Origin of the sequence: Mesorhizobium sp. M7A.F.Ca.US.011.01.1.1 (genome assembly GCF_003998295.1) — a bacterium.
GTDB lineage: Bacteria > Pseudomonadota > Alphaproteobacteria > Rhizobiales > Rhizobiaceae > Mesorhizobium.
On the sequence record NZ_RZRT01000038.1, the window covers coordinates 1 to 57,193 of the forward strand.

Annotated in this window: 50 protein-coding genes and 1 pseudogene (1 of these 51 cut by a window edge); 14 read left to right on the forward strand and 37 right to left on the reverse strand. The window is 63.5% G+C overall.

All coding sequences use genetic code 11. The annotated features are described in order from the left end of the window. Positions 1 to 124: 124 nt before the first annotated feature. The 4 genes and pseudogenes from EOA13_RS26295 to EOA13_RS26310 form a co-directional block, all read right to left on the reverse strand. Positions 125 to 382 (reverse strand): annotated as a pseudogene (locus EOA13_RS26295) (hypothetical protein); the annotation flags it as partial. Between the two features lies 1 nt (position 383). Beyond that, positions 384 to 2,066 carry a DUF6880 family protein gene (locus EOA13_RS26300; protein ID WP_245490482.1) on the reverse strand — a complete coding sequence of 561 codons (1,683 nt, stop codon included), beginning with the start codon at positions 2,064 to 2,066 and terminating at the stop codon, positions 384 to 386. Further along, positions 2,063 to 2,467 carry a hypothetical protein gene (locus EOA13_RS26305; protein WP_245490483.1) on the reverse strand — a complete coding sequence of 135 codons (405 nt, stop codon included), beginning with the start codon at positions 2,465 to 2,467 and terminating at the stop codon, positions 2,063 to 2,065. Before EOA13_RS26305 ends, EOA13_RS26300 begins: the two co-directional genes overlap by 4 nt. 119 nt (positions 2,468 to 2,586) lie before the next feature. After that, positions 2,587 to 4,017 (reverse strand): DHA2 family efflux MFS transporter permease subunit, encoded by a 1,431-nt coding sequence (locus EOA13_RS26310; protein WP_245490484.1) that lies wholly within the window; start codon positions 4,015 to 4,017, stop codon positions 2,587 to 2,589. A gap of 391 nt (positions 4,018 to 4,408) precedes the next feature. Between EOA13_RS26310 and EOA13_RS26315 the strand changes: the two genes are divergently transcribed. Beyond that, entirely contained in the window at positions 4,409 to 5,425 is a 1,017-nt protein-coding gene (locus EOA13_RS26315) for a Zn-dependent oxidoreductase (RefSeq protein ID WP_127296513.1), read from the forward strand. Positions 5,426 to 5,432: 7 nt separating this feature from the next. On the opposite strand, the gene EOA13_RS26320 is transcribed toward EOA13_RS26315, so the two are convergent. The 6 genes from EOA13_RS26320 to EOA13_RS26345 all read right to left on the reverse strand — a co-directional run bounded on the left by EOA13_RS26320 (position 5,433) and on the right by EOA13_RS26345 (position 11,926). After that, entirely contained in the window at positions 5,433 to 6,137 is a 705-nt protein-coding gene (locus tag EOA13_RS26320) for a cyclase family protein (protein WP_164780336.1), read from the reverse strand. Continuing rightward, a complete protein-coding gene (locus tag EOA13_RS26325) occupies positions 6,134 to 7,072 on the reverse strand; it encodes an ABC transporter permease (RefSeq protein ID WP_127296515.1) in 939 nt (312 codons plus the stop codon). The genes EOA13_RS26320 and EOA13_RS26325 overlap by 4 nt, the downstream gene beginning before the upstream one ends. Continuing rightward, entirely contained in the window at positions 7,069 to 8,043 is a 975-nt protein-coding gene (locus tag EOA13_RS26330) for an ABC transporter permease (protein ID WP_127296516.1), read from the reverse strand. The genes EOA13_RS26325 and EOA13_RS26330 overlap by 4 nt, the downstream gene beginning before the upstream one ends. Continuing rightward, positions 8,036 to 9,526 carry a sugar ABC transporter ATP-binding protein gene (locus EOA13_RS26335; protein ID WP_348629765.1) on the reverse strand — a complete coding sequence of 497 codons (1,491 nt, stop codon included), beginning with the start codon at positions 9,524 to 9,526 and terminating at the stop codon, positions 8,036 to 8,038. Before EOA13_RS26335 ends, EOA13_RS26330 begins: the two co-directional genes overlap by 8 nt. A gap of 13 nt (positions 9,527 to 9,539) precedes the next feature. Next, positions 9,540 to 10,616 (reverse strand): ABC transporter substrate-binding protein, encoded by a 1,077-nt coding sequence (locus EOA13_RS26340; RefSeq protein WP_127296517.1) that lies wholly within the window; start codon positions 10,614 to 10,616, stop codon positions 9,540 to 9,542. Positions 10,617 to 10,678: 62 nt separating this feature from the next. Continuing rightward, positions 10,679 to 11,926, reverse strand: coding sequence for an enolase C-terminal domain-like protein (locus tag EOA13_RS26345; protein ID WP_127296518.1), 1,248 nt, complete (start codon positions 11,924 to 11,926; stop codon positions 10,679 to 10,681). Between the two features lie 149 nt (positions 11,927 to 12,075). On the opposite strand from EOA13_RS26345, the gene EOA13_RS26350 reads away from it, so the two are divergent. Further along, positions 12,076 to 12,837, forward strand: a complete 762-nt coding sequence (locus tag EOA13_RS26350; RefSeq protein ID WP_127296519.1) for a GntR family transcriptional regulator — start codon at positions 12,076 to 12,078, stop codon at positions 12,835 to 12,837. 166 nt (positions 12,838 to 13,003) lie between these two features. Here the strand turns inward: EOA13_RS26350 and EOA13_RS26355 are convergent, their stop codons facing one another. The 7 genes from EOA13_RS26355 to EOA13_RS26385 all read right to left on the reverse strand — a co-directional run bounded on the left by EOA13_RS26355 (position 13,004) and on the right by EOA13_RS26385 (position 21,488). Continuing rightward, entirely contained in the window at positions 13,004 to 13,882 is an 879-nt protein-coding gene (locus EOA13_RS26355) for an SMP-30/gluconolactonase/LRE family protein (RefSeq protein WP_127296520.1), read from the reverse strand. A 47-nt stretch (positions 13,883 to 13,929) separates the two neighbouring features. Further along, on the reverse strand, positions 13,930 to 14,892 hold the full coding sequence (locus tag EOA13_RS26360; protein WP_127296521.1) for a 3-keto-5-aminohexanoate cleavage protein: 963 nt from the start codon (positions 14,890 to 14,892) through the stop codon (positions 13,930 to 13,932). Continuing rightward, complete coding sequence (locus EOA13_RS26365; RefSeq protein ID WP_127296522.1) at positions 14,889 to 15,836, reverse strand: 3-hydroxyacyl-CoA dehydrogenase; 948 nt, start codon at positions 15,834 to 15,836, stop codon at positions 14,889 to 14,891. Before EOA13_RS26365 ends, EOA13_RS26360 begins: the two co-directional genes overlap by 4 nt. A gap of 10 nt (positions 15,837 to 15,846) precedes the next feature. Continuing rightward, complete coding sequence (locus EOA13_RS26370; RefSeq protein ID WP_127296523.1) at positions 15,847 to 16,653, reverse strand: SDR family oxidoreductase; 807 nt, start codon at positions 16,651 to 16,653, stop codon at positions 15,847 to 15,849. 13 nt (positions 16,654 to 16,666) lie between these two features. Continuing rightward, the gene (locus EOA13_RS26375) at positions 16,667 to 18,751 is read right to left on the reverse strand and encodes an ABC transporter permease (protein ID WP_127296524.1); all 2,085 of its coding nucleotides are present in this window, start codon (positions 18,749 to 18,751) and stop codon (positions 16,667 to 16,669) included. Further along, positions 18,748 to 20,280: a sugar ABC transporter ATP-binding protein gene (locus EOA13_RS26380; RefSeq protein ID WP_127296525.1), complete on the reverse strand. Its 1,533-nt coding sequence runs from the start codon at positions 20,278 to 20,280 to the stop codon at positions 18,748 to 18,750. Before EOA13_RS26380 ends, EOA13_RS26375 begins: the two co-directional genes overlap by 4 nt. A gap of 80 nt (positions 20,281 to 20,360) precedes the next feature. Then, the gene (locus tag EOA13_RS26385; protein WP_127296526.1) at positions 20,361 to 21,488 is read right to left on the reverse strand and encodes a sugar ABC transporter substrate-binding protein; all 1,128 of its coding nucleotides are present in this window, start codon (positions 21,486 to 21,488) and stop codon (positions 20,361 to 20,363) included. 216 nt (positions 21,489 to 21,704) lie between these two features. Here EOA13_RS26385 and EOA13_RS26390 point away from each other — a divergent pair, with 216 nt between their 5' ends. From EOA13_RS26390 to EOA13_RS26430, 8 genes are all read left to right on the forward strand, one after another. After that, complete coding sequence (locus EOA13_RS26390) at positions 21,705 to 22,379, forward strand: GntR family transcriptional regulator (protein ID WP_013533053.1); 675 nt, start codon at positions 21,705 to 21,707, stop codon at positions 22,377 to 22,379. Positions 22,380 to 22,664: 285 nt separating this feature from the next. Beyond that, positions 22,665 to 23,492, forward strand: a complete 828-nt coding sequence (locus EOA13_RS26400) for a phosphogluconate dehydrogenase C-terminal domain-containing protein (RefSeq protein ID WP_127296527.1) — start codon at positions 22,665 to 22,667, stop codon at positions 23,490 to 23,492. A 329-nt stretch (positions 23,493 to 23,821) separates the two neighbouring features. Then, positions 23,822 to 24,763 (forward strand): D-ribose ABC transporter substrate-binding protein, encoded by a 942-nt coding sequence (locus tag EOA13_RS26405; RefSeq protein ID WP_127296528.1) that lies wholly within the window; start codon positions 23,822 to 23,824, stop codon positions 24,761 to 24,763. Between the two features lie 95 nt (positions 24,764 to 24,858). Beyond that, complete coding sequence (locus tag EOA13_RS26410; protein ID WP_127296529.1) at positions 24,859 to 25,503, forward strand: DUF2291 family protein; 645 nt, start codon at positions 24,859 to 24,861, stop codon at positions 25,501 to 25,503. Continuing rightward, a complete protein-coding gene (locus tag EOA13_RS26415; RefSeq protein ID WP_127296530.1) occupies positions 25,500 to 27,056 on the forward strand; it encodes a sugar ABC transporter ATP-binding protein in 1,557 nt (518 codons plus the stop codon). The genes EOA13_RS26410 and EOA13_RS26415 overlap by 4 nt, the downstream gene beginning before the upstream one ends. After that, the gene (locus EOA13_RS26420) at positions 27,049 to 28,113 is read left to right on the forward strand and encodes an ABC transporter permease (protein ID WP_127296531.1); all 1,065 of its coding nucleotides are present in this window, start codon (positions 27,049 to 27,051) and stop codon (positions 28,111 to 28,113) included. The genes EOA13_RS26415 and EOA13_RS26420 overlap by 8 nt, the downstream gene beginning before the upstream one ends. Positions 28,114 to 28,115: 2 nt before the next feature. Continuing rightward, a complete protein-coding gene (locus tag EOA13_RS26425; protein ID WP_127296532.1) occupies positions 28,116 to 29,150 on the forward strand; it encodes a Gfo/Idh/MocA family oxidoreductase in 1,035 nt (344 codons plus the stop codon). Then, positions 29,147 to 30,985, forward strand: coding sequence for a hypothetical protein (locus tag EOA13_RS26430; RefSeq protein ID WP_127296533.1), 1,839 nt, complete (start codon positions 29,147 to 29,149; stop codon positions 30,983 to 30,985). The genes EOA13_RS26425 and EOA13_RS26430 overlap by 4 nt, the downstream gene beginning before the upstream one ends. A gap of 2 nt (positions 30,986 to 30,987) precedes the next feature. Here EOA13_RS26430 and EOA13_RS26435 read toward each other — a convergent pair whose 3' ends face one another. After that, entirely contained in the window at positions 30,988 to 31,701 is a 714-nt protein-coding gene (locus EOA13_RS26435) for a transcriptional regulator NanR (protein ID WP_127296534.1), read from the reverse strand. Between the two features lie 175 nt (positions 31,702 to 31,876). Here EOA13_RS26435 and oiaX point away from each other — a divergent pair, with 175 nt between their 5' ends. The 4 genes from oiaX (at position 31,877) to dhaL (ending at position 36,273) form a co-directional block, all read left to right on the forward strand. After that, a complete protein-coding gene (gene oiaX, locus EOA13_RS26440; protein WP_127296535.1) occupies positions 31,877 to 33,127 on the forward strand; it encodes a 3-oxo-isoapionate-4-phosphate decarboxylase OiaX in 1,251 nt (416 codons plus the stop codon). Positions 33,128 to 33,131: 4 nt separating this feature from the next. After that, positions 33,132 to 34,466 (forward strand): four-carbon acid sugar kinase family protein, encoded by a 1,335-nt coding sequence (locus EOA13_RS26445; RefSeq protein ID WP_127296560.1) that lies wholly within the window; start codon positions 33,132 to 33,134, stop codon positions 34,464 to 34,466. A gap of 131 nt (positions 34,467 to 34,597) precedes the next feature. Next, positions 34,598 to 35,605, forward strand: a complete 1,008-nt coding sequence (locus EOA13_RS26450; RefSeq protein WP_127296536.1) for a dihydroxyacetone kinase subunit DhaK — start codon at positions 34,598 to 34,600, stop codon at positions 35,603 to 35,605. 26 nt (positions 35,606 to 35,631) lie between these two features. Beyond that, complete coding sequence (gene dhaL, locus EOA13_RS26455; RefSeq protein ID WP_127296537.1) at positions 35,632 to 36,273, forward strand: dihydroxyacetone kinase subunit DhaL; 642 nt, start codon at positions 35,632 to 35,634, stop codon at positions 36,271 to 36,273. Positions 36,274 to 36,293: 20 nt separating this feature from the next. Here the strand turns inward: dhaL and EOA13_RS26460 are convergent, their stop codons facing one another. The 19 genes from EOA13_RS26460 to EOA13_RS26550 all read right to left on the reverse strand — a co-directional run. After that, a complete protein-coding gene (locus EOA13_RS26460) occupies positions 36,294 to 36,731 on the reverse strand; it encodes an RpiB/LacA/LacB family sugar-phosphate isomerase (protein WP_013533067.1) in 438 nt (145 codons plus the stop codon). A gap of 93 nt (positions 36,732 to 36,824) precedes the next feature. Then, complete coding sequence (locus EOA13_RS26465; protein ID WP_127296538.1) at positions 36,825 to 37,592, reverse strand: triose-phosphate isomerase; 768 nt, start codon at positions 37,590 to 37,592, stop codon at positions 36,825 to 36,827. Positions 37,593 to 37,653: 61 nt separating this feature from the next. Next, positions 37,654 to 38,592: a TIM barrel protein gene (locus EOA13_RS26470; protein WP_127296539.1), complete on the reverse strand. Its 939-nt coding sequence runs from the start codon at positions 38,590 to 38,592 to the stop codon at positions 37,654 to 37,656. Then, complete coding sequence (locus EOA13_RS26475) at positions 38,592 to 40,109, reverse strand: glycerol-3-phosphate dehydrogenase (RefSeq protein WP_127296540.1); 1,518 nt, start codon at positions 40,107 to 40,109, stop codon at positions 38,592 to 38,594. Before EOA13_RS26475 ends, EOA13_RS26470 begins: the two co-directional genes overlap by 1 nt. Then, positions 40,106 to 41,665 carry an FGGY-family carbohydrate kinase gene (locus EOA13_RS26480; RefSeq protein ID WP_127296541.1) on the reverse strand — a complete coding sequence of 520 codons (1,560 nt, stop codon included), beginning with the start codon at positions 41,663 to 41,665 and terminating at the stop codon, positions 40,106 to 40,108. The genes EOA13_RS26475 and EOA13_RS26480 overlap by 4 nt, the downstream gene beginning before the upstream one ends. Positions 41,666 to 41,761: 96 nt before the next feature. Continuing rightward, positions 41,762 to 42,709, reverse strand: a complete 948-nt coding sequence (locus EOA13_RS26485) for a D-ribose ABC transporter substrate-binding protein (protein WP_023756738.1) — start codon at positions 42,707 to 42,709, stop codon at positions 41,762 to 41,764. Positions 42,710 to 42,741: 32 nt separating this feature from the next. Next, positions 42,742 to 43,872: an ABC transporter permease gene (locus EOA13_RS26490; protein ID WP_127296542.1), complete on the reverse strand. Its 1,131-nt coding sequence runs from the start codon at positions 43,870 to 43,872 to the stop codon at positions 42,742 to 42,744. Between the two features lie 26 nt (positions 43,873 to 43,898). Next, a complete protein-coding gene (locus EOA13_RS26495) occupies positions 43,899 to 45,440 on the reverse strand; it encodes a sugar ABC transporter ATP-binding protein (RefSeq protein WP_127296543.1) in 1,542 nt (513 codons plus the stop codon). Next, on the reverse strand, positions 45,437 to 46,093 hold the full coding sequence (locus EOA13_RS26500; RefSeq protein ID WP_127296544.1) for a DUF2291 domain-containing protein: 657 nt from the start codon (positions 46,091 to 46,093) through the stop codon (positions 45,437 to 45,439). The genes EOA13_RS26495 and EOA13_RS26500 overlap by 4 nt, the downstream gene beginning before the upstream one ends. A 33-nt stretch (positions 46,094 to 46,126) precedes the next feature. Next, positions 46,127 to 47,137 carry a sugar-binding transcriptional regulator gene (locus tag EOA13_RS26505; protein WP_127296545.1) on the reverse strand — a complete coding sequence of 337 codons (1,011 nt, stop codon included), beginning with the start codon at positions 47,135 to 47,137 and terminating at the stop codon, positions 46,127 to 46,129. 422 nt (positions 47,138 to 47,559) lie between these two features. Then, a complete protein-coding gene (locus EOA13_RS26510) occupies positions 47,560 to 49,218 on the reverse strand; it encodes a glycerol-3-phosphate dehydrogenase/oxidase (RefSeq protein WP_245490486.1) in 1,659 nt (552 codons plus the stop codon). Positions 49,219 to 49,268: 50 nt separating this feature from the next. Then, a complete protein-coding gene (locus EOA13_RS26515) occupies positions 49,269 to 50,045 on the reverse strand; it encodes a DeoR/GlpR family DNA-binding transcription regulator (protein WP_127296547.1) in 777 nt (258 codons plus the stop codon). Continuing rightward, positions 50,042 to 51,577, reverse strand: coding sequence for an FGGY-family carbohydrate kinase (locus tag EOA13_RS26520; RefSeq protein WP_127296548.1), 1,536 nt, complete (start codon positions 51,575 to 51,577; stop codon positions 50,042 to 50,044). The genes EOA13_RS26515 and EOA13_RS26520 overlap by 4 nt, the downstream gene beginning before the upstream one ends. A gap of 319 nt (positions 51,578 to 51,896) precedes the next feature. Next, positions 51,897 to 52,445: a flavin reductase family protein gene (locus EOA13_RS26525; protein ID WP_127296549.1), complete on the reverse strand. Its 549-nt coding sequence runs from the start codon at positions 52,443 to 52,445 to the stop codon at positions 51,897 to 51,899. Between the two features lie 63 nt (positions 52,446 to 52,508). Then, a complete protein-coding gene (locus EOA13_RS26530) occupies positions 52,509 to 53,729 on the reverse strand; it encodes an acyl-CoA dehydrogenase family protein (RefSeq protein ID WP_127296550.1) in 1,221 nt (406 codons plus the stop codon). Positions 53,730 to 53,755: 26 nt separating this feature from the next. Then, on the reverse strand, positions 53,756 to 54,544 hold the full coding sequence (locus EOA13_RS26535) for an alpha/beta hydrolase (protein WP_127296551.1): 789 nt from the start codon (positions 54,542 to 54,544) through the stop codon (positions 53,756 to 53,758). A gap of 27 nt (positions 54,545 to 54,571) precedes the next feature. Next, positions 54,572 to 55,588, reverse strand: a complete 1,017-nt coding sequence (locus EOA13_RS26540; protein WP_127296552.1) for an alcohol dehydrogenase catalytic domain-containing protein — start codon at positions 55,586 to 55,588, stop codon at positions 54,572 to 54,574. 12 nt (positions 55,589 to 55,600) lie between these two features. After that, positions 55,601 to 56,626, reverse strand: coding sequence for a branched-chain amino acid ABC transporter permease (locus tag EOA13_RS26545; RefSeq protein WP_127296553.1), 1,026 nt, complete (start codon positions 56,624 to 56,626; stop codon positions 55,601 to 55,603). Further along, positions 56,623 to 57,193, reverse strand: partial view of a branched-chain amino acid ABC transporter permease gene (locus EOA13_RS26550; RefSeq protein WP_127296554.1) — the 3' portion only. It continues 293 nt past the right edge of the window; the window shows 571 of its 864 coding nt (coding positions 294-864); the start codon falls outside the window, past its right edge; the stop codon is at positions 56,623 to 56,625. Before EOA13_RS26550 ends, EOA13_RS26545 begins: the two co-directional genes overlap by 4 nt.

Below are 57,193 nucleotides of genomic sequence, written 5' to 3' on the forward strand. Positions count from 1 at the left end.
TGCCAAGCGAACAGTCGAAACCGTCTGTGACGCCATCGGCCAAATCCTCGGCACCGTCACGTCAACCGAATGCCGAAATTACTTCACAGAGGCAGGCTATGCCCAACCTAAATTCATCCCGCTCTAGACGAGCCTGCGAATCAAGCCAAAGCGCCAGGTCGAGATCGCTACATTCATGCCAGACCTCGATCCGAGCGCGCCGGAATTCGCTGAAGCGCGGCACCTCTTTCCAAAGCGGCTTCGCGACAGAGCCGATAACGGCCACCGCCCCCACCTCTCGAAAACGCGTCCAAGCATCGGTGACGACATCCGCCGCCGCGCGGAACTGCTGCTGGCGTTCCAGCATGTAGCGATTTTGCTCGTCAATCGCCGCGCGCCGCATGTCAGGCCAACAGTTTCATGAAATTGCGCTTGCGGCCGAAGCGGTCTTTCACATCCGCCAGATACGCGGCATGTTCGGACGCGCCGCGCAGGCCGGCCATACGGCCGATCAGGGTTGCCGCTTCTGCATAGGCGCCGTTACCGCCAAACTGGGCCAGTTGGTTTACGCGTTCCGCATAGATCTTCAGTGCCTCGCGCGGATGCGTGGCTTCACTGACCTGCGCGAGCTTTTTCTTCAGCCCTTCGGAAGCGCCATGTGCGCGCGTGTTCGCCCACGCCAGATCAAACTGCTTCTCCTCAATCAAGATGCTGATGAGCAGATCGGCCGGATAATGCCAGGCGGACGGCTTCTCGCGCGCCAGCCTGGACTGGAGGCGCTCGATTACTCGATCGCGCGCCGCCGTGCCCGTCTTGCACAGCCGTTGATACAGTCCGAAGCTCGGCGCCTTCTCGAATGCGCGCCACAGATGCGCTTCGGCGTCCGCATCGCGACCGGCCGTGGTCAGCAGGTCGACTGCAAAGGAAATGAGCCGCTCGTCGGGTCGATCGTCCTCGAACACCCACAGGCCGTCCTCGGCCCTGCGCAAAGCCTCTTCGGCGCGACCGTGCGAGAGGCAGAATTTGGCGACTTGCAGATAGGCTTGCTGTGAGGACAGATGCTTGGCGCGAAGGGCGATGCGCGCCTCGACGTCGCCATCGCGGTCAGCAAAGAAGTCGAGGATTTCCTGCAGCCTGAAATGGTCGCCGGACAGTCCGTGACCTATCCGATTCTTGCCGGCGGTTGCGGGCAGTTCATTCCAGGCTTCGTTGGCCAGGCGACGGTATTCGGCCAATCCTTCCTCGCCGAGGATATCGCCATAGCGCTCAGCCGCGCCACCGAAGGTGTCGTAGCCACCATTCATCTCGCGCGCGAACAGGTCACGCGCCAGGGACAAGGGTTCGCAAGGCGCCTCCGAGACAGCGTTGCAGTGAATTTCGCATGCCCGGTCGAGAAGTGGGGCGCAATGGCCATCGGAATCGTCCACGACCTCGATGGCAGCCTCGATCCGATCGATGGCTCGCATAGCGAGCCGTATAACGATGCCCGCATGCTTGCTCGAGACCGAGGCGATCACATCGAGCGCCTCGTCCACACCTTGGGCCCAGTCGGGCGCCTCGCGGTAATCTATGAAGCCATTCGTGGCGGTTGCGCCGTCGATCATCTTGCCGAGACGCGCCTCGATGGCCACCTCGTCGCCGTCTTGCGTAGTCAGCGTGGCCATTTCCAGCCTACGCAACAGGATAGGATCGCGCTCGACGACATCCATGATCATATCGACAAGCGCCGCCTTGTTCTTGCCTTCCAGATGTTCGCGTATACGCGTGAACACATCGATGCTTTGCGCTTCCGTGTCGCTGCCCATCGCGTTTGCCGCCAGCGCCGTCGCCACCAAATGCTTGCAATAGCCCCAGTCGCCGAAGGCACGGCAGGAACACGAACCGTCGACCGACTCGCCACGCCCCGTCAGTTCAACACGGTAGTCCTCCGTGCCGGCAACCTGCGCCAGCACGCGCTTGGGCCCAACGGTCAGCAGTTGCACCAGCCCGTCACGCCAGTAGGCCTCGCCGCGCGAGTACACCTTGGTGCCGACAAGATCGCGCAGGGCATCGACATCGAAACGGGGTCGGCTGTTCTTGCGGTTCATAGTGGCGGCTGGAGCCTCGAGTCAGCCGAGATGAGACGCAGGGCCTCGTCCAACGTAACGGTCGCATGCAGCCGCCCCCATGCTCCGGTGTGCCTGTGCCACATGAGGTCGAACCGGGTCTCGGCGAGATGCTCCTCCACATGATCGAGCCGGGCGAAGGGAGCGTTGAATTCTTCACCGTCATCCGAACGGTAGCGCGCTGAGAAACCGTATTTGCTTCCTCGCCACTTGCCGAAAATGTCTAGCGGATGGTCGAGCCGATTCGGCTGGCCGTGGATGAACCGAGGCTTCAGAACCTCGGCGATGAAACGCTCGCAAGTGGCAGCCATGGCCAGCTTCTCGTCAGCCGAAGGCTTCTTAACCCACACCATCGCGTTTTCCCGTTTCGCCAGCGCGATCATTTCCCACTATCCGCCGCCAAGAGCGCTGTGGGGCTGCCCTCAGCCATACGGTATCGCCGTTCATGATAATCGACCGATCCGGCGAGGCAATCCTTTTTGAACGCAGAATGCATCTGGCTTCATTTGCGAGAATTACCCGATCGAACATGGCCGCTGACCTGCACGCCGTCCTCGGCACGCAGGTACAGGAAGCCGGGGACGGACAGCAGCGGGATGACCGCGGTCAGCAGGAATACCTGGTGGAAGCGTTCCGCTGTCACGATGTGGGTTTCTCCTGCGACAAGGCCCAGCACCATGGCGGCGATCGAAACGCCCAGGGAAACGCTGAGTTGCTGCAGGACGCCGCCGAGACTGGTGGCGCGGCTGAGCTTGTCGGCCGGCAGGTCGGCATAGGACAGCGTGTTGGAGGTCATGAACTGCGCCGACCGGATGACCCCGAAGACAAAGACGTAAAGGCCGATCATCCAGTGCGGCGTATCGGCTTCGATCAAGGCGAACCCCCCGACAGCGGCGGAACCGACCACCGCGCTGCCGATCAGCACGACGTTGAAGCCGAAGCGCCGCAACAGCGGTGACAGCAGCGGCCGGATGAGCAAGGCGCCGAAGCTGCCGACGAATGTCAGCGAGCCCGAGGTGACCGGGCTCATGCCAAAGCCGACCTGCAGCATCAGCGGCAACAGGAAAGGCACGCCGTTGAGGCCAACGCGGCACAGGCCGCCTGCGAGCGTACCGACCCAGAACGAGCGAAATCGAAACAGTGTCAGATCGACTGCCGGTGCAACGACGCGGCGCGCATAGCGCCCGAAGGCGAGCAGCAGCAGGATCGCCGCGGCCAGCACCAGAACCGTCGCCGAAACGGGGATGATCGGCCGGCCGATGCTCTCCAGTCCGAACTGCAGCAGGGCCACGCCGCATCCCACCATCAGGAAACCGGCGAAGTCGAAGCGTTGCACCGCTTCCTCGCGAAAATCGTCGACGAAGCGCAGCGCCGCCAGAATGCCAAGGCAACCGAAAGGCACGTTGACATAGAATATCCAGCGCCACGATGCATACGTGGTCAACAGGCCGCCGAGCAACGGCCCGATCACGGGCCCCATGATGGCGGGCAAGGTCGTGTAGGTCATGGCGGTGATCAGCCCGCTGCGTGGGAAGCTGCGCAGCAGGATCAGCCGCCCGACCGGCGTCATCATGGCGCCGCCCAGCCCCTGCAGGGCGCGCATCGCCAGCAGCATGCCGAAACTGTTGGCCATGCCGCACAGCGCCGAGCCGAGGGTGAAGGTGAAAAGCGCCAGCGCGAACACTTTTCGCGCACCGAACCTGTCGGCGAACCAGCCGCTGACGGGAATGAATACGGCCAGCGTCAGAATGTAGGTGGTGATCGCCAGGTTCAGCCTGACGGGCGTCGTGTCGAGGCTGCGTGCGATGGCGGGGATCGCGGTGGTGATGATGGTGGAATCGAGCTGCTCCATCAGAAAGGCGATGGCGACGATGATTGGGATGATCAATCTCAGCCTCGGGTCGCGCTCGGTGGCAAATTGAGGCTGTTCCAATTCTATTGCCAATTCCGTCATGCAAGCGGCTGCTCTATTCCAGGTGGCGCGTCCGTGTTCAAAGGCAAGGTCGCCTTCCGTGCGGCAAGCCAGCCGAGGCCGATCACACGGCCTGTCTTATGGTCCGACGAGCAGGCAAGCGGTAGTCATTTCCTCTTTGATGGAAGTCAACAAATTTTGACTGCCGCCCCCTTCGAGAGGAGATCGGCAGGACAGCGCATTGAGAGTTCGAACTGCCGTCGCCAGGTACATGCGTTTCAGCGGACGCCCGTCCCGATTTCGTGAAGGAACGTGTCGGTAAGAGGCCGTCTTACCGCCGCCATGAGCGCTTGCGTCTTGACGGCACAGCGAGATTGAGCCACTTGTCGACTAGTATACAAGTGGTGAGGCCATGCTTGAAGTTCTCGTTCGCGCACCGCAGTCGCTGGAAGTCCGGCAGGGCGCCATGCCAGAGCCCGGCACTGGCGAAGTCGTCGTTCATGTCAGCCGTGCCGGTATCTGCGGCTCCGACATTCACATCCTGCATGGCTCCAATCCGTTCGCCGTCTATCCGCGCATCATCGGCCATGAATTCGCCGGCACCGTAACGGCGCTCGGACGCAATGTGACCGGCATAGCGGTGGGAGACCGCGTGGTGGTCGATCCCGTGGTGTCGTGCGGCCACTGCTATCCCTGCCGGGTCAGCCGCTCCAATGTCTGCGCCAACCTCGAAGTGATGGGCGTTCACCGCGACGGCGGTTTTCGCGCCTTCGTCGCGGTGCCTGCGGCAAATGCCATACCGGTTCCAGGAGATATGCCGTTTGGGCTGGCGGCACTGGCCGAGCCGTTTTCCATCGCCGCCAATGTGCTTGATCGTACCGGTTGCGGACCCGACGATACGGTGCTGATCTATGGCGCCGGCACGGTCGGCGTCACTGTCCTGCAGGTCGCCAAGCTCAAGGGCGCACGCTGCATCGTGGCCGATATCGACGAAGCCCGCCTCGAGCGAGCGCTTCGCTTCGGTGCCGACAGGGTGATCCACTCCGCCCGCGATCCCGTGCCGGCCGCGGTGCGCGGCGAAAATGACGGTCTTGGCCCCACTCTGGTCATCGACGGCGCCGGCATTCCCGCACTTCTTGACGAGGCTTGCCGGTTGGCCAGCCCGGCGGGCCGCATCGGCCTGCTCGGTTTTTCCGATGCCCCATCCAATCTCAGCCAGCAGGAAGTGGTGCGCAAGGAACTGACCATCGTCGGCTCGCGCCTGAACCGCCGGCTGTTGCCGCGCGTCGTCGAATGGCTGGCCGACAAGCGGCTCGATCCGCAAGGCATGATCACGCAGGTGTTCGCGGCGGCGGATGCACGCGCAGCCTTCGACTTGATCGAGAAGGAACCGGAGCGAACGCTCAAGATTCAGCTGGACTTCTCGTAAGCCGGGGTTAGCCCTCGACCAGCGCGATGGCGCGCAGCGGCGATCCGGTGCCGCCTTCGATCGCCAGCGGCAAGCTGATCAGGAAGCACCGAGGCGGCAAGTCACCAAGCCGTGCGAAATTCTCGCCGATCAGGATGCCGGCTGAAAGCAACGTATTGTGCGCCGGGAAATCCTCGCTGCCGAAACAATCGATCGACAGGCAGTCCGAGCCGACGATGCGCGCACCGCGCTCGACCAGCAATTCGCTTGCTTGCCGCGACAGGCCGGGCCAGTCGGCGAGAAACAAGGCCGGATCGTCCCAGAGCCGGTCCCAGCCGAAATGGAAGAACACTGCGTCGCCCTGCCGTACGCGGCCCTGTTCGGCCTCGAAAGCGAAGATAGCATTCGGCTCGACCGCCTGCTGGGGCGCGCAGTCCCGCGCGTCGATCGTCACCATGCGGCCGAAGAAGCGCTCGACCGGAATGTCCGAGATTGCAACGCCGCCGCGGACGAAATGGACCGGCGCGTCGAAATGCGTGCCGGTGTGCTCGCTCATGGCCAACGCATGGTTGCAGGCGACGTCGCCGCGGTCATAGGATTCCACCATCTCCTGGCAATAATGCGGGTGCGTCGGCCACACCGGCATGCCGGGCTTCATCGGATGTGTCAGGTCGACGAAGGAAACCGCCTTTGTTTCGAACAGCCCGGCGAGCGTATCGGTGGCGGATGTCATCTGACGCGAGGCCTCGGCACGAGAGCGACGATCAGGATGATCAGCACGCCGGTCAAAAGGAAGCGCACGCCTGCCTGGATGCCAAAGGTGTTGAGCATGGTGGACATCAGGTTGAAGAACAACGCAGCCCCCCATATGCCGACCGCGTTGGCCTGTCCACCGGCGACGCTGGTGCCGCCAAGTACCACCACGGCGATCGATTCCATCAGATAGGCGTCACCCATGTTGAGCGCGGCACCGCCGCTGAAGCCGGCAAGCAGGAAGCCGGCAAGTGCCGCGGCCGTGCCGCACAGCATATAGGCCGTCAGCCGCACCCGGGCGACGTTGACACCGGCGAGCCGCGCCGCCGGTTCGCTCTGGCCGGTGGCCAGCACTTGCCGGCCCCAGATCGTGCGTTTGAGAGCGATCATGGCGACCAGCGTCAGCAGCATCACCGCGATCGGCATGAACTGCACGCCGCCAAGGTTCATCGAGGTAAACCGGGAAAGGCCGGCCGGCGGCTTCAGTGTCGCTTGGCCGCCGAGATTGAAGGCAAGCGACTGGAAGACGAAGCTCCAGGCGAGCGTCGCGATGATCGGCGGCAGCCTGAGCGCGACGATGGCAAGGAAGTTAGCGGCACCCGCGACAGCGCCGACGGCAAGTGCTGCAACCAGGCCGGGCAACAGCATGCCGTCGGATCCTTGCATGACCGTCATCGACACATAGGCGGCCAGCGTCAGCACGGATGGCACGGACAGGTCGATATTGCCCGGCCCGGAGGCGACGACGAACATCTGCCCGGTTCCCACCACAACGCTGAAGGCACCGAAGGCGAGCGCGCCTGACAGCGTGGCGCCGGCACTGCCGATGCCCGAGTAGGCTGTCGTCGCCAGCCACATTGCGAGCGCCACGATGAAGCCGTAGGTCCACGGCGCGAGGCTCAATCTCCGGGTCATCGCGTCCGCTCCGACAAAAGCACGCGCCCGGCCAGCACGAGAAACAGGATGACGCCCTGGGCGCCGATCTGCCATGTCGGCGGCACCTGCAGGAAGGACAGAAGCGAGCCCGCGAGCGACAGCGTCAGAGCGCCGACCACCGTGCCGACCGGCGAGACGACGCCACCGGTGAAAGCGCCACCGCCGAGGATCACCGCGCCGACGCCGAGCAGCGTATAGGCCGGCGCGACATTGGCGTCGCCCGATGTGGTGAGGCCGGTCAGCGTCAGCCCGGCCAGACATGCGAGCAGGCCGGCGGCGGCATAGACAGCGACGCGGATGCCGATAACGGACCAGCCGGCGCGCTCGACGGCGCGCGGATTGCCGCCGGCGCCGCGCAACACCACGCCATAGGAGGAGCGCGAGATGACGAGATGGCCGGCGAGCGCCGCCAGTGCCGCCAGCCAGATCGACAGCGGCATCAAAGGCGGCTGCCAGCTCATGAAGGCGGCAAGCCATGCGGGTGCCGAGCCACCCGGTGCCGGCAGCAGGATCACGGCGATGCCGAGCCAGATGAAGGACATGCCCAGCGTCACGATGATCGAGGGCAATTGCCGTGAATGGATAAGCAGGCCGAAGCCGGCATAGGCGGCGATCAGGACCAGATAGCACAGCGCAGCGATTGCCGGCGCGTCCCTGAGATAGAGCGCGGTGATGCAGGTGATCAGCCCGACAAAAGCGCCATTGGACAGGTCGATGTCGCCCAGCATGATCACCATCATCTGCGCCAGTGCGGCGAAGACCAGCGGCACCGAGAGCTTGAACAACAGGTGGAAGCCGAAATAGCTCATCGCCGCCGGGCGGATGCTGAAGATGATGGCCAGCATGACCAGCAGCGCGATCGCCGGCAGGCCGACCTGCAAGGCATTGAGCAAGGCCGGGCGCGCCTTGGAGGACGATCGGGCAGGAGCACGGGCTACGGCGTCAGACATGCTCGCCTCCGAACGATGCCTGCAGGATGCGGCCGGTCTCGATGGCGTCGCCTTCCAGCCTGCTCACGGCGCGTCCCTCGCGGAAGACATAGATACGCTCGCAATTGGTCAGCTCTTCGAGCTCGGTCGTGTACCAGACGAAGGAGCGTCCGTTCTCGGCCTCGGCGCGGATCAGCCGGTAGACCTCCTGCTTGGTGCCGACATCGACGCCGCGCATCGGGTCGTCGAGGAAGATCACCTTGGCATCCGACGCCAGCGCGCGGGCGAACAGCACCTTCTGCTGGTTGCCGCCGGACAGCGACAGGATCGGCGTGTCGATCGAAGGCGCCTTGACGTTGAGCCTGTCCGACCAGCTCTCGGCCAGCTTGCGGGCGGCGGCGCCTGAAATCATGCCGCCCCGCGTCAGTGCATTCAGGCTGCGGATGGTCAGATTGTCGGCGATAGACCACAGCGAAAACACGCCTTCCGAGCCGCGGTCGCCGGCGACATAGGCACCCGGCAAGGCCTCGCGTTGCCGGCGCGCGGCATAAAACATCGCGCGCAGCCGCTCGCGCTGGCCGTGGCCATCGAGCCCGGCGAAGCCGATGACCTCACCCTTGCCGACGTCGATGGTCAGATCTGTGGTGTCGCGACCCGCATGCCGGATAACCGGAGCTTGCACCGAGGCCACCTTGCCGGCCGTGCGCTCACGCGGCCGTTCGATGCTTCCCATCAACTCGACCAGCGCGGCGCGTGACAGGCCGGCGGTCGGCCGCTCGGCGACGACCTTGCCGTCGACCATGACGACGGTGCGGTCGCAGACGGCGAGGATCTCGTTGAGGCGATGGGTGATCAGGATGCAGGCGATGCCACGCCCTGCGGCAAGACGAATGTGGGCGAGCAGTTGTTCCGTCGCCTCATGGCCGAGCGCCGAGGTCGGCTCGTCGAGAATGACGGCGCGCAATTTGATGCTGGTCTGCGTGAAGGCGCGGGCGATCTCGACCATCTGTCGCTCGCCGATCGGCAGGTCGGCGACCTTCCTGTCGAGATCGATGCCGTGGCCAGGGAAGATCTCGTCCAGCACCGGACCAATCACCTGGCGCGCGCGCCGGCGCCAGCCCAACCCACGCAAAGACCTGTGCACGATCCGGGCATTTTCCGCCGACGTCAAATTGGCGCAGAGCGACAGTTCCTGGAAGATGCAGCGCAGCCCGGCCTGCTGGGCGCTGGCCGCACTCCAGGCACCGATCTCACGCCCGCCGAGGCGAAAGCTGCCACCGCTGCGCTCGACCGTGCCGGCCAACACGTTCATCAGCGTCGACTTGCCGGCGCCATTGTGGCCGACGAGGCCAACGACCTCACCGGGTTTGAGATGAAAATCCACGCCGCCCAGGGCATGCACGGCATCATAGTGCTTGCGGACATCGCGCACCTCGATAAGGGCGCTGTCGGCATCACCTGTCTCTGCTGCGTCCTTTTTGGACGACGTGGGATCGTTCATCATTCGGCCATGCTGCTCATTTCGGCGCGGGAACGCCCGGCAGAGGCTCTTTCTTAGCGTTGGCGTCGATAATCCTGGCCACCAGCTCTTGCGGATATTCAGCATTGACGACGCCGCCTGCGGGAACCGTCTTCAGCCAGGCGTCAAGGTCAGGCTGATTGATCTGCAAGAGCGGCACCTCGACGAATTTCGGCACCTGCTTGCCGGCCAGAATCTGCTGCGCGACCCAGAACGCGACCTGGGAGACGCTGGGCGTGGCACCCAGCGAGAAGGTTTCGTAGCCGCTGGCGTCATGCTCCTGCTTCCACAACGCCAATTCGTCCAGGCGGTTGCCCATGATGATGATCGGCAGCGGCCGGTTGGCGGCCTTGAATGCCTGCGCCGCGCCATAGCCGTCGCCACCCTGCGTCAGCACGGCATCGACCTGAGGCAACGACGGCAGGATGCCCGACACTTCCTTTTGCGCCACGGTGGCCGTCCACTGACCATAGACCTCGCCGACAGCCTTGTAGCTGGCGTGCGCCTTCATCGCCTTCTCGACGCCCTCATGCAGGCGCTTGTCGAAACCGTCGCCGGCCATACCGCGGATCTCGAGGATGTTGGCCGGCTTGTCGCCGAGCTTGCTGGAGATGAAATCCAGTTCTGCCTTGGCATAGGAATCGAGGTTGTAGTCGACGACATAGGCGCAAGGCTCGGTGACGCCGCTGGCGAAGGCAACGACCGTGATACCGGCATTGCAAGCATCCTTGATGGCGCCGTTGAGTGCGGTGTCGGAGCCGGCAAGGACGATGATCGCATCGTAGCCCTGCAGGATCAGGTTCTCGATCTGGCTCGCCTGTTCGGTCACCGAATTGTTCGAGCTGACGACGGCTGTTGCGGCGATCTGCTTGTCGGCCACGGCCTTGGCGCCCATTTCCTCGAAGCTCTTGATCATCACCTGGCGGAAGGAATTGCCGGCGTAGGAATTGCTGAAGGCGATCTTCTTGGCCGAAGTGTCGCCCTTGGCGAGGCCTTCATCGGCGCGCGCGTCCAGCGCTGCAAAGCTGGTGCAGCCGAGCATGGCTGCAATGAATAAGGCTGTGGTCTTGCTCATTGTTGTTCTCCTCCGGTTGAAAGTCATAGCGTCCTCCCGACGATCCTTTCGAACGAAAAATGTCAGCCCAGCCCGAGATCAGGCACGGCATCGTTCAAATGGTCGGCAAAATTGGTGTTGGGCAGCAACGGATACCAGCCCGGACGGCCGGGATCGCGGTCGTAGGCATAGCCGCCCAGCGAGCGGTAGAGTTCGGCATAGGTGGCGAGTTTGTCGCGATCGAGTTCGACGCCGAGGCCCGGTGCCTCCGGCACCGCGATCGCACCATTCTCGTAGCGCATCTTGCCGCCGACGATGATGTCGTCGGCAAGGTGGTGGTAATGCGCGTCGGCGGTGAAGACGAGGTTGGGCAGCACAGCGCCAAGATGCAGCATGGTGGCGAGCTGGATGCCGAGTTCGCCAGAGGAATGCACCGCAATACCGAGACCGAACGTGTCGCAGATCTGCGCCGCGCGCACGCAGGCGCGGATGCCGCCCCAGAAGGTGGTGTCGAGCAGGATCACGTCAACCGCAGGGTCGCGCACATTGGTGGCGAGCTGTTCAAAATCGATGACGATGGTGTTGGTGGCCAGCGGGATGGAGAGCTTCTCGCGCAAGCGGCGCATGCCGGCCAGGCCCCAGGTCGGGTCCTCGAAATAGTCGTTCCTGAGATCGGAGATGGCTTGGCCGAAACGCAGCGCCTCTTCGACCGACAGGGCTGCGTTCGGATCGTAGCGCAGCGTATCGGCAGGAAATTCGGCGGCGAGCGCCCTGAAACATTCCAACTCATAGTCGGGGTGAAACACGCCGGCCTTGAGCTTGTGGGCGTGAAAACCATGTTCGTCCTTAAGCGCGCGGGCATGCTCGAGCAATTGATCGATGGTGCGGACTTCGCCCTTGCCGCTGCGGCGGTCGGCATAACGGAAGAACAGATAGGAGGCGAAGCCGATCCGGTCGCGCACGCGCCCGCCAAGCAATTGGTAGACCGGCACGCCGAGCTTCTTGCCGATGATGTCGAGACAGGCGAATTCCAGCGCTGCGTGGAGCTGCGTGCGGTTGTTGTAGAGCGACGCCGTCGGATTGCAGATGGCGTAGCGCATGCGGTTGAGGTCGAAAGGGTCATGGCCGACCAGGTAAGATTTCAGGCCGGCGAAGGCGAGTTCGGCGCCGGCGCCGCCACCGCCCATCTCGCCGAGCCCAACAATGCCTTCGTCGGTCTCGACCTCGACCACGGTGCGGACAAAGCGTCCCCAATGCGTACCGTTGCTGTGCCGCAATGCTGCTTCCAGCGGAACGGTGATGGTGGTCGCCTTGATGTCCGTGATCTTCATGCCGGCTCCTCTCCCCCAGCCTGCTGGCGTCATACACACTACCATGGTAGTATGTCAATACAGCTTCAATCCTGCTTGCCGCTTGAGTTGCGACGTGCGCGGTGTCATGACCGGAGCAGTGCAGCGCCATTCACAGCAACGGATTCGTCATGGGGACCAAGCTTTCGGGGGCGACCAGATTTTCAGGCAGTGCTGCCAGGCTGAGAACCGCCGGTCAGCGCGAACCCTCGCGGGTGCTGGAGCCGGTCAACAATCGCATGCCGATCTCACCGCAGATCTACGAGCGCCTGCGCCGCGCCATCACGACGCTGGCGATGTTGCCGTCGGAAGCGCTCAGCGAACAGGACCTTGCCCAGCAGCTCGGTGTCAGCCGTACACCCGTGCGCGAGGCGCTGATCCGGCTTGCCGATGAAGGGCTGATCGACATCCTGCCGCAGCGCGGCAGCTTCGTCGCGCCGATCCGGCTGAGTGACGTCGAGGAAGCGCAGTTCATTCGCGAGGCGCTCGAAGTCTCCGTGGTGCAGAAGCTGGCCGGCCACGGCTCGGACACCTTCATCGCCGCAGGCAGGGTGAACCTTGCCCAGCAGGCAAAGGCCGTGGCCGAGGGCGACCGCGAGCTGTTTCTCGAGCTCGACGAGGCCTTCCATCGCAGCCTGTGCGAAGAGGCCGGCCTGCCCAAGAGCTGGCGGGTGATCCAGGTGGTCAAGCTGCAGATGGACCGTGTGCGCTATCTGAGCCTGCCCGAGCCCGGCCACCTCGAAACGCTGCTCGCCCAGCATGTGGCGATCTTCGAGGCCGTGGAAACCGGCGAGGCAAAACAGGCAGGCGCGCGCATGGCGGCGCATCTGCGCGAAGTGCTGCGAACGGTGCAGAGGCTCAACGTGGCCCGCCCGGACCTCTTTGGCCAATGATCTCTTTGGCCGCTCATTATGTCATTGGGTGAAGAGCGGACGTGCTGCTCTGCGTCACTCCGCCGCTTCACGGCAATGACGCCTGCCGGCGCCACATTTTTGATGAGGAATTCCTGCGCGCCAAGGCCTGATCCGCTTATGCTACGGGCGCTTCGCTTGCCTGGCGTCAGCCGCCGAAGCGCGGTTCCGCGACGCCCTTGATGCCAAGGCCTGATATGGCGAACAGGCTGCCGCGCAAAACGCCGTCGCCGGGAAAACGCGGCAGCGGCGGCTTGGCCATCGAGGTGACGTAAAGGGTGTCGAGCTTCGGGCCACCGAACATGACGCTGGTGATCTTCTTGACCGGCATGTCGATGACGCGGTCGATGCTGCCGTCCGGCGCGTATCGCACCAGCCTTCCGTCATAGACCAGCGCATTCCACAGATAGCCCTCGGCATCGACGGTCGAGCCGTCAGCCGCACCGCCCCGGCTGGTGTCGACGCGCACGAAGGTGCGCCTGTTGGTGGCGGCACCGGTGGCGATGTCGTAATCATAGGCCCAGATCTCGCCGGTCCAGGTGTCGGCGAAATAGAAGGTGCGGTCGTCAGGGCTCCAGCATGGACCGTTGGAGCAGATGATGCCGGAATCGATCCTGGTGACGGAGAAATCCGGATCGAGCCTGTAGAGGCCGCCGGACGGCCCCTCTTCCATCGTATCCATGGAGCCGGCGAAGAAGCGGCCGCACCGGTCGACCTTGCCGTCGTTGAGCCGGTTCATCGGCCGGTCCGGCTCCGGGTCGTGGATCAGCGTCACATCGCCGGAGGCGAAATCGAGCAGATGGAAACCGCGCTGCAGCGACACCACGGCGCCGCTACCGTCCTTGCGCAGCGCCATCGAGCCGATCTTCATCGGCACGTCCCATGACCGGATCTCGCGTCCGTCGGCGGTCGCCCGAAACACGCGCCCGTCGAAGCTGTCGATCCAGTAGAGTCGTTCCTGTTCGACGTCCCACAGCGGTCCTTCGCCCAGTGTGGTCTTCACGTCCACCACGACTTCGATCTTCATGCCGTCCTCCTCCGTTTTTGCGTCTCGCGGCGATTGCTCGGGCCGCCTCAGAAAGCGACCTTGTCCCCGCCTTTCAATGACAGGATTTCGCGTGCCTCATCGGGCGTCGCCACCTCCATGCCGAGCCCTTCGATGATCTTGCGGGCCAGCAAGACCTGCTCAGCGTTCGATTTGGCAAGCTTGCCTTTGCCCGCCCACAGACTGTCCTCCAGCCCGACGCGGATGTTGCCGCCAAGCGCTGCCGATTGCGCGGCGATGCGGAGCTGGCTGGCGCCAGCGCCGAGAACCGACCAGCGGAACTGGTCGCCGAATAGCCGGTCGGCAGTGCGCTTCATGTGGGCGACGTCTTCGGGATGGGTGCCGATACCGCCGAGCAGTCCGAATACCGACTGCACGAAGAAAGGCGGCTTCACCAACCCGCGGTCGGCGAAGTGCGAGAGGTTGTAAAGATGAGCGATGTCGTAGCACTCGAACTCGAAGCGCGTGCCGTTGTCGTAGCAGGTCGCCAGGATGTACTCGATGTCCTTGAACGAGTTGCGAAAGACGAGGTCGCGGGTCGCTTCCAGATGCGGCTTTTCCCAGTCGAACTTGAAGGTCTCGTATTTGTCGGCGAGGTGATAGAGCCCGAAATTGATCGAGCCCATGTTGAGCGAGGCGACTTCCGGTTTGAACTGGGCGGCCGGGCGCACGCGCTCCTCGACCTTCATGTACGGGCTGCCACCGGTGGTGATGTTGATGGCGGCGTTGGTGCCTTGCTTGACGCGCGGCAGGAAGCGAGCGAAGGCCTCCGGCGTCTGGTCGGGCTTGCCGGTTTCCGGATCGCGCGCATGCAGATGCAGGATTGCGGCACCGGCTTCGGCAGCCGCGATCGCCTCAGAAGCGATCTGGTCAGGAGTGATCGGCAGATAGGGCGACATGGTCGGCGTGTGGATGGCGCCCGTCACCGCGCAGGTGATGATGACCTTGCCCCTGGTCTGCGCAGCACCTGGCTTGCGGCTCGTTTCGATCATTGTCCGTACTCCTGGTCCGATTTTTTCTTGTGTGCCGCCAGCGCCATCAGCCGACGATCACGCCATACCTGCCGTTCGCCGAGGTTTTCGCGTGGCAGGCGTTCGCGGCGGTCGGCTTCGACGGTTTTCATCACCTCACCCGCCCAGTCGACGCGCCGCAGCATCTGCGGGAAAATGTTCGAATAGATCGACTGATAACGCTCGACATAGTCGCGCACGCCGCCAGGTGCATTGAGATCGATGGTCTCGAAAGGCCCCATGAACGACCAACGCAGCGCCAGCCCGTCGCGGATGCCGATGTCGACATCCTCGACGCTGGCGTAGCCGTCGGCGACAAGCCGGAAAGCCTCCTCAAGCAATGCGCCTTGCAGGCGGTTCATGATGAAGCCGTCGAGTTCGCGCTTCATCACCAGGGGCGCATGACCGGCGTCGATGAGGAAGGCGCGGGTTCTCTCGACCGTCTCGGCGGACGTCCATGGCGCCGGCACGATTTCGGCCGCCGGAATGAGATAGGGCGGATTGATCGGATGCACGACCAGACAGCGATGCCGTCCTTGCAGATGGTCGGTGAATTTCGACGGCAACAGCGCCGAGGTGGAACTGGCGATGACTGTCCGCGGATCGGCTAGCGTGTCGATCAGCGAGAATACCTCCCGCTTCACCTCGAGATTCTCGGGCGTGTTCTCCTGGATATGCACGGCACCCGCCAACGCCTCTTCAAGCTCGGCGACAACGCTGATCCGGCCAAGCACAGTGTCGACGGACTGACCGCGCAGCAGGTCGTTTGCGGCAAGGTCACCGAGCACGCCGGCAATGTAGTCGCGGGCGCCGCCGGTCGCAGCGGGCGACTGATCCCACATCCGCACGTCATGGCCGGCACGGGCGAAGCTGATGGCCCAGGCCCGCCCGATGAACCCGCTTCCGACGATCGCGACATTGGCCATGGCTTGTTCCTCAAAGTGTTTCGACGTTGCCGTCGACGCCGAGCGACTGGCCGGAAATGTTGATGCCCGCATCGGAGAGCAGGAAGGCGACCATCGACGCCACATCATAGGGGCTGGTCATGCGACGCAGCGAGATGTTCTGCAGATAGCGCCCGGTCATCTCCTCGTGGCTGATACCGACCTGCTTGGCGCGTGCCGAGATAACACCTTCGATGCGGGGTCCCTCGATGATGCCGGGCAGGATGGCGTTGACCCTGATGGCGTGCGGCCCGAGCTCTTTGGCCAGGCTTTGCGTGAAACCGATGACGCCGAACTTGGCCGCCGAGTAGGGTGTGCGGAAGGCGTAGCCATGGCGGCCGGCGGCCGACGACATCGAGACGATCGAGCCGCCGCCCGCCGCCTTGATCAGCGGCACGGCGCGCCGGGCGCACAGGAACTGGCCAGTCAGGCAGATGTCGATGCAGCGCCGCCAGTCGGCCGGATCAATCTCGTCGACACCGCCGGTCGGCCCGGCAATGCCGGCATTGTTGATCAACGCATCGAGCCCGCCGAGTTTTTTCTGGACCGCCTCGAACAGGCGGTCGACGTCATCGTCGCGCGAGACATCGGCCTTGATCGCGGCGACCAGGTCGATCTTGCCGGGAGCAGCGGCCAACGCCTCGTCGGAAACGTCGCAGACGACGATGCGGGCGCCGAGGCGTGACAGCGTGTCGGCTATGGCAAACCCGATGCCGCCGGCGCCCGCCGTGACCAGCACGCGCTGGCCTTTCAGCCCGGTCAAAAATTCGTCCGCCGATGCCGGCGCCCTTGTGCTCATGGTCCTGTCCTTTTCATTGCAGCCGCCGTTCGCGCAACGCCATGACGGCGCCCAGAACGACCAGTCCGTAAAGAATTGCCCTCGTGGCATGGGGAAGCGTGGTGCCGGCGAGCAGCATCTGCAGTGCGGTCAGCAACAACACGCCGCCGAGCATGCCGAGATAGTGGCCGCGACCGCCGGTGATCAGCGCGCCGCCGACCACCACCACGGCGATCGACGGCAACAGGTAGTCGTCGCCCATGCCGAGACTCGCCTGGCCCGAAAAGCCGGTCAGCATGACGCCGACAACAGCCGCGCAGACGGCCGAAAGCATATAGACCAGGATCAGCGTGCGCTCGACGCCGATGCCCGACAAGCGCGCCGCGCGCAGCCCATTGCCGATGCCGTAGACGCGTCGTCCGAACGGGGTGCGGCCAAGCAGCAGTACCGCCGCGACGACAAAGACGACCATCAGCAGGACGATTGGGGTCAGCAGGCCGGCAAGCTTGGCCGTCATGACCCAGCGCAGCATCGGCGAGGAAAACCCGGCCGGCGTTCCCTGCGAATAGAGCAGCGCACAGCCTTGCAGAATGCCGTTGGTGGCAAGCGTCATGACGATCGGCGAGATGCCGAGATAGACGATGCCGAAACCATTGGCGAAGCCAATGGCGCAAGCCATCACCATAACGACCGGCAAGGCGTAGACAAGGGCCGCGTCGGAGCCGTTGACCATGCCGGCCAGGATGATGCCGGAGATGCCGATCGTCCACGGCACGGAGAGATCGAGGCCGCCGGTCAGGATGACGGTTCCCTGCCCGAGCGCTAGGACGGCGAGGAAGGACGATAGCACCAGCAGCGAATTCCAGTAACCCGGATTGAGGATGGCGCGGCCGAGCCAGACCTGCGTGACGACCACGATGAGCAGCAGGCAGACATAGGTGGGCAGCGCATAGCGCAACGTTTCCGCGTTGCGCAGATGGAAGGCAGGGCGCGGCGATGCCGGACTGCCCTGGGCATGGGCTGGTTCGGCGGTCTTGAGACGCCGGTCCACGCGCTCGAGTTGCGAGGGCAATATGCCGGCGCGCCAGGCGGCAAGCCGGGCGCGCGCGGCGCGCAATTGCACGGCAAGCACCGATGCATGCGAGATCGAGCCGGCAAGTGCTGCCAGCACCAGAATGGTGCCTTCGGCAATGGTCGAATAATAGGCCGATACGTTGAGCACCAGCAGGATGTTCACCACGATCATCAGGATGTAGGCGCCGAAGACAGAGCCCACCGGGCCGCCCTGCCCGCCACCGAGACGCGTGCCGCCGACGACGACCGCCGCGAACATCGACAACAGCAGCGGATTGCCAACCAGCGGATCGCCGCTGCCGGTCTGGGCGCTGATGAAGACGCCGGCAAGGCCATAGCAGCCGCCAGCGATGACATAGACGGCAAAGCGCACCAGCACGACATTGATGCCGACGGAAGCGGCCGAGTCCGGATCGCTGCCGACCGCATAAAGTGCTGTGCCGAAGCGGGTTCCCTTCAGCCACAACCAGGCGAGCAGGACGACGCCGATCACCACCAGCGGCATCGGCAGCCAGCCGGCGATCGCGTCGCCGAGATAAAACGTGCCAAGATCAGGCGACACGAAGCCACCGGGCTTGTCCATCACCAGCAGCGTCACGCCTTGCAGGATGAACATGGTCGACAGCGTCACCACGATCGGCTGCATGCGCAGCACCGCAATGAAGAAGCCGTTGAAGGCGCCCACCGCCATGCCGACGCCGATGCCGACGGCGGTCCACAGGATGATGCTGGCGCCCGGCGCCATCGGGTCCATGCTCGATGCCAGCACGGCATTGACCAGCGATATCACCGCGCCGGCGGACAGGTCGAAGCCGCCCGACAGGATGACGATGGTCTGGCCGATCGCGGCGAGCGCCGAGGTCGTGCCGCCGCTCGACAGGAACGACACATCGAAATAGGTCAGCGGCCCGGCGCTGATCCAGTCGACGATGAAAAGCAGGATGGCCAGGACGACCGCGGCGATCAGCGCGCCGCGATTGCGCACCAGCGCACGGCGCAGTCCGAAGCCGCCGGGAACAGGGGATGATGATGCTGTGCTGCTCATGCGGCGGCTTCCCCGGCTTGCCCGAGCGCCGGGCGCATGATGGCCGGTTCGGTGATGGCGTCGCCTTCGAGTTCGGCCGCGATGCGCCCGTCGTAGAGAACCAGGACCCGGTCGCATTGGTGGACGAGTTCGGGAATCTCGGTCGAGTGCAGAAGGATCGAACCGCCCGAAGCCACGTAGTTTCGCATCATCACATAAAGCTCGTGCTTGGTGCCGACGTCGATGCCTCGGGTGGGATCGAACAGCAGAAGGATGCGGCTCTGCGCCACCAGCCATTTGGCGATGGCGATTTTTTGCTGGTTGCCCCCGGAAAACGCACCGGCCCGCGTCCAAAGCGCGCGGCGGTCGACCTCGACAGTGGCGAATGCCGCCTCGACGGAGCGGGTCTCGGCTTGCGCGTCGACAAGGCCTAGCCGTGTGAAGCGCGATATCACCGGCAGAGTGGCGTTCTGGCTGCCCGACAGTTTCAGGAACAGGCCTTCGGATTTGCGGTCTTCCGGCACCAGGCCGATGGCCATGTTGGGGCGCAAAGCATCGGCCGGCGAACCGAGCCAGACCTTGCGGCCGTCGACGAGGATGTGGCCGCGCTCGATCTCGGCCATGCCAAAACAGGCCAGGAACAGGTCCTGCTGGCCCATGCCCTGCAACCCCGCGACACCGAGGATTTCGCCCTTGCGCAGATCGAAGCCGGCGCCGTCGAGCTTGGGCCCGACCTTGAGATCGCGCACGCCCAGAACCGGCGGCCCGAAAGCCTGGGCGCTGTCCGGCTTAGGCGGGAAGGTCTGTTCGATGCTGCGGCCGATGATCTTTTCGATGACGTCGGCATCCGAGACATCGGCGACCGGCGCGGTGACGATGTGGCGGCCGTTTCTGAGGATCGTCAGCGTGTCGCAAAAGGCGCGGACCTCGCGCATGCGATGGGTGATGAAGACGATGGTGGTGCCAGCCGTCTTCAGCCTGGCGATGATCGCGCCCAGCCAGTCGACGTCGCGGCCGGCGAGCGTGGAGGTCGGTTCGTCGAGCAAAAGGATGCGCGGCTTGCGGTAGACGGCACGGGCGATTTCGATCTTCTGGCGTACCGAAAGCTCGAGCTCGCTTACCTCGGCATCGAGATCGACGGAAAAACCGAGATCGTCGATGTGGCGGCGGACAGCCTTGCGGGCCGCTCCGCGCCGGATCAGGCCGGAGACGCCGACGGGAGCGTAAGGCAGCATCATATTGTCGAGGACGGAGAGGTCGCGCACCAGTGTCATCTCCTGGAACGCAGTCTGCATACCGAGCGCATGGGCTGCGCGCGGGGCGCCGTAAGCGATCTCCTTGCCAAAGACGCGGACATGGCCTTGGCTCGGCCGGACCAGCCCGGACAGCAGCTTCACAAGTGTCGACTTGCCGGCTCCGTTTTCACCGAGCAGGGCATGGACGCTGCCGGGCGCGATCGCGAACGACACGCCTTCCAGCGCGACGGTCGGGCCGAACGCCTTGCTGATGCCGTCGATCTCGATGGCGGGAAGCTCGGAGTGTTCTGTCATTGTCCTCGATCGCCGGGCTTGGCATGGATTGACGATGCACGGACAACAGTCCGTGCATCGTCACACGCGCCTTGGGAGGCTTAGTTCTCCGGTTGTCCGACGAGGGCAGCATTAAGGCCAACCTCGGGTGTCTGGTCCGAGAAGATCGAGGCAAACCAGCCCGGATTGGAGACCAGCGACGGCTTGAAGGCGTTGCAGCCGGCCTTCATCTCCGCCCATGTGCCTTCGTCGCACAGCTTGATCGTCTCGTTGGTGACGACCGGCAGCGGCAGGATGGTGGTCTTAGGCACGTCCTTGCCTTCGATCGCCTCGACGGCAAGCTTCAGCGCCAGCGCACCCGAATAAGGCGGCGAGGCGTAGGAAATGCGTTGTGCGCCAGCCGGCGCATAGGGCGCGGCCGCGCCTTCGACTTCGGTGCCCTCCGGCAGCATCTGGATGCGGCCGCCATTGGAACCTTCGCCGGCGCAAGGCAGGAGTTCGCTGGTCTTCTTGCCAGCCTCGAGCTGCATCGAGTTGGCGGTGAAGCAGCCGACCTGCATCCACAGCCCGTTGATGTCGTCCCAATTGCGGGTGGCCAGGATTTTCGAAAGTTCGGTGCGGGCGACCGCCTGGCTCCACATGCCGACAGCCTCGCCGACGATTTTGATATCAGGATATTTGGCGAAGACTTCCTTGGCGGCTTTTGTCCGCTGATCGTCGACGGATGTTCCCGGGACGCCCGTGATGGCGATGATGTTGCCCTTGCCGTTGAGCTTCTTGACCAGCCATTCGGCAGTCACCCTGCCCGCTTCCAGCTGGTCGATGTGGACGTTGTAGGCACAAGGCTCGGTGATCTCGGCGTCGTAGGCAAAGACCTTTACGCCCTTGTCGCAGGCATTCTTGACGACCTGGTTGAGCGCGGTCGGCGAGATCGGATACACGACGATGGCCTCGGCGCCGCTTTGCACCATTGCGTTGATCTGCTGAATCTGGCGTTGCGCGTTGGGGCCAGCGACCTGGACCTGCAGGTCGACCTTGTCGGCCAGGCTCTTGTGGGCGGCCATGGCCTTGACCATGTTGGCCGCCTCCGCCTGCCAATCATTGCCGATGTAGCTCATGCTGAGAAATATCTTATACTTCTCGGCTGCCTGCGCGGCGGACAGGCCGAAGGCGCATGCAGCCATCCCAGCCAGCAGCGCGAGCCGCCGGACTTTCGATCCGATACCCATGTGAACTCCTCCCAAACAGAACGACCGAATGCCTCCCAAGGGCACAAAACGTAACCCTTGCCATTCGATGCAGCGACCGTAACATGATTTGATCAAATATCAATGATGAAATCGTTTATATCAAAACGGCTATGTCAGCCGCTTGACGTGGCACCACGAACCTTGCATTCCGACACAAGCAATAGTGTCGCCCTTGGGCGGGAAGGTTGACCGGAGATGGCTGGATCGGCGTTCAGGAAGCCTGGTGTCGAGATCATTCCACTGTCCAAGGAAACTCTGCAGGACCGGGTCTATAATCAGGTCACCGAACTGATCCTCGACGGCAGCATCGTACCGGGCGAGATGGTCACGGTTCAGAGCCTCGCCGACGCCTTTGGCGTCAGCCCGATGCCGGTCAGGGAAGCGCTGCGGCGCCTGACGGCAGCCAACGCGCTGACCGTGGTATCCGGGCGCTCCATTGGTATTCCGGCGCTCAGCCGCGAGCGGCTCACCGATTTGCGCAATGTACGTTTTGAGATAGAGGCCATCGCCGCCGGCTGGGCCTCACAGAACCGGAGTGATGCGGATCTTGCGATTTTCGCGCGCGATCTGGACTCGCTGGAACGCGCGAATGGCGCGGACGACGTAAAGGCCTATCTGAGGGCGAATTACACCTTCCACTTCGCAATCTACCGAGCAGCAGGATCCGAAACCCTGCTCAAGATCATCAAGGATCTATGGCTGCAGATCAGCCCCTATTTCAATATGCTGCATGGGTCCTACTCGACCGCGAACACATACCATCAACAGATGTTTGCGGCCCTGCGCGACCGGGACGAGCAGGCAGTTCAGGCGGCGGTTCGCGGCGATATCGATGCGGCTTTCGACATGCTGGTCGATCTTTTGAAGTAGCGCCCGGCCCGACCTCCGACCCCTATCAGATGCCTCCTATTCTGGGGATGGCAGAGCAGCGCCCATGCGCACTCAGCGGGCAAGCGCGGGCTTCTTCTGGTGATCTAGAGATCGTATCCCGAGCGCGCCATCCATGGTTCTCGTGCTGGAGCTTGCCATCGGCAGCCGATGACGCGGCGCATCGCATGGTCATTATCAGATTGCCAAAATCTGGTAGCGTGATTATACCAGTTGATCAGTTGACGATGGGCGATGCCGTCGGCGAAGAACAGGAGTGGTGACCAGATGACAACGATTGCGCTGTTCGGGGCTGGCGGAAAAATGGGCTACCGCCTGTCGACCAATTTTCGCGGGTCTCCCTACACGATACGCCATGTGGAGGTCAGCGATGCCGGCCGCGAACGGCTGAAGACCGGACTGGGTTTCGATACGGTCAGTGCCGACGAGGCGCTCACGGACGCCGATGTGGTGATCCTGGCCGTTCCCGACACGCATATCGGCAAGGTAGCGGCCAGCATCGAGAGCAAGCTGGTATCAGGCACGATGGTGGTGGTGCTAGACGCGGCAGCACCCTTCGCCGGCCATCTGCCGAAGCGGCCGGATCTCACCTATTTCGTTACCCATCCCTGCCATCCGCCGATCTTCAATGACGAGACCGACATGGCAGCCAAGAAGGATTATTTCGGCGGCGTGAAGGCCAAGCAGCATATGGTCAGCGCCCTGATGCAGGGGCCGGAAGAGGACTACGCCAAGGGCGAGGCGATCGCGAAGATCATATGGGCGCCGGTGATGCGTTCGCACCGCGTCAGCGTCGAACAGATGGCGCTGCTCGAGCCTGGCCTTTCGGAGACGGTGTGCGCCTCGTTGCTGGTGGTCATGAAAGAAGCCGTCGACGAGGTCGTGGCGCGCGGCGTCGACCAGCAGGCGGCACTCGACTTCCTGCTCGGCCATATGAACGTGCTCGGCGCCGTCATTTTCGGCGAGACCAAGGGCGTTTTCTCGGACGCCTGCAACAAGGCGATCGAGTTCGGCAAGCCGGTGCTGATGCGTGACGACTGGAAGCGGGTGTTCGAACCGGAAGAGATCGCCGCCAGCATACAGCGGATCACCTGAGAGAAGACAGGTGCTTGACGCAGCACCTCGAGGGCCCGGCATGTCATTGCCGACCCTCGGTTTTGGTAGCTCATCAGGTACATGTCACCTGAATTTGTGGTTGACTCATTATACCAGTTGGCTTAGCTGTTCATGGCTCGGATCGACAAGGTTTCGCAGGGAGCAGGATGCCTGGGCGAGTGGAGGAGGGCTGGGGAGCAACGATCCGTCTTGGGTATGCCGGCAACGGTTTTCGACCCAAGCGATCCGCGGCCCGCGCTGCCTGACGAATTCGGATGCAGACAAAGCCATTGGCCGATCAAGGCAATTTTTTCAAACGGGAGGACTTCATGAAACTCACACGCAGAATGACGCTTGCGGCTTTCGCCGGCATGCTGGCGCTTGGCACGGCAGTGCCCGCCTATGCGGCGGATCTCATCGCCATTATCACGCCCTCGCACGACAATCCGTTCTTCAAGGCGGAAGCCGTCGGCGCGGAAGCCAAGGCAAAGGAACTCGGCTATGAGGCGCTGGTGCTGGTCCATGACGACGATGCCAACAAGCAGTCCGAGCTGATCGACACCGCGATCGGCCGCGGTGCCAAGGCGATCATCCTCGACAATGCCGGCGCCGACGCCACCGTCGCCGCCGTGCAAAAGGCCAAGGACGCAGGCATCCCGTCCTTCCTGATCGATCGCGAGATCAACGCCACCGGCGTCGCTGTCGCGCAGATCGTTTCCAACAATTACCAGGGTGCCCAGCTCGGCGCGCAGGAATTCGTCAAGCTGATGGGCGAGAAGGGCAATTTCGTCGAGCTGGTCGGCAAGGAATCCGACACCAATGCCGGCATTCGCTCCAAGGGTTACCACGACGTCATCGACGACTATCCGGATCTGAAGATGGTCGCCCAGCAGTCGGCCAACTGGAGCCAGACGGAAGCCTATTCCAAGATGGAATCGATCCTGCAGGCGAACCCCGACATCAACGGTGTGATCTCCGGCAACGACACGATGGCGATGGGCGCCTATGCGGCACTTGCCGCGGCGAACCGCAAGGATGTCATCGTCGTCGGCTTCGACGGATCGAACGACGTACGGGACTCCATCACGTCGGGCGGCATCAAGGCGACCGTCCTGCAGCCGGCCTTCGCGCAGGCGCAGATGGCGGTCGAGCAGGCCAACGACTTCATCAAGAACAAGAAGTCGCCGGCCAAGGAAAAGCAGCTGATGGACTGCGTTCTGATCAATGGCGACAATGCCGCCAAGCTGGAGACCTTCGCGCTGACGAACTGAGCCAGCGTGATTTCAATAGCGAGGGGCGAACATCGGTTTTCGCCCCTCGCCGCCATTTTCCGTGGGCCGCCCACGATGCTGAACGACAGGCCGCCATGCTGAACACCAAGCCGAACTGGCCGATCCTTACCGTGATGGTCGGCATCAGCCTGACCGCCTGCAAGATCCTGCCGACGAAATCGGCAGACGGCGGTAATGCTCCCGCCTTCAATCCAGACAAGATGGTCGAAGAGATATGGGCGGCAAAGGTCGTGCCCTATCTCCAGCAGAAAGCCGGACCGTTTGCGCAGGTTCACACCCTGGCGACAACCGATCCATCGGCTGCCGGCGCCAAATACGGCAATCCGAACAAGCAGGCGAATTCGCCTTGGACTTTCGCGGTTCGGCTGGAAGGCAAGATCGTCGCGGCCAACACGCAGTCGCGGGCGGCAACCGTCGACGTCGATGTCGACGGCGACGGCAAAGCCGATGCACGAGTGCAGATCGGACCGGCGGTGCGCGGTACCGCGCTGCGCGACAGCCTGGACTTCATCCAGTTCAACGACTTCACCAACCAGATCGACTTCGCCCAGTTCGGCAAGGCGTTCAACAGCTACACCGACAAGACGGTGCTCTCCAAGCTGCCGCGCGAAGCGCTGGAAGGCCGCAGTACCAAAGTGCTGGGCGCCTATACGCTGGGGAGCGGCCAGGACCTGCCGCTGGTGACGCCGGCGGAGGCAGAGATCGGGCCGAAGCCATGAGCGCGACAGCAGAGCGCGAAATCATCCTGAAGCTCGAGGACGTCTCCAAGGTCTATTCCGGCACCGTTGCGGTCAAGCGCGCCAATTTCGAGGTGCGCAAGGGCGCGGTCAACGTGCTGGTCGGTGAAAACGGCGCCGGCAAGTCGACGCTGATGAAGATCATCGCCGGTGTGGAACGGCCGACCGCCGGCCGCATCCTGCTGGAAGGCGAAGAGGTTTCCTTCTCGTCATCCGGTGATGCGGTGAACCGTGGCATCGGCATGGTGTTCCAGGAGTTGAACCTGTTCGGCAACATGAGCGTCGCCGAGAATATTTTCGCCACCCGGGAGATCACCAATCGCTTCGGCAAGATCGACCGCGAGCAACAGGAAAACCGCGCTGCGGAATTTCTGGAACGCCTGCAAGCCGGCATCCGGCCCGATATGCTGGTCGAGGATCTGCGCATCGGTCAGCAGCAGCTGGTCGAGATCGCCAAGGCGGTCTCGCTCGACGCGCGCATCCTGATCATGGATGAGCCGACCTCAGCGCTGAGCGCGGCGGAGGTCGAAATCCTGTTCAAGGTGATCGCCGACCTCAAGGCGCGCGGCGTCGCCATCGTCTACATCTCGCACCGGCTAGAAGAGCTGATCCGCATCGGCGACTACATCACCGTGCTGCGGGACGGCCGCATCACCGGCCATGAGGAGATGAAGAACGTCGACACGCAGTGGATCGTTCGCCAGATGATCGGCTCCGACGCCAAGGACTTCGCCAAGGCCGACGGCCATCTTCCGGGAGAAGAGATTTTTCGTGCCGAGGAGATCTGCCTGCCTCGCGCCACCGGCGGACTTGCCGTCGACCATGTCTCGTTGTCGCTGCGTGCCGGCGAGATCCTCGGCATTTACGGCCTGATGGGCGCCGGTCGCAGCGAACTGTTCGACTGCATCATGGGCCGCCACGGCCATTCGACGGGCGAGATCTTCATTGGCGGTATAAAGGTCAAGGAGCGCGATACGACGCGGCGCATCCGGCGTGGCCTGGCATTGATCCCCGAAGACCGTCAGCGCGAAGGGCTGGTCTCGATCCTGTCAGTCGCCAGCAATTTGACGCTGGCCAGCCTATCGCGCTTTGCCCGCCTGTTCCATATCCGTGGCGCCGGCGAAAGGCAGGCGGTGACGCAGATGGTGCGGGAGCTGGCGATCAAGGTCGCCGACCCTGCGCAGGAGGTGTCGTCGCTGTCGGGCGGCAACCAGCAGAAAGTGGTGATCGGCAAGGCGCTGCTCACCGAACCCAAGGTGCTGCTGATGGACGAGCCGAGCCGAGGCATCGATGTCGGCGCCAAGGCCGACGTCTTCCGCACCATGCGCAAACTGTCCCGCGACGGCTTGGGGATTTTGTTCGCCACCTCCGACCTCGATGAGGTGATGGCGCTGTCCGACCGCATCGCGGTGATGAGCAACGGAAAACTGACCGGCATGTTCGATCGCGCCGAAGCGACGGAGGCGGCACTCGTGGCTGCATCCGCGCTTGGCCACGGACCGGCCCCACGCACGGAGAGCACCGCCCATGACTGACATCCCAGCCAAAGCGGCCGCTCCCTCCACTTCCAGCGGCTCGGTGCTGCTGACCGTGATGAAGCTTCGGACGTTCATCGCGCTGATCGCCGTGCTGATCTTCTTCTCGATCGCGGCGCCGAATTTCCTGTCGACCGCCAATCTGATCCTGATGTCGAAGCACGTGGCGCTGAACGCGTTCCTGGCGATGGGGATGACCTTCGTCATCATCACTGGCGGCATCGACCTTTCGGTCGGCTCGATCGTCGGCCTGTGCGGTATGGTGGCCGGCTATCTCGTGCTCAATGGCATCGACCTGCAGATCGGCTACACCATCTATTTCAACGTCTTCGAGATCGCGCTGATCACACTGGCCGTCGGCATATTGATCGGCGCCGTCAACGGATTGCTGATCACCAGGCTGAACGTTGCACCGTTCATCGCCACGCTCGGCGTCCTCTATGTCGCGCGCGGGCTGGCGCTGCTGTCGTCGGACGGCCGCACCTTCCCCAACCTCGTCGGCAGGCCGGAACTGGGAACCACCGGCTTCGGTTTCCTCGGAGCCGGCCGGCTGCTTGGCCTGCCGGTGGCGATCTGGATTCTGATCGTCGTTGCGCTGGGAGCCGCCTATCTCGCCAAATACACGCCACTCGGCCGCCACATCTTCGCGGTCGGCGGCAATGAGCGGGCGTCGCGGATTTCGGGCGTCCGTGTCAACATGGTGAAGATGTTCGTCTATATGTTCTCCGGTTTCTGCGCCGCGATCGTCGGCCTGATCATCTCGTCCGAGCTGATGGCTTCGCATCCGGCGACAGGCGAAAGTTTCGAGCTCAACGCCATTGCGGCGGCGGTGCTTGGCGGTACCTCGATGTCGGGCGGGCGCGGCACGATCGGCGGCACCATCGTCGGCGCCTTCGTCATCGGCATTCTTTCGGACGGGTTGGTGATGATGGGTGTGAGTTCGTTTTGGCAAATGGTGATCAAGGGTCTCGTCATCATCGTCGCCGTTGTCGTCGACCAGGCACAACGCCGGCTTCAACAGCGCGTCACCTTGATGCAGATGGCGAAGGCGGGTTGAGCATGGCGGAGTTGCGTGGAGCGCTGATCGGCTGCGGCTTCTTTGCCGTCAACCAGATGCACGCCTGGCGCGGCATTACGGGCGCCTCGATCGTTGCCATCTGCGACCGTGACCCGGAACGACTCAAGATCGTCGGCGACCAGTTCGGCATAGCGAAGCGCTATACCGATGCGGCGGAACTTTTTGCCGGCGAAAGCCTGGACTTCGTCGACATCGCCACCACCGCGCCCAGCCATCGTCCGCTTGTCGAAATGGCGGCCGCCAATCGCGTTCCGGTGATCTGCCAAAAGCCGTTCGCGCCGACGCTCGCCGACGCCAAGGCGATGGTGAAGGCATGCGCGGAAGCCGGCGTGCCGCTGATGGTGCATGAGAATTTTCGCTGGCAATCGTCGATCCAGGCGGTCCGAGCCGTGCTCGACAGCGGCGAGATCGGCACGTCTTTCTTCGGGCGCATCTCCTTCCGCTCCGGCTATGACGTGTTTTCCGGCCAGCCCTATCTGGCGACGGGAAAGCGCTTCATCATCGAGGACCTCGGTATCCATGTCCTCGACATCGCCCGCTTCCTGCTCGGCGACGTCTCGACCATCACGTCGCGAACCGCCCGCATCAATCCTAGTATCGCGGGCGAGGATGTGGCGACGATGCTTCTGGACCACAAGAGCGGCGCGACCTCCGTGGTCGACTGCAGCTACGCGACGAAGCTTGCCACCGAGCCGTTTCCCGAGACGCTGATCGAGATCGACGGCAGCGACGGAACGATCCGGCTGGCGCAGGGATACCGGCTCACCGTCACCGGCAAGAACGGCACGGTCGTCACCGACGTCTCGCCGCCGCTGCTGCCATGGGCGTCGCGTCCCTGGCACAACATCCAGGAAAGCGTTGTCGCCATCCAGCAGCATTGGGTAGACTGCCTGGCAAAGGGGATCGAACCGGCGACCTCGGGAGCGGACAATCTCAAGACGTTCGCGCTGGTCGAGGCGGCTTACGCCGGTGCCGCGAGCCGGCAACCGGTGCAACTCGACGCCTTGCTGAAATGAACGCCGACACTTTCCTGCTCTACGGCACGCGTGCTCTCGAGGCCGATCCGGTCAGGCTGCGCGCGGGCGCGCTCAGCGCCGACTTCGTCAACGGCAATCTGCGCACCATCCGCCATGGCGGCACCGAAGTGCTGCGCGCCATCGCCTATATCGTGCGTGACCGCGACTGGGGCACCTATGAGCCAAATTTGACGGACCTGATCATCAACCAGGCTGCCGACGCTTTTTCGGTCAGCTATTCGGCAAGCTGCCTGGCCCCCGATGGAAGCCGGCTCGGCTTCCGCGCCACCATCAAAGGCTCTGCCGATGGCCGTCTGGTCTGCGAGGTCAGCGCCCTTCCCGAAAGCGATTTCGAAACCAACCGCTGCGGCTTCTGCATCCTGCACCCGATCGCCGACCTCGCCGGCAGCCCGGTCACGGTAGAGCATACGGACGGCAGCATCGTCGCGACGAAACTTCCCGAGTTGATCGACCCCTGGCAGCCTTTCAAAAATCTGCGGACGATCACGCATGAGGTTCGGCCTGGTGTCACCGCCGAATGCCGGATGGAAGGTGACGTGTTCGAAATGGAGGACCAGCGCAACTGGTCGGACGCCTCCTACAAGACCTATGTGCGGCCGCTGGCGCTGCCATGGCCCTATGTGCTGCCTGCCGGCCAAACCCTGCGCCAGACGATCAGCCTGCGCATCACAGGTGAAGGCAAAGCACCGGCTGCCACCGTGACCAGCGAACCGGTCCGCGTTGAACTCGGCGAGGTCGGGCCAAGGCTGCCCGATGTCGGCGTGGTCATCTATCCCGAGGATGTCGAGACGGCGCTGGCGAACCTCTCCACGCTGGCGGCACTCGGCCCACAACAGCTGCTGTTTCACTACGATCCGACGCGCGGCCACGGACTTGACGCCTTGCGCGCTTTCGCCCGACTGGCAACTGCCTACGCGGCCGAAACAACCCTCGAATGCGTCGTTGCCTGCGCCGGCGATCTTGACGCCGAGATGTCTGGCGTCGCCAATCTGGTGCGCGAGGCCGGGCTGAAACTCTCGGCCATTGCCGTGTCGCCGTCGGTCGACCGACAGTCGACTCCGCCGGGCAGCGCTTGGCCGGACTGCCCGCCGCTCGAAGAGGTCTATGCCGCGGCGCGACGCGCCTTTCCCGATATCCGCCTCGGCGGCGGCATGTTCAGCTATTTCACCGAACTCAACCGCAAGCGCGTGCCGGCGGACCAGCTCGATTTCATCACCCATTGCACCTGCCCGATCGTGCATGCCGCCGGCGATCTCAGCGTCATGCAATCGCTGGAGGCGCTGCCTTTCATCACCCAGTCGGCACGGGCGATCTTCGAGGCAAAGCCCTACCGGATCGGACCGTCGACCATCGCCATGCGCCAGAACCCCTATGGCGGAGCGACCAAACCCAATCCCGGGGGACAGCGCATTGCGATGGCTGACAGCGATCCGCGCCATGCCGGCCAGTTCGCGGCGGCATGGACGATCGGCTACGCCGCGCGTGTCGCACCGGCCGGACTGGAGATGCTGACACTTTCCAGCTTCACTGGACCTTTCGGCGTGCTCGCTTCATCAGGGGAACCTGTCGCGGAAGGATCGCACCGGCCGATCTTCAGGGCCATCAAGGGGCTTCGCGAACTGGCTGGCCTTTCGCATGTGGCCGCCAGGACGAGCGATGAGACCAAGGTGCTGGCGCTGGCCGGGCGCTCCGCCTCGGGCAAGACAATCGTGTGGCTGGCGAATCTGACGGCGGACGACGTGCCGGTCGACATTTCAGCTTTTGGCCGAGGCCATCTCGTGATGACGCCTTACGCGATCATCCTGCTTGGCTGAAGCTACTTTTCGGAATTCATCACGTAGAGCGCGCGCGAGCGTTCGAGATGCTTGATCATCGCCTTCTCGGCGCCATCCGCATCCTTTTTCTCGATGCGGCCGATGATCTCTTCGTGCTCGGTCAGCGTGAACTTTTCCTTGCCGGTCCAGATCAGCATTTCGGTGTGGTATTCCTTCAGCCAGCCCAGCATCGCCTCGCTGACGGCAACATAGATCGGGTTGCTGGAGATCGCGGCGATCTGTGTATGGAACTTCATGTCAGCGGAGATGAAGGCTTCGGAATCGCCGCGAAAGCCGCGCTGTTCGGCGACGGTCGCCCGCAACCGCAGCACATCCTCGGCGGTGGCCTTTTCGGCGGCTTCCCTGACCATGCCGCGCTCGAAAAAGATGCGCGCGGTCTTCAGGTGCTCCAGCGTGTCTTTCGATGACGACAGGATGATCTTGGCGGCGCCATCGACCTGCTTGATGATCGATTTGGCGGTCAGTTGCAGCACCTTGGCGCGTTCGCCATGCGAGATCGCGACGAGGCCCATATTGCTCAACGCCTGCATCGCCTCGCGGATCGCCGGCCTGCCGACCTCGAAGCGCTCCATCAGTTCGCGCTCCGACGGCATGTCGTCGCCCGGCATCAGCTCGCCGCTGGTAATGAGGCGTTTCAGCCGCAAGAAGACCTCATCGGAAAGCTTGCGCCGGACAATCGGTTCCGAACGGTGCATCGTCGCGAATCACTCCCTTGACCCCGCCCTATCTAACACTGCCGCCACATTTCCCGGAAATTGCCGTCTGTCGATCCGGCTGCCGGATATGGCTTGCAATACTTATGTACTCATTATACCAGATTTGAAACACCAGTGAACCTTTTTCGAACGCCTCGGCTTGAGACAGCGGACCATGATCACTCTCACCTACCGCATCGAAACGCCTGGAAGCATCGAAGCGCTGGCGGCCAAGATCGCCAGCGACCAGTCGACCGGCACCTTCGTCGCGCTGCCCGGCGAGACCGAGGAACTGAAAGCCCGGGTGGCGGCGCGCGTGCTGGCGATACGGCCTCTGGCCGATGCCGAGCGGCCGTCGCTTCCCGACAGCGGCAACGGGCCGTTCAGGCGCGCCGATGTCGATATCGCCTTTCCATTCGATGCCATCGGCACCGACCTTTCGGCACTGATGACCATTGCCATCGGCGGCACCTATTCGATCAAGGGCCTCACCGGGATTCGCATCGTCGACATGGAATTGCCGGAGGAGTATCGCGGCGCGCATCCCGGCCCACAGTTCGGTGTCGCCGGCAGCCGCCGGCTGACCGGTGTGACGGACCGTCCGATCATCGGCACTATCGTCAAGCCGGCGCTGGGCTTGAGGCCACATGAGACGGCGGCAATGGTGGCCGAATTGATCGACGCCGGCGTCGATTTCATCAAGGATGATGAAAAGCTGATGAGCCCAGCCTATTCGCCGTTGGCGGAGCGGGTGAAGGCAATCATGCCGCTGATCCTCGGCCACGAGCAGAAGACCGGCAAGAAGGTCATGTATGCCTTCGGCATCTCACATGCCGATCCGGACGAGATGATGCGCAACCACGATCTGGTGGCGAAGGCCGGCGGCAATTGTGCTGTGGTCAACATCAATTCGATCGGTTTTGGCGGCATGGCGTTTTTGAGAAAACGCTCCAGCCTGGTGCTGCACGCGCACCGCAACGGCTGGGACATCCTCACCCGTCACCCGGGCCTCGGCATGGACTTCAAGGTCTGGCAGCAATTCTGGCGGCTGCTCGGCGTCGATCAGTTCCAGATCAACGGCATCGCCTCGAAATACTGGGAACCGGATGACTCTTTCGTCGAGTCGTTCAAGGCGGTGACGACGCCGATCTTCTCGCCCGAGGACTGCGCCTTGCCGGTCGCGGGCTCCGGCCAGTGGGGCGGCCAAGCGCCCGAGACCTATGCGCGAACCGGACGGACGGTCGATCTTCTCTATCTCTGCGGCGGCGGTATCGTCAGCCATCCGGACGGGCCGGGCGCCGGCGTGCGTGCCGTGCAGCAAGCCTGGCAGGCGGCGGTCGACGGCATTCCGCTTGCCGACTTCGCTCTGAACCACCCTGAACTGGCGCGGTCGATTGAAAAATTCGGCGACGGCAAGGCAGCCTGAGACGATGCAGGACCTGCTTCTCAGCTATTATGGCGACGACCTGACCGGCTCGACCGATGTCATGGAGGCGCTTGAGCTCGGTGGTGTGCCGACCGTGCTGTTCATGCGCCAGCCGGACGATGCCTTGCTTTCGCGGTTTGCCCATTGCCGGGCGATCGGCCTCGCCGGCACCAGCCGCAGCGAGACGCCGCATTGGATGGACACGCATCTGCGCGACTCCTTCGCCTGGCTGAAGACACTCAACGCCGCGATCTGCCACTACAAGGTCTGCTCGACCTTCGATTCCAGCCCGACGATCGGCAGCATCGGCCGGGCCATCGAGATCGGCCGCTCGGTGTTCGACCAGGACAGCGTGCCGCTGCTGGTCGGCGCGCCGCAGCTCAAGCGCTACACCGCCTTCGGGCACCTGTTCGCCGCCTATCGCGACCAATATTTCCGCATCGACCGCCACCCGGTGATGAGCCGCCACCCGACGACGCCGATGGATGAGTCCGATCTGCTGATCCATCTGTCGCGGCAGACGGCGCTGAACTCCGGACTGGTCGACCTTGCGACGCTGCAGTCCGCGTCGCGGTCGGCGGCGTTCGATCGGCTGACCGGAAACGGCACCCCCATCGTGCTTGTCGATGTCGACAATCTGGAAACGCAGGCTCTGGCCGGCAAGGAGATCTGGCGCGTTCGCAAGCCAGGCGGTTCTTTTGTCGCCGGCTCGTCCGGGGTCGAGTATGCATTGCTGGCCGAATGGGCGTCGAATAACATTGTCGGCGCTGGACAAGGTTTCACGCCGCCGGGCGCAGCCGAGCGGATAGCCGTCGTGTCGGGCAGTTGTTCGCCGACCACCGAGCGGCAGATCCGGCATGCCCTGACCGACGGTTTCGACGGCATCGAGGTCGATCCCGTCGAGCTGGTTTCGGAGTCTCCGCAGCAGGCGATCGCGCGCGCAACGGCAAGCGGCCGTGCCAGTCTGCAAGCCGGGCGCAGCGTCATCCTCTACACCGCGCTTGGCCCCGATGCCGACAGGGGCGCCGAAATCGACCGGCAGGAAGGCGCCCGCCACAGGCTTGGCCGCGGCCTTGGAGAAATCCTTCGCAGCCTGACGATCGAACAGAATTTGCGGCGCGTGGTCATTGCCGGCGGCGACACGTCGAGCCATGCACTCGGCGAAATGGGTGTCGATGCCCTGACAATCCGCATGCCGCTGCCCGCTTCGCCTGGCTCGCCGCTCTGCGTTGCCCACTCGCGCGTCAAGGCGATCGACGGCTTGGAGGTCGCGCTCAAGGGCGGCCAGGTCGGAACCGATCGCTATTTCTCAGCCATCCGCGACGGCCTCGGCACTTGAACCAGCCGACACCTGGATTTCAGGAGCCGCTGTGCGAGAGCACTTCAACACGCGAAATGCGCCTTGCCGGGTGGAAATCCCGGTAACACCCGGTATTATCTGCGAAAATGCCGAAATCGGGAGGATGCCGGGTGCAGACCAAGAAGATCATCAACGATGGCAACCGCGCCGTCGACGAGATGCTGGAAGGCATCCTGGCAGCGCATCCCCGCCATCTCAAAAGCGTGGACGGCAGTCCACGCTCCATCATCGCCCGCGACGGACCGCGCCAGGGCAAGGTGGGCCTCGTGATTGGCGGCGGTTCGGGCCACGAGCCGAGCTTTCTCGGCTTTGTCGGCAAGGGATTGGCTGACGCTGCGGCCATCGGCAATGTCTTTGCCTCGCCGCCGCCGGACCCGATCCTCGAATGCGCCAAGGCAGTCAGCGGCGGCGGCGGCGTGCTCTTCATGTACGGCAATTATGCCGGCGACGTGATGAATTTCGACATGGCGGCCGAGATGGCCGCCATGGACGACATCGAGGTGCGCACGGTGCTGAGCACCGACGACGTCGCCTCGGCACCGCGCGACCAGCGGCACAAGAGGCGCGGCGTCGCCGGCAATTTCTTCATCTTCAAAGCGGCCGGCGCCGCCTGCGACCGGATGTTGTCCTTCGACGAATGCGAGCGCATCGCCGGCAAGGCCAACGACCACACCTTCACCATGGGCGTGGCGCTGTCGCCCTGTTCGCTGCCGCAGACCCGCCGGCCGAATTTCGAGATCGGGGCGGACGAGATGGAGATCGGCATGGGCATCCACGGCGAGCCCGGCATCGCGCGCGAAAAGTTGAAAACAGCCGACGAGATCACCGACGAGATGCTGGACAGGATCCTCGACGAGATGGCGCCGGCGCGCGGCGACAAGGTCGCGGTGCTCGTCAATTCGCTGGGCTCAACGCCGCTGATGGAACTCTACATCATGAACCGGCGGGTGAAGCAGAGGCTCGATGATATCGGTGTGTCCATCCACGCAAGCTGGGTCGGCAATTACTGTACCTCGCTCGAAATGGCCGGGGCCTCGATCACCCTGCATCGGCTGGACGGCGAGTTGCAGACGATGCTGGACCACCCCTGCGACTGCGCCATGTTTCGCGCCGGCTAAACCCACTTCTGTGGCAAGGACTAGACATGACGACAATCGACACCGCCCGCCTTGTCGCGATGTTCGCGGCGATCGCAACCGCCATGTCGGCCGACAGGGACCGACTATGCGCGCTTGACGGAGTTATCGGCGACGCCGACCACGGCATCGCGATGGAGCTTGGATTTTCCGCGGCACGCGATGCAGTCGCCGCACTGGACACCGAGGCCACTGATCCGACCACCTTGCTGAACACGGCGGCAAAGTCGTTCCTGAATGCGGTTGGAGCCTCCTCCGGTCCGCTCTATGCGACCGCGTTCATGCGCGCCGCGGCAGCCGTCAAGGGCAAGACGACGCTCGACGACGCGGACGTGGTCACTCTGTTCCAGGCGATGGCCAAAGGCATTCAGGATCGCGGCAAGGCCGAGCCAGGCGAAAAGACGATGATCGATGCATGGGCGCCGGCTGCGCAGGCGGCGGGCGAAGCGCTGACCTCCGGCAAGGATCTGGCGGGCAGTCTCGAAGCTGCTGCACAAGCGGCAAACGCCGGCGCGGAGGCGACCAAGTCGATGGTCGCCACCAAGGGCCGGGCATCGCGCCTCGGCGAACGCTCGCTTGGCCACATGGACCCGGGCGCCGCCTCCGCCGTGACTGTGATCGAGGCGATGCGGGTCGCCTTGATCAGCTAACTCAGCAGCAGGCCCTCGCGTCAGCGCTTGGCGTCGAGCTTGTCGATGGCCTGCACGTTTGTGGCGGAGGGGCCATTCGGATCGAACTCCGAGGCCAACCATGCGTCGGCGATCGATTTCGCCAGTTCGGGACCGATGACGCGGGCGCCCATGGTGATGATCTGGGCGTTATTGGACTTGGCGGCGCGCTCAGCGGAATAGGTGTCGTGGGTCAATGCGGCACGAATGCCCGGGACCTTGTTGGCGGAGATGCTGACGCCGATGCCGGTGCCGCAAAACAGGATGGCCCGGTCGTAATTGCCGTCGAGAATTTCGTGGCCGACCGAGGCGGCGATATCGGCGTAGAATCCGGCCTGGCTTAGGTCGACGACCTGCAGTTCCGGCTTGGTGGCGAGATGCTTGGCGATGACGTCGAGCAACGGCTTGCCGGCGCTGTCGGCTCCGAGTGCGATTTTCATGATGATGAGCTCCTTTGCTTTTTTCTCTATCTCTCTGATTTGACGCAATTCCGGACGGAAATCCGTTTCACACTTTTCCTGGAATTGCTCTGGTCAGCGCGCGATGGCGGCCGACGCCTTTTTCAGAATGTCGATATAGCCTTCCGCTTGCCACGCCGAGCGGCCGATGAACAGGCCATCGATATGTGGCTGGCCGATGAGTTCGGCCGCGTTGCCTGGATTGACGCTGCCACCGTAAAGCACAGGCGGGGCAGCCGGCAGCCGGTCGGCGGCAACCTGCTTGATCAGCGCCTGCTGCCTGTCGGCATAGTCGGCGCTGGCGGGAATGCCCTTCTCGCCGATCGCCCAGACGGGCTCGTAGGCAAAGAGGATTTCTGCCTTCAGTTGATCGCCGCTCAGCTCTTGCAGCGCGCCGAGAACCTGTGCCGTCAAGACCGCCTCGGCGCGGCCGGATTCACGTTCAGCCAGCGTCTCGCCGACGCAAATCAGCGGCACGAAACCGTGCCTGGCCGCCGCCGCCGTTTTCAATCCCACGGTGGCATCCGTTTCGCCGAAATGCTCGCGACGCTCGCTGTGGCCGAGTTCGATCACATCCAGCCCGCAATCTTTCAACATCACTGGCGAAACCTCCCCAGTCCAGGCGCCGGCGTCGGCCCAATGCATGTTCTGCGCGCCGACTTTTACGCGGGTGTTGGCCAGCGCCGCCTTGACCTGGCGCGCGGCGGTGAACGGCGGAATGACGAAAGGCTGTATCGCCTGATCGAAACCCGGCACGAAGGCCGCCAGCGCATCGGCGAACTGCAACGCCTCGGCAAGCGTCTTGTTCATCTTCCAGCTCGTGCCGACCCAATATGGGGTCATTCTTCTCTCCTTCAACGCGTGTTTCCTGGCCACCAGTGCCGGCGTCGAGCCGGCATTTCACTCAGGCTCGAGGCTTGAGACTGTCGCGGCCACTGTCGATATGAGGCGCCCAGAAATCCACCGATTCGCGGATCATCTCGATAACCTGATGATCGACTGGTTCCCTCTCCCTGAAGGAAAGTTCAAGGCAAATTTCGTTGTCGGTTCCGCCGCCCTGCCGAACCGCATCCAGCAGCTTTTGCGGAACTATGCGGCCATCCTTGTTGTAAGTGGCCGTGAACGGCCAGTGCCCGCCCTTGTTCATGGAAGACTGCTTGATATGGATGATCGGCGATTGCAATGGAAACGCTTTCGCCCAAGCGTAGGGATCGGTATCGGCAGGATTGGGCGAGGTGACATCGCCATGGTCGATGTCGACCATCATCTTCATCGGTATGGGCAGCTTCGCCGCATCGATGGCGCCTTGCAGCGTGGCGCAGCTTTCGATCGTGTGGCCGAACTCGCGGCCCACCGACATCGGTTCCCAGAACACATAGGTCAGGCCCGCCGCCTTGGCGTGCTCAGCCACCTCGCGCCAGCATTCGAGCGCGATGTCGAGCAATGCCGCCCGCCGTTGCGGATCGTCATAGTCCTTGTAGGTGAAGATGGCGAACTGCGTGCCCATGCCTGACGCGCCGAGTTCGGCGGAAATATCGGCAAACGTCTTGAACCAGTCGACATAATAGCGCCGGACATCCGCATCCGGGTGGCCGAAATGGTTGAGCCGGCCATAAGGCCCGGTCATACCGGAGGTGATCCGCACGCCGGTCCGCGAAAGCGCCCTGTCGAACAGGCGCAGGAATTTGGCAATCGTCGCCGCCGGCCAGCCCGGATTGACGAATTCATGCGTCAGCTGCACGTCGCGGATACCGATGCCATAGGCAATCGCGTCGATCAAATCGTCCGGATCGGCGAAGCGATTGACCAGCGGATTGGTGTTGAGGGAAAGCGTGAAGGCCATCAGTCTGCCGTCGCCATGATGTTATCGAACCAGTCTTCGAATGCTTTCCGCTCGGCCGCATTGAGATGCAGGCCATGTTTGGTGCGGCGTTCCAGAATATCGGCTGATGTGCCGGCCCATTCGGTCTCGGCCAGGAACCTTCCCTCCCGCTCATACAGGTCGGGACCGAAGCGGCGGCCGAGATCCGCCTCGCGCTGTGCGCCGGCGAGCAATTGCCTGGCACGGGTGCCGTAGCTTCGAGCGTAGTGCTTCACCAGCGACGGGCTGAGCCATGAAAACTCGGAATGCAGATCGCTCAGGAACTGCTCGAAGTCGGCGTTGGGCAGGTCGCCTCCCGGCAAGGGGATTTTGGCCGTCCAGGCTTTCTTCATCATCGGAAAAAACGGCTGGATCTTTTCCAGCGCATGTTCCGACAGCTTGCGGAAGGTGGTGATCTTGCCGCCGAACACCGACAGCAGCGGCGCGTTGCCATTGGAGGCGTCGAGTTCGAAAATATAGTCGCGCGTCACCGCGCTTGGATTGTCGGCATTGTCGTCATAGAGCGGACGCACGCCTGAGAAACTATGGACCACGTCCTGTGACGTCAGCTGTCGCTTGAAATAGCGATTGACCACCTTGATCAGATAGTCGACTTCGCTTGCCTCGGCGACCACTTCCTCGGGCCTGCCTTCGTAGGGAATGTCGGTGGTGCCGATCAGCGCCAGATCGTTCTCGTAGGGGTTGACGAAGATCACTCGCTTGTCGTTGTTCTGGATGAGATAGGCCTGCCGCCCCTCCCAGAATTTGGGCACGACGATATGGCTGCCTTTTACAAGCCGAACATTGCGCGTGGAGTTCTGCCCGGCGACGCGGCTGACAATGTCGTTGACCCAGGGCCCGGCCGCGTTGACCAGCGCCCGCGCGCGGACTTTCGTCAGAGCACCCGTGCGACCATCCTGCATGTCGATCGACCACAGTCCGTTTTCGCGGCGGGCCGCGACACAGGCGGTGCGCGTGAGCACTCTGGCACCGCGCTGCCTGGCATCCAGGGCGTTGAGCAGCACCAGGCGCGCATCGTCGACCCAGCAGTCGGAATATTCGAAACCGCGCTTGAATTCGTCCTTGATTGGCGCGCCTTCAGGCGCAGTCCTGAGGTTCAGTGTTCGTGTCCCCGGCAGCCGTTTGCGGCCGCCAAGATGATCGTAGAGAAACAGCCCGAGCCGGACCAGCCATGCCGGCCTGTCTTGCGGGCTGTGCGGAAGAACGAAGCGCATCGGCCAGATGATGTGCGGCGCTGCCTCGAGCAGCACCTCGCGTTCGATCAGTGCTTCGCGAACCAGCCGGAATTCATAATATTCGAGGTAGCGCAGGCCGCCATGCACCAGCTTGCCGGAGCGCGAACTGGTGCCCTGGGCGAGATCGTCCTTTTCGCACAGGATGACGGACAGCCCGCGACCTGCCGCATCACGCGCTATGCCGGCTCCATTGACGCCGCCGCCGATCACGAAGAGATCGACGACATCTGTTGTGTTGCTCAAGATCTTGCTCCTGTGCGGTGCGCCATGCCCTTCCACACCGGCCGAAGCGCCTGACGCGCTGCAACGAAGGAAGGGAAGAGCGCATCGTAGGTATGCGAAAGCGCCTCGTCATAGGCATCGCAGTCGCCGAGAAGCGGCGTCACCCATTCGGCGGCGCAGTCTTCCATGGAGCCATAGACGCCGAGCCCGACCGCAGCCATCATCGCGGCGCCTGCCGCGCCGGCTTCCTGGCGACTGCTGGTACGCACCTGCGCCCGGGTCGCCGCCGCGATGATGCGGCGTAGGGACGGACTGCGAGCGGCGCCGCCCGACAGCCGGATCTCGCTCGGCACGGCGCCCATCGCCTGGTAGCAATCACGTGCGGCGAAGGCCAACCCTTCGAGCACGCCGCGTGCCAGATCGCCAAAGCCGTGCTTGACCGAAAGGCCGATGAAGCCAGCGCGTGCGTCAGGATCGACGAACGGTCCTCTTTCACCGGCCAGCGATATGTAGGGCTGGTAGATCAGCGAACCAGGCTCCGATGCTTCCACCCAAGCGTCGAGGGCCTTCAGCAACTCGTCATGAGAAGGCTTGCCGCCAGCCGTCGCGAGCACGTCGCGCGCAAGGCCAAGCACCCAGTCTATGTTGAGCGTCGCCGCCATGTTGGATTGCAATTGTGCAAAGGCGCCTGGAATAGGCATGGCGATCGTGTAGCCGGAGCCATCGTCGTTCAGCACGACATCGTCGGGAGTGGCGGCAAAGCGTGTGTGTATGCCGGTCGAGCCGATGACCGTGCAGCCGACATTGCCCGAGGGATCATAGAGGCCGGCTCCGAGCGCCGTCATGACCATATCGACGTAACCCAGCACCACCGGCGTGCCTTCGAGCAGGCCAGTCTCTGCCGCCGCCGATCGCGACAGCGGATGATGGTCGGTGGTGCCTTCGAGCATGGGAGGCAACAGGCGGCGATGCGTCGTCAGATCCAGGATGTCGAGGGCTTCGTCGGAATAGCTGCGCGACCGAAAATCGCCGAAGGTGAAGGTTCCCTCGGAGGGATCCGTGGCGCGTTCGCCCGTCATCTTGAAGTAGAGCCAATCCTTGCAATGCAGTGCGGTCGCCGCCCGCTCCAGCATGTCGGGATGGTTCTTTCTCATGAAGGCAAGCTGGGCGCCTTGCTGGCAGGAATTCAGCCCCGTGCCGGTCAGCTCGAACCGCCTGCGATCCCGGGGATCGGCGCGCATCTCGTCCACCAGATGTCCAGCGCGGGCATCAAGCCACAGCCAGGCGCGCGAGACAGGCAAGCCGTCGCCATCGATCAGCCAGGTTCCGTCGCCCTGCCCGGTGATGGCCACCGCTGCGGTTCGTTGCACGAGGTCGGGAACCCTGGCCGCGAGATCGCGAACGGTCCGCGCCATGTCGCGCCAGGTCTGGTCGAGGTCCTGCTCGGCGCCGCCGCCTTCCAGCGTGACGAAGCTGTTGGGCACCGACGTCATGGCGAGCTGCCGCCCGGACAGGTCGAAAGCGATCGATTTGATCACCGACGTTCCCGCGTCGATGCCGATCAGCAGGTCTTTCATGCCGCAAATTCCGGTTGGTTGCGAAGGCAGTTCACGAGGGCAGTCATTTCGTAGAAGAGGCAGGGAGTGTCCGCAAGGACACCCCCTGTACAGGTATTACTCAGACAGCACGAAGGGTGCGGTATACTTGTCGACATTGTCCTTGGTGATGAGAAGGCAATCGAACAGCTGCTTCTCGGTCGCCGCACCGGTGGCACCCGTCTTGATGAACGAGTCCGCCTGCTGCACGGCCTTGGCCGAGAAGATGGCGACCGGCTGAAGCACGGTGTACTGCAGTTCGCCGGACTTGATCGCCGCAACCGCATCCGGGGAGCCGTCGAAGCCGCCGACCTTGATGCCGGCGAGCTTGCCTGCTTCCTTCAGCGCCGCAACCGCGCCGAGCGCCATTTCGTCATTGCCGCTGATCACGGCGATGATGTCGGGATTGGCCTGCAGCATGCTCTGCATCTTGTCGTGGCCCTGGGTACGATCCCAGTTGGCGACCTGCGAAGCAGCCTTTTCGAGATCCGGGTACTGGCTCAGCACAGTCGCGTACCCGTTCGAGCGCGTAGCGGCGTTGTTGTCAGACGGGGCGCCGAGCAGTTCGACATATTTGCCCTTTTCGCCGACGGCCTGCACCCACTGCTGGGCACCGAGAGCAGCACCCTGCGCGTTGTTGGAAACGAGCTGACCCTTGGCGAGGCCTTCCTGATTGATCTCGGCATTGACGAGGAACACCGGGATGTTGGCTGCAATCGCCTTCTTCACCGCACCGACAGAGCCGTCAGCGTTGGCCGGATCGAGGATGATCGCCACCGACTTGTTGGTGATGGCGGTGTCGATCAAATTGCTTTCGGTATTGGTATCGCCCTTGTGGGCGCCGACATTGGCCGTATAGCCAAGCTTCTCGGCCTCGGCCTTGGCGACGTTGCCCTCAGTCAGCCAGTAGGGGTTGGCCGGATCGTTGACGATGATCGAGATCAGGCCCGCGGCTGACGCGGCGGCCGTGAACCCGACGACCATCGCGGCGGCGAGCAGACTTTTCAGCATGGTTTTCATGTACATTCCTCCAATGATTACGCGGTGTTGCTGCCAGTTCACCTGGCAGTCTTCCCTTGGGCAGGATTGGCCGGTTCGGCCCCCCGTTTCTGAGAAGTCGGTTGGCCACCTGACGCGCTTGGGAGCTTGCTACGGCGGCGATACTGAACGGCATTGAGGAGCACGGCGAGCACGATGACCGCGCCCGTGAACACTGTCTGCCAGTAGGATGAGATGCCGATGATCACCAGACCGTCGGACAGGAAGCCGATGACGAAGGCCCCAAGCAGGGTTCCGCGGATGTTGCCGCGCCCGCCGGTCAGTGCCGCGCCGCCGATGACGACGGCCGCGATGGCCGTCAGTTCGTAGGTGGTGCCGGCGGTCGGTCCAGCCGACGTCAACTGCGAGGACAGGATCAGGCCGGCGATGGCGGCACAGATGCCCGACAGCACATAGACGGAAATCTGCACCGTCTTGACCGGAACGCCGGAGAGTTCGGCCGCGCGCTCGTTGCCGCCCGAGGCGTAGAGCCAGCGCCCGAAAGCGGTGCGGTTCAAGACGATGCTGCCAATGAGCGCGATGACCACGAGAACCACGACGCCCGTCGGCACGCCGAACAAGCGGTTGAAGCCAAGCGCATCGAAGCCGGTGTTTCCGAGCTCCGGCTTGCCGCCGAGATTGTTATAGGTCAGGCCGCTGGTCATCAGCAGTGCCAGGCCACGCGCCATGTACATGACGCCGAGCGTGGCGACGAAAGCCGGAACCTTGAAGCGCGCGATGAGCACGCCGTTGATCAGTCCGACGACGGCGCCGAGCATGCAGGCCAACACCGCGACCACCCAGACCGGCGGATAGAGAACGACACCCAGCCAGGTCAGCGTCACGCCTTGCATCAGGAACCCGGCAACGACGCCGGCCAAGCCCAGCGTCGACCCCACCGACAGGTCGATACCGCCATTGAGGATGACGAGCAGCATGCCGATCGCGAGGATTCCGAAGATGGCGACATGCGAGGCCATGGTCAGGAAATTCGCCACCGAGAGATAGTAGGGCGACAGGATCGAGAACACGACGATGATGACGATCAGGGCAAAGAAAGCGCGACCCTCGAGCAGCAGCTTGGCGAGATCGAAGCCTTCGCCGCCCGCGCTTGGACTGGACTGTTTTCTGGCCTGGCTGACGTCGGTCATTGGTCTGGGCTCCGAAATTCTGGTGATCAGGCGACCACGGCTTCGCCAGAGGCGGCCATGATCTGCTCTTTGGTGGCGTTGGCGCCGAATTCAGCTGAAATCCTGCCACGCCGCATGACGACGATGCGGTGGGCAATGCTGAGGCATTCGTTGACCTCAGAGGTCGAGAAGACGACCGCAAGCCCTTGCGCGGCGCGTTCGCTCAGCAAGCGGAAGACCTCGGCCTTGGCGCCGACATCGATGCCACGGCTCGGTTCGTCGAGAAGGATGACTTTTGGGTTGGTCGTCAGCATCTTGCCGATGACGACCTTCTGCTGATTGCCGCCCGACAGCGATCCGATCATGGCATTGCCGCCTGCGGTCTTTATGGTCACCTTGCGGATCGAATCCTCGACCAGCCCACGCTCCTTGGAACGGGACAGAAACAGCCCCTTGGCGAACGCCTCGATGCTGGCCAGCGAGAGATTGCGGCCGACGGTCATCGTCTGCACCAGCCCGTCGCGCTGGCGGTCCTCGGGGACCAGCACAAGACCTCTGGAGATGCGCTGGGCAATGCTCAGTCCCGAAACGTCCTCGCCTTCCAGAAGCGCGCGGCCGCCCGCCATCGGCACCCGTCCGGCGACGGCTTCCAGCAATTCCGTGCGCCCGGCGCCCATCAGCCCATAGATGCAGACGATCTCGCCTGCCCGGACATCCAGCGACAGGTGGTCGACGACGGAATAGCCCGAGCCCGAAGTGTCGACGACGCTGACATCCTCGATCGACAGGGCGACCTCACCGAACGCATGGCCGGTCGGCGGCGAGCCGAGATCGAAGTTCTCGCCGACCATGTTGCGGACGATCCACTCGAGGTCGATGTTTCTGGCTTCAGCCGTCGCCGTTATCGCCCCGTCGCGCAGGACAACGGCGTAGTCGGTGATCTGCAGCGCCTCTTCGAGGTGATGTGAGATGTAGACGATGGAAACGCCGCGGCTGGTCAAATCGCGGATCACCTTGAACAGCACCTCCACCTCTGTGGCGCTGAGCGCCGAGGTCGGCTCGTCCATGATCAGGATGCGCGAATCGACCGACAGCGCCCGCGCGATCTCGACGATCTGCTGTTGGCCCAGGCGCAGATCCTCGACCAGGGTCATCGGGTCGATGTCCTCTTCGAGATCAGCCATCAGCGCGCGCGCCTGGCGCGATTCCTCGGCGAAGTCGAGGCCGGTCCTGGTGCGCAGTTCGCGGCCCATGAAGATGTTGTCGCGAACGCTGAGATTGGGCGCCAGGCTCAGTTCCTGGTGAATGATCGAGATGCCGCGATCGCGTGCGTCCGAGGATGAGGAAAAACTGACGAGATTGCCGTCGAGCACGATGTCGCCGGATGTCGGCGTGACCACGCCGGAGAGGATCTTCATCAGCGTCGACTTGCCGGCGCCATTTTCTCCGAACAGCGTGGTGACCTTGCCGCGATGGATGTCGAAATTGACGCCCTTGAGTGCATGGACGCCGCCATACGACATGACGATGTTGCGCGCCGAAAGCACGGCGTCGCCATTCGCGGGTCCGGTGTCGGCAGCCGCGCTCATTTGACCTCCAGCCTCACCGGAGTGACCAGCCAGCTCTTCGGGTTGACCAGCTTGAATGCGCCGACCACCGATATGGTCTTGCCGGTCAAGGTGCTCGTATCGACCTTGGCCAGGATTTCCTTCTTCATCTCGTTGTTCAGCGCCGAACCGGCGTCCTGGTATTCGATCTGGTTGGTGAACTGGCCGAATGTGATCTTGCCGGTGGCGTCGCGAAGCTCGGTGCCGTTGATCGCCGGTCCCGTCTGCACGCGGATCATCAGCGTGTCCGGCACACCTTCGACGGCGACTTTGTAGATGCCCGATTTTCCTTCGCCGACGACGCCGGTGAACTTCACCGAGATGACCGGCCCAACGCCCGCCGGCACGCCGTATTCCTTTTCCGCCGTTGCCCTGTCCTTGGTGATCGCCGTCGCCACCGTTGCCGCGTCGGCGGCACGCGCTTCGACATCGGCCTGCACCTTGGGAAACTCCGACTTGCCGTAGTCGGCGGCGGAAAAGACGGCGCTGCGGACATCGCCGGCAGAGCCGATCCTGACCACGTTGGTGTCGAGCGCCATGGCGCCGAGCAGGACGACAACCGCAGCGCCGGCAAGTACCCGACGCAAGCCGGGCGAAGCCGGCCTGGTTGGTGCGGGGGCGGCCTTCGCGCTCATGACGCAACCGCCGGCAAGGCTGATCCGCGCTTGTCACGCATTTGACGATCCTCCGTTCACATGGCGCTTCGCACCATTGGGTTTGTTCTGTTCGACAAGGGCACGGGCGGTGGACTCGTCAGTGATCAGCCCGCTCAGATAGCGGCTTTCGAGCACCGCCTTGATGGCGCGTATTTTCACCTTGCCGCCGGCGACTGCGACGATCCGACGGCCCTTCAACTGGTCCCGCGGAAGCGCCAGGATTCTGTCCGACAGCGCCGTTTCCACCGGGCGTCCCTTGTCGTCGAAGAAGTGGGCGAGCAGCTCGCCGACGCCGCCATCCCGTTTGACCTCATCGATTTCGGAATGTTCGATCATGGCGGTAGCGACCAGCGAGGCTTCCCGTTCGGCGGTGCCTATGCCGACGAACATCAGGTCGGACCGGCTTGCGAGGTCGAAGACATCGCTGATGCCGCGCTGGCCAAGCAGCACTTCACGGTCCTCGGCGGTGTTGGCGACGAAAGGCACCGGCATCACATAGGCCTGCGCGCCGGTCCGCTCGGCCAGCCGATGCATGACATCGTGCGGGTTGGCCGCGAATTTGCGCGTCACGCCGCCAAGCAGCGATACGAAACGGATATGGGCAGCGGCGGTGCGCGTCAGATACTCGACGCTTGCGGCAAGGGTACGGCCATGGCCGACGCCGATCAGCATGTCCTCGCCGCGATCGATCTCCCGCTTCAGAAACTGAGCGCCGGCGATGCCAAGGGCCTTCAGCGGCAGCTCGTCCTGATCGAGATCAGGAACGACCTCGCAGTAATCCAGCCCATAAGCATTGATCAGCTGCTGCTCGAGGTCGATGCATTCGCCGACATCGCCGTCGATGATTACCCTGACAAGGCCATCCTGGGTGGCCCGGGTGATGAGCCGATGCGCCTTGAGGCTGGTCAGGCCGAGCCGCTTGGCCACCTGGGCCTGCGTCAGACCCCCGGCATAGTGAAGCCAGGCCGCGCGGGTGGCGAGGCTGGACTCATGATCGCGGTTAGCGGCTCCGCCGGATTTCAAGACATCTCCTCCCTGAGATGATATTATTATCTTTGTGTGCAAAAATTTTCACATCCCTGCATCGCTGTCAATCCCTCGCCGAATTTGGCGCATGCACATACGGGGAATTCACAGGTCTCGCCCTTCCCGAAACGCCGGTCTGCCGGCATTTCGGCGGGCAACATCGACCTATTAGGAGGTGAGCATGTCACTTGATCATACGGCTATGTTAATTTAACGTCAATCTGTGTTATTTCGTGTCTGAGCCAGTAGAATTGCACAGCCATCGGCTATCCAATTTTTTGCTAACTAACTGTTTCTCAAGAATAATATCTAATATCGCAAAATCCCAACCCGCCTGTGAGTTGAGCGATTGGGGATGCGGCGCATCCTTAGGCAAACCGACCGGATTGCCTTGGGAAAGAGCATCGGCGACGGAATGATCAGCCCAGCCGCATCAGGTTCCGGTCCTCGAGTTCCAGGGCGGCGGCCTCGACTTCCTCTGCGAGGCGCCCGGCGCTCCAGCCCAGCGCCCGTCCGGCAATCGTCGCAATCTCCTGCAGATCCCGGCCCGTCAGTGACCCTGATATTGCCAGGGTGCTGCGGCGCATGACGATATCGGCCAGATGTTCGACGAACTCGGTGCGGACGATGTAGTCGATTTCCGATTTGCTGTAGCTTTCTGAATCCGGCAGCCGACCCTCATCACCCGACCCATGCGTGGCGATCTGCGTGGCTCTGGTGCCATATCGCGACAGCAGCGCCTCGAGACGCCGCTCTCCAGCGCCCGTTTCCGAGTGAGCCAGAGCCAGCCAACTGGCTCGCGCTGCGGCATCGACCGGGAAATCCCTGCCGCCGCCGATCGGCATGGCCTGCGTTGTCACCTTGCGGCTGCGCTGCAGGCGGCCGAGCACGGTGTCGGCGACTTCCTCGGCGAAGCCGCGAAAGGTCGTCCACTTGCCGCCGATCAGCGAGATAACTGCGAAAGGTCTGTTCCCATCCGGCTCGGCGACTGGCGCCGAGTGGTCACGGCTGATCAAGCCGGGCACCGATGCATCCGAGGCCGGCAGCGGCCGGATGCCGCTATAGGCATAGACGATCTGGTCGCGCTCGAACGCCATCCCCGGCAGCAGCGTGCGTACGCTGTCGAGCAGGTACTCCACTTCGTCAGGCTCGCAGCGTACCGCGTCGGGATTGTCGGCCTTGATGTCGGTAGAGCCGACCAGCGCCAGGCCGAGATAGTCGTAGACAAGGCAGATGCGGCCGTCATCGGCCTCGAAATAGAGCATGCGCCCGGCAAGGCTTTTGACCAGCTCGTCATGCTTCAGCAGGATGTGCGAGCCCTTGGTGCCGCCGATCATCTTCGACGGCGCACCAAGCAAATCGTTGACGTCGTCGATCCAGGGACCGGCGGCATTGACCACCAGCTTCGGCCGCACCGAAAAGGCCGCGCCGTTTTCCGGCTGGAAGGTCAGCACGCCATCGGCCGAAGCCACCAGCGCCGTGTAGTTCGCGCTGGCCGAGGCCGGGTTTGCCTGCAGTCCATCGAGGATCAGTTCGAGCACCAGCCTTTCGGGATGGCTTATCTTGGCGTCGTAATAGGTGCCGGTGGCGACGATCGAGGGGGTGAGCGCCGGCATCTCACTGAGCGCCTGGCGCCGCCCGACCATGCGGTGACGCGGCATGACCTGGTTTCGCGAGCCGTAGAAATCATAGATCATCAGGCCGATCTTGATCAGGACGGCGCCACGGCTGCGCGGCGCGCTGGTCGAGCCGAACAGCGTCCGCAGCGCCGCCAGCATGCCCTTGCTCCAGGAGAAGATCGGGATGACCGTCGGCAGCGGGCTGACATAGTGCGGCGCGTTTTTCAGAAGCAGATTGCGTTCGAGTGTCGACTGCGCCACCAGACCGAACTCGCCGGTTTCGAGATATTTCAAACCGCCATGAATGAGCCGCGACGGCGCGGCACTGGTGCCGGAGCCGAAGTCGCTCTTGTCGACGATCAGGCAGCTGACACCTTGCGCGCACAGGTCGCGAAACAGGCCAGCCCCGTTGATGCCGGCGCCGAGAATGACGACGTCGACCTCGCCGGTCCCGGCCATGGCGGCCAGACGCCCGATAGGGATTGCCGTAGGTGATCGTTCGTTTGAGTTCATGACGCTTTCGTCTTGACGATGCGCAGATTCACGCCGGCCCGTTCGAGGGCCTGCGCCCGCGCATCGCCCAGGCCTTCGGTCGCCAGCACGACGTCGAAGCTGGTCAGATCGTCGAAGAGGTGCAACGCGATCCGATCGAACTTGGCGTGATCGACGAGGAGGATGCGTTTCACCGATGCCGCCATCATCGCCTGCTTGACCCGCACGACATTGGGATCCTGGATGAAGGCCGTGGTTCCGGTGATGGCCGAAGCCGAACAGATCAGCACATTGGCGCGCAGCTGCGCCACGGCGTTCTCGCAGACGATGCCGATATAGGCGTTGTAGGTGTTGTGGTACCGGCCGCCGAGACAGATGAAGTCCAGTTCGTCGACATTGATCAGTAGGGAAGCCGTCGCCACCGAGTTGGTGATGACGGTCAGCGGCTTGACGTCGAGCAGCAGCGTGGCGACGGCGTTTGCCGTGGAGGAATCGTCCAGCATCACCACCTGGCCGGCTTCCACATAATCCAGTGATGCCCGCGCCAGCGCATCCTTCTCGGCCCGGTTGACCGTCACCCGGTAGCGGAAGGCGCTTTCGTAGAGGCCGGAAGGCTGAACCGTCACCGCACCGTGCAGCTTGCGCAACACGCCCTGCTGCGCCAGCCGGTCGATGTGCCGGTGGATGGTCATGCGCGACACGCCGAAATGCTCGACGAGATCGTCGATGCGCACCTGGCCGAGCTTGATCACATAGTCGGCGATCTCTTCGCGTCGTTCGTCGGCCTTGATCATGCGCTTCCCCCGGTGTCTGGCCGCGCCAGCTTCTCGATGTCAGGCCAATGCGGTTCGAGCGCACCGGCTATGCGGCCATAGAGGGAAAAGCGCTCGTTGAACACAGCACTCGAGGCCGGCCCAGGCTCGTATTGGCGCGCCGTCATGCCGACCTGTCTGGCGCCCTGTTGCGGCGTCGCGAAGATGCCAACCGCGGCACCCGCGCAAAGGGCAGCGCCAAAGGCCGCGGCCTCGTCGGTCGAGGTGACGATGACCGGGGCGTTCAGCACATCAGCAAACATCTGGACGAAAGCCGGATTGCGCGAACCGCCACCAGTCAGGCGGATCTCGCTGATAGCAAAGCCCTCGCGCAAGGCTTCGACATGGGAGCGATGATTGAAAGCAATGCCCTCCAGAACCGCCTTGAGCATATCGCCGCGATTGTGCCAGCCGTGAAGGCCGACAAAGCTTCCGCTGGCGACATCGCCAAAGGGGGAGCCGAACAGATAGGGATGAAACAGGATGGTCGACCTGTTCTTCAGCGCCGCGTCGATCTCACCTGCCAGAAACTCGTGGATCGAGCCGCCATCGACCGATGCCTTTTCCTGCTCCGAGCGGCAGAATGTGTCGAGAAACCAGTCGTAGTTTGCGGTCGAGGCCGGCGAGATCGCCATATTGTTCCAGCGGCCCGCGTCGATGGCGTTGCGACAGAACCAACGCGGGTCGATACGCGGTTCCAAAGAGATAACTTCGTTGATGGAATAGGTCCCGGCGACGATGGCGAGCACGCCCTCCTCATGACCGCCGATGCCAAGCGCCGAGGCGGTCACGTCATGCAGGCCGCACGCAACCGGTGTTCCCTTGGCAAGGCCGGTCATTTCGGCGGCCTCGGCGGTCACGTGGCCGACGATGTCGGCCGAATGCGCCACCGGCGGCAGCGCGTCGAACAGATCGTCCAGTCCGAAGATGCGCATCGCTTCCGGCGCGAAGGCTTGCGTGCGGAAATCCGTGAATGAGGTGCTGGCCTCCGTGCGGTCGGTACCGATCGTGCCCGACAGGCAAAAGCGCAGCCAGTCCTTGCAGGCAAGTATATGCCCGATGCGCCCGTAGCGGTCTGGCTCGTTCTTCCTGATCCAGGCCAGCAGCGCCGACGGCGCGGACACGTGCGGCGCCTGGCCCGTGCGCGCCAAGGCGTCTTCGAAGACTCGATCCGCCGACCATTGTTCGACAATCTCGCCGGCGCGGCTGTCGAGCGACAGGATACCGGGGCCCAGCGGCCGACGATCCTTGTCGAGCAGGTAGAGACCGTCGCCATGCGCGGTCGCCGCAACCGCCTTGATGTCGTCGGCAGGCCGGCCGCACAATGCGATCGCCTCCTTGATCGCGTCGGCGGTCGCTTGCCAGAGGCCCCCCATGTCGCGCTCCACCCAGCGCGGATGGGGCATCGATTGCGCAACCCGCCGGCGCGCCACCGACAACTGTGTGCCATCGGCATCGAAGATCACCGCCTTGGTGACCGTGAGACCGTTATCGATTCCGAGCAAACTGGGCATGGGCGCCGCCGCTTTCAGCAACTGGTGAAGGGCGCTGCAAGGCAAACCTGCAGGGTGGGATAGAGATGACAGACATGACGACAATCAACGAGCAACGGTGATACAAAAGCGACGCATCCGACGCGGCAAACAGACCATAATAGCATGTTAAGTTAACGTCAACATGTGAGATATTTTGTGGGAATGTCTGATGGCCGGATGGCCCTCAATCCTGCGCGGCGAGCCAGGGAGCGCGGTACGACTGACGCCGAACGCAGTTCGACTGGCTTTGCGAGTTCCGAGCGCTACGACCTGATAACCCGCGCCGCTTCGGCGCCGTTCAAAGAAAACGCGACGACTCAAGAAGCTCAGCCACCCCGTCCAGTTCCTTGTGCAGGCGATGCCAGCGACGGTCGAGATAAACAAGCGAATGCGCCTCCGGGGGGGCCTCGTCCGGCTGCACCTCGCCGTCAAGGAGTTCGGCCGCGACCAGTGTCGCGCCCTTGATCGGCAGGACGCCGAGCCGACGGGCGCGGAACCAGGTAGAAACGCCGGTATAGCGCGGTTCGCCCGTAGGCAGCCGCGCCCAGGCGCCTCCCGGCGGGAAACGTTCCGCGCCGCTCGACGCGCAGAGCTGCGCCAGGTCGATATCAGTGAAGCGCAGCAGGTGGATCACCATGGTCTCGGCCCGTAGCAAGGGCTCGGACGAAGTCGATTTCATGGAGAGCGAGAAAGCGACGACCGGCGGCGCGGCACTTACCGAGATCAGCGAGGATACGGTCATCGCCACCGGCCTGTCGCCGGGGTCGGCCGTGATCACGGCAACACCGGCCGGATGGTGGCGAAAGGCTTCGCGGAAGGCGTTGGTCATCGGATGCGGGAAGCTCATCGAGGTCTCTCTTCTGCAGCGTGAATAAGGGCCGGACGGCGTCCGCCGTCCGGCCCTTGCGGACTACTTCTTCTCGATCAGGTCGTAGAACTGCCAGGTGCGATCGCTCCACACGCCGCCGATGTCGCGGCCGGCCGAGGTGACGATCGACGGCGCGATCGTGAAGTGGTTTGCCGCCACCATCATCTCGCGGAAGGTCCGCTGGATCACACCGGCGCGCAGCGACGCGCCGCCGCCCGCGCGGTAGGCGAAGTTGCAGATATCGACGCCAACCTCGTGAATCTCGGATTTGGCCAGATGGACAAGGCTGATCTGCCGCGTCGATACGCTGTTGCCGGCTTCTACCGTCGCCTCGATGTCGCGCCAGACTTCGAAGACGAAGGCGCGGGCAGCGCGATAGCGGGCTTCGGCGCGGCCATAGTCGTGCCAGAACTTCTCGCTCTCACCGATCAGGCCGGCGCGACCCGATTTGCTGCGGGCGAACTTGGCGATCTCGTCCAGCATCCGCCGCCCGGTGCCGAGCGCCCAGCCGGTATGCCCGATGGCGGCGAGGCCGACGACACCGAGACTGAAGAACTCCTTCTGACGCAGCGGCGGTGCGGTCAGGATCGGGAAAACGAGATCGTCGGCGATGAAGACGTCCTCGGCCGCATAGTCGATGCTGCCGGTGCCACCGAGGCCCAGAACGTCCCAATTGCCGAGCTGCTTATGCTGAGAGATCGGGGCATGGGCGCACATGATGATCAAGTTGCCCTTCTCGTCCTTGGCGGGCTTGCCGGTGCCGTCATCGACGAAGGCGGCACTGTGGCTGTAGGTGGCGTGGCTGAAGCCGCTGCCATAGCTCCACTTGCCATTCAGCCGGTAGCCGCCATCGACTTTCTTCAGCATACCGAGCGGCGCGCCCTGCCCCGAGAACCGGTTTTCGGTGCCCGGCGCGAAAAGCCGCTCGACTGCGCTGTCCGGCAGAAAGGCAGCCGACATCGCACCGATGCAGCAATGCACCATGGAAACCCAACCAGCCGCCCCAGAGTGCCAGGTGATCGCCGCCAGCAGTTCGAGACCTTGGGTGGGTCGCAGCTGCGCACCGCCGAGGCTCTCCGCGGCGAAGATATGCGACATGCGCAGCGGCTTCAGCAGCTCGAACGTGGCCGCAGTCAGTTCGCCATTCTCCTCATCGGTGGTGGCGTTGGCTTCCAGGGCCGGCCCGATCTCCGCGATCTTGCTGAGCAAGTCGCGATAGTCGGTGGTCGTCCCCCACGAGCCGTGCTTGATGGGTTTGTTCATTGTCTTCTCCTCCTTTTCAAATGCGGTCAGCCGGCGAGGAAATCGCCGATCTTCCTGAGTGTTTCGGGTTTCTCCTGCATGACGAAGTGGCCGGCATCCTCGACCAGGATCAGGCGTGCGTCGGGCAGGGCTTCGATGAAGAGCGGCGCCTGGCCAGCCGGCAGCAGACGGTCCCTGGTGCCCCAGACGACCAGCGTCGGATTGGCGATCCGCGCCAGAAAGCGCCGCAGGTTCGGATGGCCCATGCCGAACGGCGCCAGCAGCCGGCCGAGCATCTCGCCTTCGCGGACGCGATCGGCGCCGAAGGCCTCGGCAAACGCGGGGTCCGAGCCGTCCGGGAAATAGCGCAGCGCCACCGAGACGTCATGCGCCAGATAGGCCGGCAGCTCCTGCGGCGCGACCGCGCCCAGATCGGTGGCCGGATGCGCGGGGTCGTTGAGCCCTGCCGGCGCGATCAGCACCACCTTGTCGAAACGCTCGCGCGCAAGGCCGGCGAGCTCGGTCGCCATCCAGCCGCCCATGGAAAAGCCGATGAGATGAGGCTTCTCCGGCAGGTTCAGAACATCGAGCAGGTTCAGGTAGTGCAGAACCATGTCGGACATCGCAGCGACATGCGGCGCCGGGCCAGAAAAGCCGAAGCCCGGATGGCTCGGGCAGAGCACGCGGAAGCGGTCGGCGAGGCCCTCCGCGAAGCCGAAGCCTTCAAGCGTCGAGGCACCGTGCAGGAACAGCACGGGCTTGCCTCTACCGATGGCATTCACCACCGTTTTCGTGCCGCCGATATCGTATTCGAGGGTTTCGAATTGAACGGCCATTTTCACTCTCCTCAAACAGGTCCGGCCTCAAACAAGGTCCGGCTGGATCAGCACTTTGCATTGCGTTGTGCGGCGGCGAAGGCTCTCGAATATCTGCGGAACCGGTGAGAGATCGATCCGATCGGTGATCAGCGCCTGCGGTGCGAAAGGTCCGCCGCGCAGCGCATCGAGGGCGACGCCGAATTCGTTTCGCTTATGGAAGAAGACCGAGAACAGCAGGTTCACCTCCTTGGTCAGCGCAATGAACGGGTCCCACTGGTCTCCGCCAATGCAGAGGCCGACGCCGACCACCGTGCCCTGCGGCCGCACCGCTTCGACCGCCGCACCGATGAGGCCGCGCTTGCCGACGCATTCGAAGACGATGTCTGGCGCTCCGCCGCAGAGATCGGCGAGGTTCTCGGTCAGCTTTTCGCCGGAAAGCGCGAAGCCGGTCGCGCCGAGAGCAAGCGCACGCTCGCGCTGATGGCCGTGGATGTCGGCCACCACGACACGCGACGCCCCCATCCGCCGCGCCCAGAAGGCGACGAGCAGCCCGATCGGCCCAGCGCCCAGGATGGCAACCCGATCCCCCGGCTTCATGCCCGAGCGGACGATGCAATGCAGAGCGACTGACAGTGGCTCTGCCAACGCACCATCCTCGAGCGCCACATCGCCGGGCAGGATATGACACTGGCGTGCGGCCACAGTCGCGTATTGCGCATAGCCGCCGCCGATCAGCTCCATCTCGCGGCAGCGCGCCGGATCGCCTCGTTCACAGGCCTCGCAGTGTCCACAACCGCGCATCGGCGCGACGGCGACACGGTCACCGATCCGAAGGCCTGTTGCCTCCGATCCGACCGCGACGATGTCCCCAGAGAATTCATGGCCGAGCACGAAGCCTGCCTCGATGCCGAAAGGCACGGGATCCTCGGTGATATGCAGATCGCTGCCGCAGATGCCGCAGGCGGCGACACGCAAGACAACCTCGTCCGATGCCGGCGTCGGGTCCGGCACCGTGCCGATCCGCAGCGGGACGCCGACCCTATCGAAGATGGCGGCTTTCATGAATCCTCCTCGTCAGCGGTTCGGGTCGACAAGCTTGCGTCGGATCGGGAACCATGGTGCATCCCACCGTTTCGAGATCAGGCCCCAGATGCCCGTCCGGGCGTAGAGCGCGACCAGAAGCGTCATCAGGCCGAGGACAACGAAATAGGTCGCGCCGTATTTGCCGAACCAGCGGTCCGCGATGAAGAAAATCAGGGATCCGATCAGAACACCCTCGATGGAGCCGATTCCGCCGACCATGACGATGGAGATCGCGACGTTCGCCCACATCGGATCAAAGGCCGAACCCGGGGTGATGCGGAGCTGCGCCATGAAATAGATCGCCCCGGCAAGACCGCAGCCGACCGCCGACGCGACGTAGATCAGGAAGCGCAGCTTGACGACATTCACGCCCTGGCTCGCGGCCGCGACCGGATTGTCGCGCATGGCGATCAGCGCAAGGCCGAAGCGCGAGCGAAGCAGCCAATAGCTGCCGCCCAGCGTGACGAGCAGCATCCCCGCGCAGAGCAGCGACATGGCGACATTCCGCTCGAAGGCCGAATAGTCCTTCATCACGCGAAGCGACATGCCCGCGCCGGAATTGACGAGCGGCAGGTTCGAGGCGGTCAGCCTGAAGACCTCGGCCACCACCCATGTGCCGATCGAAAAATAGGGGCCATCCAGGCGATGCAGCAGCAGGTAGATCGGCATGGCCAGCGCGGCCGGCACCAGCAGCGAAAGGAAGACCGCCACAAACGGATTGATGCCGTAAGTCTGCGCCAGCACGAAAAGCGCATAGCCGGCAGCACCCATGAAGGCGTGCTGGCCCACCGAGACGAGGCCGGCATAGCCGGCTAGCAGGTTCCACATCTGCGCGACGGCGATGTAGCAGCACAGCACCAGAATCGACCGGATCGTGCCGGTCGAGGCCCACCACGGCATGGCGGCGACACCGATCAGCGCCAGCACAGCCAGCGTCATCGCGATGCGACCGGACCGGGTCTGGCGCTGGACCAGGACCTCAGGCACCTCGGTTGCCATATAGGGGATCGCACTCATGACAATGCCTTTCCGAACAGGCCCTGCGGGCGGGTCGCCAGCACGATCAGGAAGACGATATGCCCGGCAAGCACGCCAAAGCCCGGATCGATGCGGAAGCCGACGGCCTGCGAGATGCCGAGGACCATCGAGCCGGCGAAGGCGCCCCATACCGTCCCCATGCCGCCGATGATCACCGCTTCGAAGGCGTAGATCAGTTGGGCAGGTCCGTCGGCCGGCGCGACGGTCGACCGCAACGCCTGGAAGACGGCTGCAAAACCGAGGATGCCGACCGCTGCCGCTGTCGCCATCGCATAGACGGCGCGCGGATTGATGCCGGTCATCGCCGCTGCCTCGACATCGGCCGACGCGGCGCGGAGCGCGCGACCGAAACGCGTGCGCTTCAGCGTCAGGTCGAGGCCTCCTGTCAACCCTGTGGCAACGGCCAGCACGATCAGCGGCAGCAGGCCGATATAGATACCGCCGATCTCGATGGATTGGCTCTCGATCCCATGGCCGGGCAGCGATCGGCTGTTCGCGGACCATATCTGGAGCATCAGGTTCTGCAGCGCGATCGACAGACCGAAG

What these genes read in the sequence shown, in the direction of transcription:
- EOA13_RS26300 (WP_245490482.1), bottom strand. Translation starts at nt 2,066, where the DNA reads ATGAACCGCAAGAACAGCCGACCCCGTTTCGATGTCGATGCCCTGCGC.
- EOA13_RS26305 (WP_245490483.1), bottom strand. Translation starts at nt 2,467, where the DNA reads ATGATCGCGCTGGCGAAACGGGAAAACGCGATGGTGTGGGTTAAGAAG.
- EOA13_RS26315 (WP_127296513.1), top strand. Translation starts at nt 4,409, where the DNA reads ATGCTTGAAGTTCTCGTTCGCGCACCGCAGTCGCTGGAAGTCCGGCAG.
- EOA13_RS26320 (WP_164780336.1), bottom strand. Translation starts at nt 6,137, where the DNA reads ATGACATCCGCCACCGATACGCTCGCCGGGCTGTTCGAAACAAAGGCG.
- EOA13_RS26325 (WP_127296515.1), bottom strand. Translation starts at nt 7,072, where the DNA reads ATGACCCGGAGATTGAGCCTCGCGCCGTGGACCTACGGCTTCATCGTG.
- EOA13_RS26330 (WP_127296516.1), bottom strand. Translation starts at nt 8,043, where the DNA reads ATGTCTGACGCCGTAGCCCGTGCTCCTGCCCGATCGTCCTCCAAGGCG.
- EOA13_RS26335 (WP_348629765.1), bottom strand. Translation starts at nt 9,526, where the DNA reads ATGATGAACGATCCCACGTCGTCCAAAAAGGACGCAGCAGAGACAGGT.
- EOA13_RS26340 (WP_127296517.1), bottom strand. Translation starts at nt 10,616, where the DNA reads ATGAGCAAGACCACAGCCTTATTCATTGCAGCCATGCTCGGCTGCACC.
- EOA13_RS26345 (WP_127296518.1), bottom strand. Translation starts at nt 11,926, where the DNA reads ATGAAGATCACGGACATCAAGGCGACCACCATCACCGTTCCGCTGGAA.
- EOA13_RS26350 (WP_127296519.1), top strand. Translation starts at nt 12,076, where the DNA reads ATGGGGACCAAGCTTTCGGGGGCGACCAGATTTTCAGGCAGTGCTGCC.
- EOA13_RS26355 (WP_127296520.1), bottom strand. Translation starts at nt 13,882, where the DNA reads ATGAAGATCGAAGTCGTGGTGGACGTGAAGACCACACTGGGCGAAGGA.
- EOA13_RS26360 (WP_127296521.1), bottom strand. Translation starts at nt 14,892, where the DNA reads ATGATCGAAACGAGCCGCAAGCCAGGTGCTGCGCAGACCAGGGGCAAG.
- EOA13_RS26365 (WP_127296522.1), bottom strand. Translation starts at nt 15,836, where the DNA reads ATGGCCAATGTCGCGATCGTCGGAAGCGGGTTCATCGGGCGGGCCTGG.
- EOA13_RS26370 (WP_127296523.1), bottom strand. Translation starts at nt 16,653, where the DNA reads ATGAGCACAAGGGCGCCGGCATCGGCGGACGAATTTTTGACCGGGCTG.
- EOA13_RS26375 (WP_127296524.1), bottom strand. Translation starts at nt 18,751, where the DNA reads ATGAGCAGCACAGCATCATCATCCCCTGTTCCCGGCGGCTTCGGACTG.
- EOA13_RS26380 (WP_127296525.1), bottom strand. Translation starts at nt 20,280, where the DNA reads ATGACAGAACACTCCGAGCTTCCCGCCATCGAGATCGACGGCATCAGC.
- EOA13_RS26385 (WP_127296526.1), bottom strand. Translation starts at nt 21,488, where the DNA reads ATGGGTATCGGATCGAAAGTCCGGCGGCTCGCGCTGCTGGCTGGGATG.
- EOA13_RS26390 (WP_013533053.1), top strand. Translation starts at nt 21,705, where the DNA reads ATGGCTGGATCGGCGTTCAGGAAGCCTGGTGTCGAGATCATTCCACTG.
- EOA13_RS26400 (WP_127296527.1), top strand. Translation starts at nt 22,665, where the DNA reads ATGACAACGATTGCGCTGTTCGGGGCTGGCGGAAAAATGGGCTACCGC.
- EOA13_RS26405 (WP_127296528.1), top strand. Translation starts at nt 23,822, where the DNA reads ATGAAACTCACACGCAGAATGACGCTTGCGGCTTTCGCCGGCATGCTG.
- EOA13_RS26410 (WP_127296529.1), top strand. Translation starts at nt 24,859, where the DNA reads ATGCTGAACACCAAGCCGAACTGGCCGATCCTTACCGTGATGGTCGGC.
- EOA13_RS26415 (WP_127296530.1), top strand. Translation starts at nt 25,500, where the DNA reads ATGAGCGCGACAGCAGAGCGCGAAATCATCCTGAAGCTCGAGGACGTC.
- EOA13_RS26420 (WP_127296531.1), top strand. Translation starts at nt 27,049, where the DNA reads ATGACTGACATCCCAGCCAAAGCGGCCGCTCCCTCCACTTCCAGCGGC.
- EOA13_RS26425 (WP_127296532.1), top strand. Translation starts at nt 28,116, where the DNA reads ATGGCGGAGTTGCGTGGAGCGCTGATCGGCTGCGGCTTCTTTGCCGTC.
- EOA13_RS26430 (WP_127296533.1), top strand. Translation starts at nt 29,147, where the DNA reads ATGAACGCCGACACTTTCCTGCTCTACGGCACGCGTGCTCTCGAGGCC.
- EOA13_RS26435 (WP_127296534.1), bottom strand. Translation starts at nt 31,701, where the DNA reads ATGCACCGTTCGGAACCGATTGTCCGGCGCAAGCTTTCCGATGAGGTC.
- oiaX (WP_127296535.1), top strand. Translation starts at nt 31,877, where the DNA reads ATGATCACTCTCACCTACCGCATCGAAACGCCTGGAAGCATCGAAGCG.
- EOA13_RS26445 (WP_127296560.1), top strand. Translation starts at nt 33,132, where the DNA reads ATGCAGGACCTGCTTCTCAGCTATTATGGCGACGACCTGACCGGCTCG.
- dhaL (WP_127296537.1), top strand. Translation starts at nt 35,632, where the DNA reads ATGACGACAATCGACACCGCCCGCCTTGTCGCGATGTTCGCGGCGATC.
- EOA13_RS26460 (WP_013533067.1), bottom strand. Translation starts at nt 36,731, where the DNA reads ATGAAAATCGCACTCGGAGCCGACAGCGCCGGCAAGCCGTTGCTCGAC.
- EOA13_RS26465 (WP_127296538.1), bottom strand. Translation starts at nt 37,592, where the DNA reads ATGACCCCATATTGGGTCGGCACGAGCTGGAAGATGAACAAGACGCTT.
- EOA13_RS26470 (WP_127296539.1), bottom strand. Translation starts at nt 38,592, where the DNA reads ATGGCCTTCACGCTTTCCCTCAACACCAATCCGCTGGTCAATCGCTTC.
- EOA13_RS26480 (WP_127296541.1), bottom strand. Translation starts at nt 41,665, where the DNA reads ATGAAAGACCTGCTGATCGGCATCGACGCGGGAACGTCGGTGATCAAA.
- EOA13_RS26485 (WP_023756738.1), bottom strand. Translation starts at nt 42,709, where the DNA reads ATGTACATGAAAACCATGCTGAAAAGTCTGCTCGCCGCCGCGATGGTC.
- EOA13_RS26490 (WP_127296542.1), bottom strand. Translation starts at nt 43,872, where the DNA reads ATGACCGACGTCAGCCAGGCCAGAAAACAGTCCAGTCCAAGCGCGGGC.
- EOA13_RS26495 (WP_127296543.1), bottom strand. Translation starts at nt 45,440, where the DNA reads ATGAGCGCGGCTGCCGACACCGGACCCGCGAATGGCGACGCCGTGCTT.
- EOA13_RS26500 (WP_127296544.1), bottom strand. Translation starts at nt 46,093, where the DNA reads ATGAGCGCGAAGGCCGCCCCCGCACCAACCAGGCCGGCTTCGCCCGGC.
- EOA13_RS26510 (WP_245490486.1), bottom strand. Translation starts at nt 49,218, where the DNA reads ATGGCCGGGACCGGCGAGGTCGACGTCGTCATTCTCGGCGCCGGCATC.
- EOA13_RS26515 (WP_127296547.1), bottom strand. Translation starts at nt 50,045, where the DNA reads ATGATCAAGGCCGACGAACGACGCGAAGAGATCGCCGACTATGTGATC.
- EOA13_RS26520 (WP_127296548.1), bottom strand. Translation starts at nt 51,577, where the DNA reads ATGCCCAGTTTGCTCGGAATCGATAACGGTCTCACGGTCACCAAGGCG.
- EOA13_RS26525 (WP_127296549.1), bottom strand. Translation starts at nt 52,445, where the DNA reads ATGAGCTTCCCGCATCCGATGACCAACGCCTTCCGCGAAGCCTTTCGC.
- EOA13_RS26530 (WP_127296550.1), bottom strand. Translation starts at nt 53,729, where the DNA reads ATGAACAAACCCATCAAGCACGGCTCGTGGGGGACGACCACCGACTAT.
- EOA13_RS26535 (WP_127296551.1), bottom strand. Translation starts at nt 54,544, where the DNA reads ATGGCCGTTCAATTCGAAACCCTCGAATACGATATCGGCGGCACGAAA.
- EOA13_RS26540 (WP_127296552.1), bottom strand. Translation starts at nt 55,588, where the DNA reads ATGAAAGCCGCCATCTTCGATAGGGTCGGCGTCCCGCTGCGGATCGGC.
- EOA13_RS26545 (WP_127296553.1), bottom strand. Translation starts at nt 56,626, where the DNA reads ATGAGTGCGATCCCCTATATGGCAACCGAGGTGCCTGAGGTCCTGGTC.